Genomic DNA, 57,671 nt, shown 5'->3' on the forward strand with positions numbered 1-57,671 from the left:
CTGCAGGGCAAAGTCACCTGTACCCAGAATAATCGTCACTGCTGCAACCATCAGATTTTTGTTTTTAGAAAAATCGACTTTGTTTTCAATCCATATTTTTGCACCGGCAATGGTGATCAGACCAAAGACAACAATCGATGCACCCGTCAGAATGGCAGTCGGAATGGTATGGATAATTGCGCCGAATTTAGGTGAGAAACCTAAGAAAATGGCAAAAACACCGGCAATGACAAAAACAATGGTGGAGTAAACACGGGTCACAGCCATCACACCAATATTTTCACCATAAGTGGTCATACCAGGTGCGCCAACACTGCCTGACAGCGTTGTAGCAATACCATCTGCAACAAATGCTTTACCGATATGCGGATCCAGATTTTCTCCGGTCATGGCACTGACGGCTTTAATGTGTCCGAGGTTTTCAGCCACCAGAATCAGTGCAATCGGGGCAATGATCAGCATGGCATTGGCATTGAATTCAGGTGAATGGAAGGTTGGCATACCAAACCAGGCAGCCTGCTGAATCGGTGCAAAATCAATTGGTGTACCATTGCCCAGTACATTGGAGACAACGAAATAGATCAGATAAGCCAGCAGTAAACCGACCAGTAACAACAACCGTTGTAACAGACCTTTAGTAAAGACGGCAATTGAACCCATGCACAGCACGGTGATCAGAGACATCCACATATTAAAGTTATTGCCTGCCACACCCTTTACCGTTACAGGTGCCAGATTTAAGCCGATAATCATGACCACTGCGCCTGTGACGACGGGCGGCATGAGTTTTTCAATCCACTTCGTCCCTGTTGCCATCACAATAAAACCAAAAATGGCATACAGAATACCGCAGGCAATAATCCCGCCCGCAGCCACAGCCAGATTAGGGTTCAGCGCGCCCGTGCCTGATGCGGTATAACCGGTTGCGGCAATGACCACACCAATAAAAGCAAAACTTGAGCCCAGATAACTTGGAACACGACCACCTGTCATCAGGAAAAACAGGATGGTACAGATCCCTGACATTAAAATGGCCAGGTTCGGGTCAAAGCCCATTAAAAATGGGGCAAGAACCGTTGCACCAAACATGGCAAAGGCATGCTGGACACCCAGTACAGCACTTTGCATGGGTGGAAGATATTCATTGGTACCAACAGGTCGGGCATCAATACTGCCTGAATAAGGTCGCCATTTAGGGAACCAGCTGGACATAAAGTGAGCACTCAAAAAACAAATTGAGCACATCATACGCTCTTTACTCTGTTTTTTTTATCCCTGAGTCAGACTAAGGACTTGTGATTGTTCATCTTTATCTGATTTATATACCGCTTGGTAAAATTGTTACTATGTGTATCCAAGTAAAATCAACAGATTAAAAAAATGCAGGACTGAAGTGGAAAAATAGAATATTTTGCAATTGTTTAAATTTTTTTATGAGTCTGGGATTGAATCATACGGATCAGAGACATTCAGACTGTTTTGCAGCATCCACAATAAAAAAAGGATGTATATGCAGTGCATATACATCCTGAAAAGGAAAGACAGAAATCAGCCGGTATTACGCAGACCAGCGGCAATTCCTGCAATGCTGACCATCAGTGCATGATCGACTGGGGTCTGTTCGCTTGGGCTTTCCTGTAAATAGCCACGACGACGTTTCATCAGTTCAGCCTGGAGCAGATGTAAGGGCAACAGGTAGGGTTTGCGTACCTGCATGGACTGATCCAGAACATCGTTGGAACTGAGCAGTTTGGATTCACCTTTCAGTACAAGCAGCGTCTGTACCGCATCATGCAGACGCTGACGCAGTTCTGCGCCCAGCACTTTCAGGTCTTCATCCTGTGTCAGATGTGCTTCATAGTAAAGCGCAATATTGGCATCTGCTTTGGACAGAACCATTTCCAGCATATCAATCAGAGTCTGGAAATATGGCCATTCGGTCAGCATTTCATCCAGTGTCGCTTTCTGACCCTGATCAATCACCTGGTTAATGGCAGCACCTGTTCCGAGCCATGCCGGCAGCATCAGACGGATCTGTGTCCAGGCAAATACCCAGGGAATGGCACGTAAGGATTCAATACCACCACTGACTTTACGTTTTGCAGGACGTGAACCTAAAGGCAGCATCTGCAGTTCAAGCTCAGGTGTGACAGTACGCAGATATTTCACAAAATGCGGGTTTTCACGGACGGTCTGACGATAGACCTGAACAGATAGATCGGTCATGCTGTGCATTAAATCCCGCCATTGCTGTTTAGGTTCTGGCGGAGGCAGCAGGGTGGCTTCCAGAGTTGCTGCGGTATAAATTTCCAGATTCTGTAAGGCAATTTCTTCGAGTCCGAACTTGAAGCGGATCATTTCGCCCTGTTCTGTCACACGGATGGCACCTGAAATGGAGCCCGGTGGCTGAGAGAACAGTGCCTGCTGGGTTGGCGCACCACCACGACTGATGGAACCGCCACGACCATGGAACAGTGTCAGCTGTACCGCATGCTGTTTTGCGACAGCAGTCAGTTCTTCCTGAGCACGGTACTGCGCCCAGTTGGCAGACATGAAGCCTGCATCTTTGGCAGAGTCTGAATAACCGATCATGACTTCGTGTTTGCCCTGAATATGCTGTTTGTACCAGTGCATACTGAACAGCGTATTCATGGTGGATGCAGCACCATCCAGGTCTTTCAGCGTTTCAAAAAGTGGTACAACACGTAATGGATGTTCAATGCCTGCTTCTTTCTGCAGTAACAGTACCGCAAGCACATCACTTGCATATTCCGCCATGGAAATAATATAGGCACCCAGACATTCTTTTGGCTGTTCTGCCAGTGTCCGCATGGTGGCAAATACTTCCTGAACATCAGGGTGATCAATCAGGCTGCCTGCTGGAACATCCAGATGCTTCGGCAACAGTGGACGCTTGCTTTGCAGTTCCTGAATTAAAAAGTTCTGACGCGCCTGTTCAGTCCAGGTTTCAAAATTCCCCAGACCCAGGTATTCAGTAATGGCTGAGATGGCCTGACGGTGCCGTCCTGATTCCTGTCGGATATCGAGTTTCAGCAGTTCAATCCCAAAACAGTTCACACGGTAAATAAAGTCGAGCAGTTTGCCGTTGGCAATTTCAGGCAGGTTACATGCCATGAGTGAACGCCAGCAGAGCAGTAAGGGCTGTAACAGTTCATCTTTATGGCGGATGATCAGGTTACGGTCTACATCTGAATGCTGTCCCTGAAGTTTGCTTGCCAGCCATGAACGGGTGATCTTCAGACGTTCACGTGTGGTACGCAGATATTCACGGTAAGGTTCTGGATGGGTGTAGCCCAGTGCCTGAGTCAGTTCATCAGAGCAGGCTTCCAGTGACAGTTCCCAGCGCAGGTCTTCAATATCACGGACATACAGATCAGCTGCTTTCCAGCGGGACAGCCACAGGACTTCCTGGGTAATGTTGTGGGTGACATTCGGGTTACCGTCACGGTCTCCACCCATCCATGAGGCAAAACGGATCGGAGAAATATTCAGTGGTAAAGCCTGCTGACAGTTGTCCTGTACCAGTTCATCCAGTTCGCGGATAAATTTTGGCACCGCATTCCACAGCGTCTGCTCAATGGTGGTGAATCCCCATTTTGCTTCATCTACAGGGGTCGGGCGGTGCTGACGGATTTCATCAGTCTGCCATGCAGAACAGACCAGCTGTTTCAGGTCGGCAAGTACTTCATTGCGCTGTTTGGGTGTCAGTTTCTGCTGATCAAATCTGGACAGACAGTTGTTGATGCCATCATATTTCTGAATCAGGGTACGGCGACTGACTTCAGTCGGGTGTGCTGTCAGAACCAGTTCAATTTTCAGTTCACAGATCTGTTTATATAAAGTGGCTGTATCGATCTGACGGTTTTTAAATTTTTCAAAGAGGTGATCGAGTACGTTAGGCGATGGTGCGGTGACATCAAATTCACTCTGGCGCCGGCTGCGTACCACATGATATTGCTCAGCAATATTGGCGAAGTTCAGAAAGTGTGAAAATGCACGGGTCAGAGGCAGAATTTCTTCATCTTTTAAATTTAAAAAAAGCTGTTCCAGCTGTTTTTCTGCTTCCAGCTGACCGTCTCTTGCACCTTTGGCGAGCGCACGAATCTGTTCAATCTGATTAAACAAATCCTGCCCTGCATGTTCTTTCAGGGTTTCGCCCAGCAGATTTCCGAGTAAGCGGACATCTTCGCGCAGTGGAGCATCAATTTGTTGAATCATTTTACACTCTCCGGTTTTTCTTCATTTGAATATGCACTTGATCATGCCACATGCCAAGTCGCTACAGACAAAAGTATGTAAGCGTCTGAACAATTCATCAGCAATTTTTCTGCCATAACAGTATGACACTTTGATATGAAAGCATGATTTAAAAGGGAGCTTTACAGGGGCTGAAAACAGCCTGTATTTCTGTTGTTTAAATGATTGGTGGATTATTGTTTAAAAAAACAGTGATCTGTCTGTTCAGGAGGTGGCTGCGATGCATGACAGACATGCTGTTCATACAGAAAATCAATGAAAAACTGTAAATGATGAAGGGACTGAATGATGCGCCGTCTGAATTAAACTGACAACTTGTAATAAAACGCAATCGGTTGCATCTGTTATAATGCGAGGCAACTTTTTTCAGTGAAAAATCAGGACGAATTATGCGTATTGACCAGCGAGCTTTAGATCAGTTACGTGAGATTAAAATTACTCGTAACTACACACGTTATGCGGAAGGTTCAGTACTGGTTGAATTTGGTCATACTAAGGTTCTCTGTACTGCAAGTATTGACCATTCTGTACCCCGTTTTCTCAAAGGTCAGGGACAAGGCTGGGTGACTGCTGAATACGGCATGCTGCCACGTTCAACTCACACCCGCAGTGACCGTGAAGCTGCCCGTGGTAAACAGTCTGGTCGTACACAGGAAATCCAGCGTTTAATCGGACGCAGTTTACGTGCCATGGTTGATCTGAAAAAACTGGGTGAAAACACAATTACCATCGACTGTGATGTGATTCAGGCAGATGGCGGTACACGTACAGCATCCATCACTGGTGCTGCAGTGGCTTTAATTGATGCCATGAATGTGCTGCTGGAGAAAAAGAAAATCAAGCATGACCCATTGAAAGGTCTGGTTGCTGCGGTTTCAGTCGGTATTTATCAGGACGACGTACTGCTCGATCTTTGCTATGAAGAAGATTCAAACTGTCAGACTGACCTGAACGTGGTGATGACTCAGGCAGGTGAATTTATTGAAATTCAGGGCACAGCCGAAGAGAAACCTTTTACCCGTGCGCAAAGCAATGCCATGCTGGAAATGGCAGAGAAAGGGATTCAGGAACTGGTGAAAAAACAGCAGGAAGCACTGGGCTGGTAAGTCACAGATTTCTGTTAAACAGACGCACCTTCGGGTGCGTTTTTGTTTTTTAACAGGACTGCAATAAAACGATCACGCTGATGTCATGCTTTTTTTATATCAATAAGTCCGCACTATAAAAACAGGAAAGGACGATGCGAAGTTTACTGACAGTTTTTCTGCTCGGTTCAGCGCTACTGCTGAGTGGCTGTAATGATGACAATGATCAGGCACAGGTGAATCCGCCTGTGGTTAAACCTGAACCTGGCTGCAAAATTCACTGTGCTCCCTGACCGCTGAAGGAAAAATGTGATGAACCGTCGTGATTTTATAATCAATTCTTCAAAAACGGCATTTGGTGCCGCAGCACTGGCCAGTTTCCCTCTGAGTATTCAGAAAGCACTGGCGATTGATGCAAAAGTGGAAAGTGGCACGATTCAGGATGTGAAACATGTGGTGATTCTGACTCAGGAAAACCGTTCCTTTGATAATTACTTTGGAACATTTAAAGGAGTCAGGGGCTTTGGTGACCGCTTCAGCATACCGTTGAAAGATGGGCGTACCGTCTGGGAACAGTACGATGCAGATAAAAATAAAGTCCTGCCTTATCATTTAGACAGCCGGCTGGGCAATGCACAGCGGGTCAGTGGTACACCTCACTCATGGAAAGACGGTCAGGCAGCGTGGGACTGTGGGCGCATGGGAAACTGGGTACAGCACAAACAGCCACAGTCCATGGGTTACTACAAGCGCAGTGAAGTCGAATTTCAGTTTGCACTGGCGGAGGCATTTACCTTATGTGATGCTTACCACTGTGCCATGCATGCAGGAACCAACCCGAACAGATCATTTATCTGGACAGGAACGAATGGTGCAACATCAGGTGTTGCCAGCGTGGTCAATGAATTTGATGGTATCGGTTCATCGCTGTCAGGCTATGACTGGACGACTTATCCTGAACGCCTGCAACAGGCTGGAGTCAGCTGGAAAGTCTATCAGAACATGCCGGATAACTTTACTGACAATCCGCTGGCCGGTTTTAAACAGTACCGCCGTGCCAATGAACTTTCGGGCAAGCCAGTCAGTCATGCAAATCCATTCTGTCCGCCTTATGATGAAAAAATTGATGCTGCACAGCCCTTATATAAAGGGATTGCCAATACCATGCCTGATGATGGTGGATTACTGGGACAGTTCAAAAAGGATATTGCGGCAGGCAAACTGCCGCAGGTCAGCTGGATTGTGGCACCGGCTGCCTACAGTGAGCATCCTGGACCTTCCAGTCCGGTACAGGGAGCATGGTATATCCAGGAACTGCTGAATGCACTGACCGAAAATCCTGAGATCTGGAGTCAGACTGTTCTGCTGGTCAACTTTGATGAAAATGATGGTTTCTTTGACCATGTTCCGTCACCGTCTGCACCTTCAAGAGAGATCAATGATCAGGGACAGATTCTGAAAACCCATGGTAAGACCACACTGAGTGATCAGGATGTTTCCTATGAATATTTTAATCACCCACGGGTTGCTGCTTCGACGGCACAGCCTTTACTTAAGTTCGTAAACGGCAAAAATGACAACTTCTGGCATGGTGTTTATGGTCCAGGAGTACGGGTGCCCATGTATGTGATTTCGCCGTGGAGTCGTGGGGGCTGGATCAATTCTCAGGTATTTGACCACACTTCCATTATCCGTTTTCTTGAGCAGCGTTTTGGGGTCAAAGAAAGCAATATCAGCCCGTACCGCCGTGCAGTGTGTGGTGATTTGACCTCTGCCTTTAACTTTAAAAATCCAAATCTGGAGCAGGTGCCTGATCTGGATGGAGAAAAAACCAAAGCTCAGGCAGATTTCATCCGCTCCAGTCAGGAAGCCATGAAACAGGTTCAGGTTCCTGCTGCTCAGAAATTTCCTGTTCAGGAAAAAGGCATCCGTTTTTCCAGAGCCTTGCCCTATATTCTGCATACCAGTGCAAAAGTGGATGCGGTCAGTCAGCAGGTCAAACTGATTTTTTCCAATACAGGTGAGCAGGGTGCTGTTTTCCATGTCTATGACAGACTGAACCTGGATGCTGTGCCACGCCGTTATATGGTTGAAGCGGGCAAACAGCTGGACGATGTGTGGGATGTATCGAGTGGGGGCTATGATCTGTGGGTACTGGGACCGAATGGTTTTCACCGCAGTTTCAAAGGTGACCTGAAACAGAAAATTCAGGTGGATGCATTGCCAGAAATCAGAGTCTGTGTCGAAGAATGTTCAGCTAAAATCTATCTGAAAGTCCGTCATGATGGACAGCAGTCTGCTCAGCTGACGGTTAAAGCAAACGCTTATCTGAATCAGAAAAACTGGACGATTGATACTGTGGCGGGCAAAGAGGTTGAGTTACTGCTGGACATGAGCTCCGTATATGGCTGGTATGATTTTATTGTCAGCACAGCCGATGGTCTGTATGAGCGTCGTTTTGCAGGCAGAGTGGAAACGGGGCAGGACTCTTATACCGATCCGTTTATGTAAAATCTATAAAGAACCAATCGACCAGGGAAGCAGGTGCTTCCCTGGTTTCATGTGGAACATCAGACTGGCAGAATCAGCGGCTGACACGCTGGATAGCCTGCTCATAACTGGCTGTAGGTTTAAACAGATTTGCCTGCTGGAAGTGGTACAGTGCCTGAGACAGGTCACGATGATCTTCGTAAATACGTCCGATATTGTAATGTGAATAGGCTTTGGTGTTGTTATTGGTCGCCAGAGCAATCGCTTTCTGGTTGGCAAGCAGAGCTTCTGCTGAACGGTTCAGTTTCTGGTAGGTCACTGCCAGGTTACTGTACACCTGACCTGCATTTGGATTGTAATCAATGGCCTGCTGATAGAGCAGAGCTGCCTGTTCATAACGGCTGTTTTTATAGGCTTTGTCTGCCGCCAGATTCAGAGACTTAGCACGAGCCTGAGCCGCTGCGGAAACAGGAGTCTGGCGAACCTGTGTACTGCTGTTCTGATAGTCTGACACGGTTGACCCAATACGGTCTGCATTGCTTCGGGTACCTGAGATCTGATTGATGTCCTGGATTTCGCCCTGTGGTGAAATACGGAAAACCGTCCATAAGTTCCCTTTTTTATCTGTCGGGACATAATAGGAACGGATCAGGGATTCACCGGCATAGACCATGACTTTTGCCTGACTGCTGGCAAGATTTAAAGTGTCAGGTCGGGTTCTGTCCGTATAGTCATGTACAGAGTACACATAGTACTGATTGTCCAGACGTCTCTCGATAGTGACCGTTTCAGGACCGTATGAATCGGTATCGTCCACATCCAGGTTGGCATCCTGCCCCTGCTTGCTCTGCCAGAATACATGCTGATCTTTATAACTGAGGTGTGAGTCCAGATCGGCAGGTGTTTTGCCCCAGTTCAGAACAATACGCATACTGTTCAGATCTTTCAGCACAGGGCTGAGCGCATAGGTCATGCCGTCGCATGGACATTTGGCAACAAGGGTGGAATACCCAGGTTTCTTAATAATCAGCAGGTTGTCAGAGGTATCGCTCAGACTGCTGTTGATCTGTGTTCTGCCATCACTACCTGTACGGGCAGTTGCAGTATTTTCACCATTTTTCTGTAAAAAAATTTCCGCATCCGGAATATTCTGGTCTTTGATGGTTGCACTCAGTACATGAATGCTGACGGGTGCTGCAATGGCGGAGGCGGATATGCACAGGGCTATACTGCTGCTGAGTAGTGGGATTGTTTTTTTCATGATTTTTCACTTTTATTATTTGGGACAGGATGGTTTTTTCGTATTACCATTATGGATTGTGGCAGACAGAAATCCATGATTAATGATCAAATTCTGCCTATGGAATATAGATGCTGCTGTAATTTTTTGTGCAGCAGAACCTGGATTCTGCTGCGGTGTCTCATGATCTTAAAAAGCGCAGGGCATCACGCATTGAAGCGCATGGATAAGTCCACAGCCTTAACATCTTTGGTTAAAACACCCATCGAGATATAGTCAACACCCGTGGTTGCCACTTCGCGTAAATTTTCAATGGTAATGTTGCCTGATGCTTCCAGTTTACAGCGTCCAGCAACGTGTTTAACAGCCTCAATCATCTGTTGCTGACTGAAGTTGTCCAGCATGACAATGTCCGCCTGTGCTTCAAGTGCCTGATTCAGTTCATCCCAGGTTTCCACTTCAACTTCCACAGGTTTACCTGGTGCAATTTCATGCGCACGGGCAATCGCCTGAGCAATACCGCCTGCTGCCATAATATGATTTTCCTTGATCAGGAAGGCATCAAACAGTCCCAGACGGTGGTTTTTACCACCACCCACTGCAACAGCATATTTCTGTGCAATGCGAAGTCCAGGCAGAGTTTTACGGGTATCCAGCAGTCTGGTGTTCAGCCCGTCAAGTTCCCGCACATATTCTGCTGTTTTGGTCGCAACCGCAGACATCGTCTGAATGAAATTCAGCGCAGGACGTTCGACAGTCAGCAGACTGCGGGCAGAACCGGCAAGTTTATAAATGGTTTCATTGGCTTTGACCAGTTCGCCATCATTTTTTAACCAGGTGATCTGTACAGTCGGGTCAAAAGCCTGAATGAGGGCGTTGACCCACGGCTGTCCAGCCAGAATCATATCTTCACGGCTGATAATCGTTGCTGTTGCCTGTTCATCTTCAGGTGTCAGCAGTGCAGTAATGTCACCGTCCCCAATGTCTTCCTGTAAAGCCTGCTGAACGTTGATCTGGATGGATTGTTCCAGTAAAGCCTGAGATATGCTCATCTGATTTTCCGTATCTTTTTTAACCCATGGAAATTGCGCGCTATATTAACATTGTTCATCTGCAAGAGCGTATTTTTAAGCAAAATTATCCATTCAGTGCAAATAATCCAGGATGAAAGTTTCAGGACTGGTTTAATATGTTGAACAGTCAGTTATTTTATACAGGGAATATTTATGCAGCTTGCACCCTCATTTCAGGTCATAGATGGACAGTTGACCGGTGCGCGGCAGCTTCCTTCACCCAATTTTAATCAGCGTCCTGATGATACTGATATTCAGCTTGTGGTCATACACAATATCAGTCTGCCGCCATCACAGTTTGGTGGTGGTTATATTGAGCAGTTTTTTCAGAATCAGCTGGACTGGTCTGTGCATCCGTATTTTCAGACAATTGAAGGAATGCAGGTTTCTGCACACCTGCTGATTTTACGTTCAGGCGAAGTGCTGCAGTTTGTCAGTTTTAAGGATCGGGCATGGCATGCAGGCCGTTCCAGTTATCTGGCAAAAAAAGAATGTAATGATTATTCTGTGGGCATCGAACTGGAAGGCAGTGATGACCTGCCTTTTGAAGAAGAACAGTATCAGGCGCTGGCGGAGGTGGTGGCTGCTTTGCAGCAGGCTTATCCAAAAATTCAGCAGCATCTGGCAGGTCACTCAGATATTGCACCTGGACGTAAAACTGACCCAGGTCCTTTTTTTGACTGGCAGAAGTTCAGAACAGTTCTGAGCGGGCTGAAACAGCGTAAACAATAAAACCAATAAACTGTGGCTTTGTTGAACGATTAAACAATGAAATACTGGTTTAAGTTTCATTACAATAGCGACTGAATTTTTTAATGGATGGTTACGATGGCATTGTGGCGATCGACCTTTATTGTCAGTGCAATGACAATGCTGTCCCGTGTGCTTGGGCTTGTACGGGACGTTGTCTTACTGAATGTATTTGGTGCAGGGAAAGATTTTGATACCTTTGTGGTTGCATTCCGCATCCCGAACTTTTTCAGGCGACTGTTTGCCGAAGGGGCATTTTCACAGGCATTCATTCCTGTACTGACTGAATATAAGACCAGTAAGGCACATGCTGAAGTGCAGATCCTGATCAGTCGGGTGTTTGGCTGTCTGTTAACGGTCATGACTCTGCTGACATTCATTGCCATGGTGGCAGCACCTGCAGTGCTGTATATCTATGCACCGGGTTTCCATAATGATCCAGAGAAGTTTGCGCTGGCAGTGGATATGTTCCGTCTGACCATTCCCTATCTGCTGTTCATGTCGCTGACGGCTTTTGCCAGTAGTATTCTGAACAGTTATGGCTCATTTTCGACACCGGCTTTTGCTCCGGTGCTGCTGAATGTTGCCATGATTGCAGGGGCATGGTGGCTGACGCCATATATGGCTGAGCCGATTATGGCACTGGGCTGGGCGGTGATCGTGGCTGGGGTTTTACAGCTGGCAATTCAGATTCCTGAGCTGTGGCGTAAAAACCTGCTGATTCCACCAAAAGTCGATTTTAAACACGAAGGGGTGGACCGCATCATGAAACTGATGCTGCCTGCTCTTTTTGGTGTGTCTGTCACCCAGATTAACCTGCTGCTGAACACCATCTGGGCATCTTTCATGCAGGATGGTTCAGTGTCCTGGCTGTACAGTGCTGAGCGTATGACTGAACTGCCACTGGGGCTGATCGGTGTTGCGATTGGTACAGTTATTTTACCGTCGCTTTCTGCACGGCATGCAGAACAGGATCAGACAAAGTTCAGAGGGATGATGGACTGGGCTTCACGGGTGATCATGCTGGTGGGTGTGCCTGCCAGTATCGCATTGTTTATGCTCTCCACACCTATTATTCAGGCACTTTTCCAGCGTGGACAGTTCACTTTTGAAGATACACAGATGACGGCACTTGCCTTGCAGTGTATGAGTGGAGGGGTCATCTCCTTTATGTTGATCAAGGTGTTTGCACCTGGTTTTTATGCACAGCAGGATACCAGAACACCGGTACGCGTCGGTTTGATGGCTGTTGCTGCCAATGCCATTCTGAACGTTGTATTTATTGGGTTCTTTAAACTGATTGACTGGCATGCAGAGCATATGGCTCTTGCGCTGGCATCTACAGGCTCAGCCCTGGTCAATGCAGGAATGCTGTATTTCTATCTGCATAAAAAGAATATTTTCCGTTTTGGTGCGCACTGGAAAAAACTGTTTGTACAGTTCGCTGTTGCTAATACCGTCATGATTGCAGCCCTGTGGTATGCCATGAGTTGGTATAACGGTGATGTATCTCAGTGGATGCGTGTGGTGGAAGTGATTCTGCTGTGTGTGGTGGGTGTGGTTGCCTATGGCGCAGGTCTGCTGGCAGCAGGATTCAGACCACGTCAGTTAAAACCGAATGTATAAAGTATAAACGTATAATACAGGCTGAATAAAAAAGACCGCATGGCGGTCTTTTTTATGCGCTTTATAAAAGCTTATTTTGAAAGGATTTCCAGCAGTTCCACATCAAAAATCAGCGTGCTGTTCGGCTCGATGACATCGCCTGAACCGATCTGTCCATAAGCCAGTTTTGCAGGAACAAAAAAGCGGTATTTAGAACCTTCTTTCATCAGCTGGACACCTTCAGTCCAGCCCTGAATCACCTGGCTTAACTGAAATTCGGCAGGGTGGTTACGTGCAATGGAGCTGTCAAACACAGTACCATCCAGCAGGCGACCTTCATAGTTCACCTTAACTTTTGAGGTGGCTTTCGGAGATTTTCCTTTACCCGCCTGTAGTACGAGATACTGCAAACCAGAGGCAGTGACCTGAACACCAGGTTTCTTCGCATTTTCAGCCAGGAACGCAGTGCCCTGTTTTTCATTTGCTTCAGCTTTCTGTTTCAGTTCAATCAACAGTTTTGCTTCAGACTGTTTCTTGTACTGTGTCAGTACACGAGCCATTTCTTCATCTGTTAATGATGCAGTCTGACCTTTGGAGGCTTCTTTTAAGCCCTGAACAAAAGCATCCAGATCCAGATCTTTAATGGAATCAGCATTGTTGCGTCCCATTAAATATCCAAAGCTGTAACCCACCTGCTGGGCTGCGGAACTTTTACTCGTGACAGGTTGTGCAACAACAGCAGATGTACAGAGCATCAGGCTGAGCAGGGAAATTGTTTTTTTCATGATGTTTTCTCAAATAAATAAGGAGAGCAATCGCTCTCCTTAAACTGTTTGTGTTATTTAACTTTAATCAGTTCAACATCAAAAATCAGTGTGCTGTTCGGTGGAATAGTTCCAGGAACGCCCTGTGCGCCATAACCCAGATTGGATGGGATATACAGCGTTGCTTTTCCGCCTTCTTTCATTAGCTGAAGACCTTCAGTCCAGCCTGGAATTACCTGATTTAATGGGAACTCAATCGGTTCGCCACGGTCAATTGAACTGTCAAAGACCTTACCGTCAACGAGCTGACCTTTATAGTGTACGGTGACCATGGAGCTGGCAGCAGGTGCTTTGCCTGTACCTTCTTTGGTCACTTTATACTGTAAGCCGGATGCGGTAGTGACAACACCTGGTTTCTTTGCATTTTCAGCCAGGAAAGTATCATTGCTGCTTTGAGCCTGTTTTGCCTGATCGACCTGTTTCTGCTGCATTTCCTGCTGGAACTGTTCATATGCTTTTTGCAGTTCTTCTTCTGTATATGCCGGTTTACCACGAGCATGACCTTCACGGACGCCTGTTACAAAACTGTTGATATCCAGCTCAGGAGGAGTCTGATGTGCAACTTCATAGCCCAGTGCATAGCTGATTTTCTGTACAGCAGTGGCATTTTTAGAGGCTTTTGATGTTACTTCAGCAGGGTTCTGAGTTGCGTAGTAAACAGGTACAAGTGCAGCACCGCCTAAAATTACAGCGACAGCGATGGGTAAGGCTTTACTCATAGGTTTTCCCAAATTCGAATAATAAAATCTGCTCTGATCTTAGCAGACTTTTACAGTTAAACACGTGTTTTGAGTCGTGTGTAGACCAAGGACTCAATATATTCTTCTCTCTGGGGATATTCTATAACAGACGGAATATCAAAAACATTTTTTATACAATAAAAAATATCCCGTCTGTGTTTAAAGACCTGTTACAGGGTTCAGGATTTTGCCTGCTGCCATGACTGAAATCCACAGTTTCAGTCAGGAAAACTGCTGTAATCTGCGGCACTCAGCTGATTTTCAGCCTGTTCTGGGAGATGTACCGTCAGGACAGGAAAAGCCTGATTCAGTTTTGTGTCCAGGACTTCCAGCACATACTGCTGCCGTGCTTCTTTTCTGCACTGAAAGCGTATTTCAGGCTGTTGCAGAATACCGAGCATAACGCCGTGTACCGTGGGCTGACGATAAATATACTCCACATTCTGCTGGGTGTTCAGCTGCTGCTGTTCCCAGAATTTGAACTGCCCCAGATGCTGCGCATTTAAATAACCATCAATCAGGGATTTACAGATAAAGCCATGACGCTGTTGCTGAATTTGCGTTGCTGTGGGTTTTTCACAGCCTGCCAGTAATAAAAGTACGCTGCACAGCATTAAATTTTTCATTGTGTCCATTCCTCTGTATCTGTACACAGAGCATAAATTGAGCTTTAATCTGGGTACAGATACAGTAAATACTAAAAAAAGGACACAGGCATGGCTTTTCAGTATCAGCTGCTGGCACAGCAGATTGCGCAGAAAATATATTGTGGTGAACTGCATGCAGAACAGCGCCTGAGTTCATTACGCCAGTTTGCTGAACAGCAGAAGATCAGCCTGAATACTGCCAAAAGCTGTTATGAACTGCTGGAAGCTCAGGGCTTGATCTATGTGCGGAACAAAGCAGGTTATTTTGTGCAGACCCAGCAAGCTAAAGCTCAGACTGCTGTGCCACTGCATCCGGACTTTAAATCCAGACCCCGTGAAGTTTCCAATCTGGAACTGCAAATACAGATTCATGAAGCATCGGCTAATAACCGTTTGATTCACCTAGGTTCAATCCAGTTATCACCGAATTTTATTCCTGTTGAAGCGTTGAGACGTTCGATTCAGCGTGCATTAAAGCATTGCAGACCCGAAGATTTTTTATATAACAATCGGCAGGGACATCCTCAGTTACGCGAAGCTTTATCAGCACACTGGGCAGAAGATGGTTTTTTTATTGCTCAGGATGATATCTACATCAGTAATGGTTGCATGCCTGCATTATCAGTGATGCTCCAGAGTGTCAGCAATGAAGGTGACAGTATTATTGTGCCGACACCGAACTATAATGGTCAGTTGCAGTTACTGGCATTATTGAAGCGGAAAATCATTGAAATTCCTGCAAATACCGATGGATTTGACCTGGAGCGCCTGGAGCAGGTAATGCAGAACTCAGGGGCGAAAGTATGTCTGTTGACTGCAAACTTTCAGAATCCTTTAGGTTTCTGTCTGAGCAATGCCGATAAGGAAAGAATTGCTCAGCTGGCTGAAAAATATCAGTGTTATGTGATTGAAGATGATATTTATGCCGAATGCAGTTTCAGCCAGAAGCGTCCCTTACCGATTAAATACTGGGATCAGGCAGGCTATGTGATTTATTGCGGTTCAGTTTCCAAATCGTTATCGCCTTCTTATCGACTGGGATGGTTCTGTTTACCTCAGCGTTTAAAACATTTACATGCGAATCTGATTTTACAGAATGATTCTGTAAATACGCCTTTGCAGCTGGGGCTTGCAGATTTAATTTTCAGTCGTGCCTATCGTCAGCATCTGAGTGAGTTGCGTCCAAAATTGATGGCACAGGTTGAGGCATACAGACAGTTTATTTCTCTGGCTTTTCAGGGGGTGGAAATCCGTCTGAACCAGCCGCAGGGCAGTTATGCGCTGTGGTTACAGTTGCCTGAACAGATCGACAGTCTGGCGATGTATTATTTTGCTCAGCAGCACAGCATCAATATTGTACCAGGACAGGTCTTTGGTGAGGACAGTCGTTATAACAACTGTATACGGCTGAATGCCGGACATGAATTATCCACCGAGATTCAGGATGCCATCCGACTGCTGGGGGAATGGGTGCGGGGACAGTTGTCTGAACATAAAGTGGCTTAAGGTTTAAATTTTGCAGTGATTGAAACAAAAAAAGTCCCTTCTCCCTTTGGGAGAAGGTCAGGATGAGGGATAGATTAAAAATCTGCTTTCAGCACAATCCGGTAACGTGCTTTGCCCGAATGTAAACGCTCCAGCGCTGCATTGATTTCAGACATGGGATAAAGCTCAATCTGTGGGGCAATGTTTTTACGTGCTGCAAACTGTAACAGCTGACGCAGGGCAAACGGTGAACCAGTTGGAGAACCGGTCACTGATTTTGCACCGCTGATCAGCGTACCGGCAGGAATCGCCATGGGTTCCAGTACCATGCCCAACATATGAATATTGCCATTCGGAGCCAGGGTATTTAAATAGGCTTTCCAGTCCAGCGATACATTGACGGTACACAGCAACAGGTCAAATTTGCCACGCTGAGTCTTGAGCGCAGCCGTATCACGGCTGTTGACCACATGATCTGCTCCCATGGCTTTAAGCTCATCGGTTTTATCCAGGCTGGATGTAAATGCAGTAATTTCACAGCCCCAGGCTTTCAGCAGTTTAATCGCCATATGCCCCAGTCCGCCAATTCCGATCACACCGACATGATGCACAGCCTGGATCTGATGTTTCAGAATAGGATCAAATACGGTGATACCGCCACATAATAAAGGTCCGGCACTTTCAGGATCCAGTTCTTCAGGCAGGGGAATAATCCATTGCCAGCCTGCACGGACTTTATCTGCAAAGCCACCGGCATGACCGACAATGGTTGCAGTTTTACTGCCGGTACATAGTACCTGTTGTCCGCTTACACAAGGGTCACAGTGCTGACAGCTTTCTGCAGTCCATCCAATGCCCACACGCTGACCCACTTTCAGCCCTTTTGCTTCAGAACCCAGCTGGGTGATCGTTCCAATAATTTCATGTCCTGCCACGACAGGGTAGACAGAATTTCCCCATTCATTATTAATCACTGAAACATCGGAGTGACAAAGACCGCAGTATTCAACCTGGACTTCAACCTGATGGGGCTGTAATTCGCCTGCATCAAACTGATAGGATTCCAGAGGCTGTCCTGGCTGCATGGCAGCGTATGCGTGAACTGTATTACTGGTCATCTGATCTTCCCTGTATTTTGAGATTTATTGGTTTTTCTTAAAATCACAGTCATTTTCATGGTCATCCACCATACCGACAGCCTGCATAAAGGCATACATGGTGGTTGGACCCACAAATTTAAAACCCTGCTTTTTTAAGGCTTTTGAAAGTCGCTGGCTGACTTCGGTCTGAGCCGGAGCCTGCCGGTAGTCAGGAACGTGATTGATCTGAATCTGCTGCCCGACAAAGTCCCAGAGCCATGTCACCATATCATGTCCCTGAGCCTGCATGTTCTGCCATGCAACGGCATTGTCCCGAATGGCTGTGAGTTTGCCGATATGGCGGATCAGTCCTGCATCCTGCACTTTTAACTGAAGTTCGGCATCGCTGAACTGTGCAATCTGAGCAATCGGATACTGAAAAAAATGCTGTCTGTAACATTCCCGTTTTTTCAGTACGGTTATCCAGGACAGACCTGCCTGTTGTCCTTCCAGGCAAAGCATCTCAAACAGATGCTGTTCATGATGTACAGCTTTGCCCCATTCCTGGTCATGATAGGCAATATAAAGAGGGTCATCTGAGCACCAGCCACAGCGTTTGAAAGACATAAAGTGATGCTCCTTATTTTAAGTGACAGGGAATTCGATCCACTGATCCTGTTTGTTGTCCCAGTAATACAGCTGTGCCTGTTGCAGGTCAGTAAAGCTGATCCACATATCTTTACCGGTTTTTTCAGCAAAACCTGTACTGATCAGCAGGGCGTCTTCAGTTATTTCCATCACCCAGCCCTGATGGCTTTGTCCGGACAGCACCACTTTCTGCTGATTACCTGACTCTGCAAATTTCACCAGACGGTTGATTAGTGCTTCAGACATGAAAAATTCCTGATTGTTTAACGTAAATAGGGATAAGGATTGACTGCGCCACGACCTTTACCGTTCAGATAGATGCCATAGTGCAGATGTGGGGAGGTATGTCTGGCATTTCCAGTGTTTCCGACATAGCCGATCAGATCTCCCTTTTTAACATAGTCACCGACATTTAAGCCACGCTTATGCTCATTCAGATGAGCATAGTAATGCCATGTGCCACCAGGTCCAAGAATCCAGATCACTTTTCCACCCAGATTGTTGTTACGCAGATCAGCCACCAGTCCTTCCGTTGAGCTGTACACTCTGGTACCACGTTCGGACATGATGTCGATGCCTTCGTGCGTGCGTCCACTGCTGCGGGATGCTCCCCAGGTATCTTTCAGCTGTTTTGGCTTTATTCCCTGAACAGGGACAGGCAGTCTGGAGGGAAGCGTCATGCTTTTCAGTCTGGCAGTCTGATCCGCAGGTAGGGGTGCAGGCGGGCGGGTCGGTGTGGAGCTACAGGCAGAAATCAGTAATATACACAGACTCAGAGCAGCAGCAGACAGATTGCGAAGCACAGTATTTTTCCCTTTTACGATTTTATCTGGTCAATAAAACTTTCAATGACTGTGCCTGAATATGTCATAGATTTACAGCTGAGATCAATTTTTTCATGGCAGTGGGAATACCCATTTCTGTAGCAATTTGTGGTTTTAACCACTGTCCGCCAAGTTCAGCCATCAGATATTCCTGCTGGTCAGTTTCCAGTTCAATCACATGTGCATTCAGCAGCCAGGTAAAATGAGTGAAACTGTGTGAGATCTGCACTGAAGATGCCAGAGGTGGCAGATGCAGACGCTGGCAGAGCTGAATAAATTCACTTTCAGACTCAGCGATAGGCAGTGCCCATAATCCTCCCCATAACCCAGTTGCAGGTCTTTGCTGCCAGAACCATTCCTGCTGACTGTGAATGAGCAGGACATGTGCGGATTTTACAGGCACTGCTTTTTTAGGTTTTTTATAGGGCAGTTCGGTTTCAAGCCCCTGCTGATGTGCCTGGCAGTGCTGCTGCATCGGGCAGTACAGACATAAGGGCTTTTTCGGGGTGCAGACCGTTGCGCCCAGATCCATGATGGCCTGGGTGTAATCATGATTGCGCGTTTCAGGGCAGAGCTGTTCAGCCCGCTGCCACATCGCACGTTCATGAACAGGTTTACTCAGATCGTCCTCGACAGCGAAAAAACGTGAAAGTACACGTTTGACATTGCCGTCCATAATCACGCCATACTCGCGTAGACCGAGTGACATCAGCGCTCCAGCGGTTGAAGGTCCTATGCCTGGCAGTTCCATCCACTGTTCGCGTGTCTTAGGGAATTGACCCTGCTGAGTCACAACTGAAGCCGCTTTATGCAGATTGCGTGCCCGTGCATAGTAGCCGAGTCCTGCCCAGTAGGGGGCAACGTCATCCCAGCTGGCTGTCCCCAGATCTTTGACTGTCGGGAAGCGGTTGATGAAGCGCTCAAAGTACTGAAGAACTGTTTTGACCTGGGTCTGCTGTAACATGATCTCTGATACCCAGACTTTGTACGGATCATCTGCGACCTGCCAGGGGAGGTCATGGCGACCATGGACATCGAACCAGGCAAGCAGTGCATCAGAAAATGAAAAATCAGGCATATCAGCAGGGAAAAATGGAAAAGTTCAGTATAGCGGACTTGGAGAGTCAGACATAAAAAATGATGCCTGAGCATCATTTTTTGATTGAGAACGGTCTGAAATTATGGATTGACCATACCCCAGCGTTCATCCAGTTTCAGAGCCTGACCTTCATAACGGGGAATAATGTGAATATGCAGGTGCTCAGACACTTCACCAAAGACATTGCCATCATTGAATCCGACATGAAAACCGGCAGGCTGATGACGGATCTGAAGTTCGTTGCGTGCAAGTTCCAGTAAGGACTGCAGGCTCTTGCGTTCTTTATCGCTGATCTCGAAAAAAGAGCTGATATGACGCAGAGGGACAATTACACAGTGACCTTTGGACAGTGCATTGGGTTCGGGCAGAATGACACCAAACTCGTTTTTATCAATGATGTCATATTCATCAAAATTGCAGTAAGGGCAATTGTTATCAGTCATTATTGTGTCCTCTTTTCATCATGATTAGCGGTATTCAGGCATCCCGAGAGGATGGGAAAGTACAGTTATTTATACTGTACTTTGAACCTGATGTTATTGACCCAGGCGACGGTCAAGCAGTTCATACATGGCAACCAATCCCTGTTTTTCAGCTTCTGCACTGTAACCGAGGTCGACAGCATTGGCTTTTGCACGCTCATCTGCCTGTGGATTACTGAAACCATGCTTGGCATTTTCAAAAATAATCACTTCATGGCTGACTTCAGCAGCATGCATTTCTTCACGGAATGCATCGACATCATCCAGGCTGACCATGCTGTCATCTTCACCATGCAATACAAGGATTTCAGCCTGTACCCGTCCTTTCTGCGCCGGTGCTTTCGGTGACAGGTTTGCATGGAAAGTCACGACCGCTTCAAGCGGTGCGCCAGAACGGGCAAGATCCAGAATGACTTTACCGCCATAACAGAAACCGATTGCTGCAAGTTTATCTGCATTTACTTCTTCCTGTGCAGCTAATGTTGCCAGTCCTGCTGACGCACGGGTCACAATCGTATCGGGATCTTCAAATGTCTGCATCATCCATGCATAAGCCTGCTTTGCATCGGTTGTGACATTTTTGTCTCCGTACATATCAATGGCAAATGCGGCATATCCGTGTTCAGCCAGCTCTCTTGCACGCTGTTCAGTGTATTCATTCCGACCCCACCACTCAGGTGACACAATCACGCCTGCTACAGGTGCAGTGGACTCAGGCGCAGCAAAGTAGCCAGTAAACTGTTTACCGTCTGGGGTTGAATAGTTAATTTCACGGGTTTTAATGCCAGAAGCCATAGACTCAATTCCATATGAAGCTGAAAATAAAATGATTAAAGCATAAAAATATGACAATGGTTCTGAAAATTCATGTAATGCATACAATCAAACTGTGAGAAATTATTTTTATTCAGCATATAAAAAGAGAAGGAACAATCCTTCTCTTTCTGGGAAGCTGGTCTGTTTTTCAGACTTTTCCTCGGGAAAGGAAGCCTACGATCGCCAGTATGACCGCGACAATCAGCAGAATGATAGCAAACTGCTTGGATAATCCTGCTACTCCGCCAAATCCTAACAAGCTGGCGACCAGTGCAATCACTGCAAAAATTATTGCCCAGCGGAACATATGTTTCTCCTTGTTGTTATGAACCCTGTTTTTAAAATATAACTGTGCGATAGTCGCTGTATGTGGCGGTTTTGTTGACGAATTGTCGGCTTTATTGAATATTGATAAACAATTAAAAATAAAAATGAATTTTGCATAACTGGATGGAAGTGACTGATATAATATTCAGGTCATGTCCTTATTTACATATTATGTCTGGTGATCTGCGTCCATATTTCTGGAAAAGATACCCTTTAGCAGAGCTGACTCTTCCAGAATGGGAAGCGCTGTGTGATGGGTGTGGCCTGTGCTGCCTGGTGAAACTCGAAGATGATGAAACCCAGGAAGTTGCCTATACCCGCGTCTCATGTAAATTACTGGACTGTGAAACGGCTCAGTGTACCAATTATCCTGAACGTCAGACGCTGGTTCCTGACTGTATTCAGCTGACACCTGAAAAGCTGGAAACCATACACTGGTTACCGCCCAGCTGTGCTTACCGCCGTCTTAAAGAGGGCAAAAATCTGCCGACCTGGCATTATCTGAATACCGGTTCCAGAAGCAGTGTCATCAAAGCCAGAAAGTCCGCAGCAGGTCGGTGTATTTCAGAAACAGAAGTGGATGAAGAAGACATTGAAGATCATATCGTGCGCTGGGTGCGTTAATCTTCTGTTAAAGCGAGTAGTTCTAAAAACTGATTTTCGGAAATGACCTGGAAGCCATGTTGCAGCAGCAACGTTGCAGTAACCCCCATTCCCTTGATTTTCTGAGCATTGAAACTGCCGTCATAAATCCAGTGCCGACCACAGGATGGACTGTTTTCTTTGAGCACCACCGTCTGAATGTGGTGCAGCTGTGCAAGTTCCAGTGTTCGATATGCCCCTTGTATAAATGCCTGACTGACATCCTGTCCCACAGCATCAATGACCTGAGCGGTTCCATTGAGTACATCTGCACCATTACCATTCTGAATTTCAGCAGGCAGGCGAGGACAGGAAAGTCCACCCAGCAGTTCAGGGCAGGCTGTTATGACTTTTCCCTGCTGAATCAGCCGTTGAATCTGCTCATAATGATAACTTTTGCTGTCATAACGGACAGGTTGTCCTGCCAGACAGGCACTGATCAGGTACATAAGATCAAATACTGCATAAAAAATATGTGAAGACTTTATCGCAGACAAGGTGGAGATGAAACTGAATGAGAAGTGCCTGATTCAGTTTTTTTGCAGCAGTTGCAGAGCATCTGAAGATGACATCGGTTGATAAAAATAGAAGCCCTGTCCAATATGACAATCACAGTCGATCAGGGTGTTCAGCTGTTCTGTGACTTCAATACCTTCCGCCAGAATATCCAGTGACATGCCCGGACCAAGCTGGCTGATGGCACGGACGATGGCAAGAATCGAAGGGTCATTCTGCATACCGACCACAAAACTGCGGTCGATTTTCAGACAGTCCACAGGATAGTCTTTCAGACGGGTCAGAGACGAATGTCCTGTTCCAAAGTCATCCAGTGATATACGCAGTCCTGCTTTCTTCAATAGGTTTAAGGCACGGATGACATAGCTTGCACCACCTTCGGCAAGGCTCAGTTCAGTGATTTCAATTTCGATCAGTTCTGGGGGGATTTTATAGAACTGCATACGTTTCAGCAGGGTTTCTGCATAGTTGTCACGCAGAAATTCAACTGGAGCAGCATTGATCGAGACAGGCAGAACGCTGGTGCCCTGTTTCAGCCATTGTGCAATATCCTGAAAAACAGAGGTCTGCATTTTTTCACTGATACGGGTTGCCAGATCATAGTCCTGGAACGACTTATAAATTCTGGAGGGTAACTGAACATCACCATGTTCATCATGCCAGCGTAACAGTGCTTCAAAGCCAACCAGTTTTTTATCTTTTAAACGGACTTTAGGCTGATAAAAAGGAAAAATGCTGTTATCACGAATCAGCTGTCGGGCAAGAATCAGCTGTCGAGCTGATTCTTCCAGCACATCGAGCATGCTCTGGCTGAACATCTGAATACCGCCACGACCGCCCGATTTCAGGTTGTTGAGAGCAATATCAGCACATTTCAGCAAAGCAGAAGAGTCTTTTGCATCACGGGGATAAACAGCATAACCGATACTCATGCTGCCATTTAAAAACTGACCGTTATAACGGATAGGCAGATCAAGCTGTTTCTGTAATTTAGCTGCAATGTTCAGAATATCCTGATCATCTCCAGTCTCTGGCAGAATAATGGAAAACTCATCACTGCCCAGTCGGGAAACATAGGCATTGCTGTCCAGACAGTTTTTCAGGCGTTTTCCGAGTACTCTCAGGAGGTGATCGCCCGCAACATAGCCCATTGCATCATTGATATGTTTGAAATAATCTAGATCCAGTAAAAGCAATGCTGTGGATGTGGTATTTCGTTTGGACTGCTGTAAGGTTTTACTCAGCAGTTTTTTAAAGGCACGGCGGTTGTACAGACCGGTCAGGTCATCCCGCTCATTGAGCTGATGCAGTTTTTCAGCGGTAATCCGTTGTTCACTGACATCGCGTGAAACGCACAGAATATTCTGAGGCAGACCCTCATGATTCAGAATAGGGGTCAGAATATTGTCCCAGTACTGTGGGTTGCCGTTTTCAACCTGGGTGATTCCATCAAATCGGGCTTTTTTCCCCTGAGCAGCAGCCTGAAGTGCCCGTTGTCCATTTTTACGGACATGAGGGGCGAGCAGATTCAGCCAGGGCATCCCAAAAGATGTGACATCATGACTGATCCCAAGTGCCTCACGTCCAGGCTGATTAATGGAAATGACCTGCCCTTTTTGTGACAGCAGTTTGATGCAGTCCACACTGGCATCAAGCATCTGCGTCTGAGCTGAAATCTGTTGTGCCAGTTTCTGCTGATTTATAATCTGGGCATCAATATCTGTACAGCTGATCAGCCATTCAAGCTCATGATCCATTGCTGGAAAAACAGCAGAGATGCTGAACCAGTGATACTGTTGTGTACTGTCTTTAATACGGCAGGTGATTTCGATATGCTGCAGTTCAGACAGCCCTTTGAACCATTGAGCCAGAAAGTATTCATGGTCTTCTGGATGGATATACAGCTGCCAGAATTCTGGGTCATTCATTTCAATGGCGAGAGTGCCGGTATAACAGCGCATCGCCTGATTACAGAACAGGCGCTGTGAGCGTGTTTTAGTACAGATCAGCTGAGGCAGGACATCGAGTAAATTTTCAGCGACAGTATCTGACCAGCGACTGACAGGCAGTACTGGGAAATCCTGAATTTCAGGCGATGCCTGTTTATTCTTAAATAAGGATTTCATACAGATGAAAAACTCGCTATAGGGTGAAAAGTGTGATTAATATCACATAATCAGTATATCAGTAAAAAATAGCCTGCTGAATATACACCATACCATTTTCGGATAAACAGGCAGGAGTATAAACACTGTATTAACATTCAAAAAGTGGCAGCTTTGAAAAATAAGCAGTTTAAAAACTGTAAATTCATACGGTGTATATTTTTATTACAAAAATATAAAACAGCGTATTGGAAATACTCGGTGGATGATTTACATAGTAGACTATCAACAGCACTATTTTTTAGAATTATCCAAGATGTCAGACAGCAGTATTCCACTTCCAGAAAGGCTTCGCCCGAAAGATCTGTCGCAGATTATCGGACAGGATCATTTATTGGGTGAGCATGCACCATTACGTCAGATGATTGACCAGGGGCATTTACCTTCGATTATTTTCTGGGGACCCCCTGGTGTAGGTAAAACCACCATTGCACTGTTGCTGGCTCAGGCGGTGGATCGCCCATTTGTCAGTCTTTCTGCTCTGAATACGGGTGTGAAAGAGTTAAGGGAAGTGATTGCAGATGGTGGAGATCTACTGACACCTGTGGTTTTTATTGATGAGATACACCGCTTCAATAAATCACAGCAGGATGCACTGCTGAATGCGGTGGAAAAAGGCAAAATCACGCTGATCGGTGCAACGACAGAAAATCCGTCTTTTGAGGTGAACAGTGCGCTGCTGTCCCGCTGTCAGGTGTATACCCTGAATGCACTGAGCAATGAAGCGATTGAGCATTTACTGAAGCAGGCGGTTCAGCAGGATGGTTTCCTGAAAGAACGCTATATTCAGATCGAGGAGTTTGATGCGCTGATTCAGTTCGCTGCAGGTGATGCCCGAAAAGCACTGAACTTACTGGAGCTGATCGCAGGTACTTTTGAGCCTGAGGTGGAAAATATCATTACCAATGCCATGGTCGTGAAAGTGGCACAGCAGAATATTGCCCGCTATGACAAATCGGGTGAACAGCATTATGACCTGGTTTCTGCATTCATCAAATCCATTCGGGGCAGTGATCCTGATGCGGCACTGTACTGGATGGCACGTATGCTCAAAGGTGGAGAAGATCCCGTTTTTATTGCCCGTCGTATGCTGATTGCAGCATCTGAAGACATTGGAAATTCAAACCCGAATGCACTGTTGCTTGCGGGAGAATGCTTCCGTTCAGTTCAGGCTGTCGGTATGCCTGAATGCAGAATAATACTGGGGCAGTGTGCAGTTTATCTGGCGACGAGTGCCAAGAGTAACAGTACTTATATGGCGATCAATAAAGCGATGGAGCTGGCTGAAAAAACGGCAAATCTGCCTGTTCCACTGCATTTAAGAAATGCACCGACCCGCATGATGAAAGAGCAGGGTTATGGCGCAGACTATCTGTACCCGCATAGCTATCCTGAGCATTTTGTGATGCAGGATTATCTGCCACCGGAGCTGAAAGGCACAAAGCTGTATGAGTCTGCCCGAAATAAACGGGAAGTTGAAGGAGAGCGCCTGCAACAGCGCAGATGGCAGCAAAGTCAGCAACAGCAGTAAGCTGTGTGCAGAATGGATAGGATGAATCAGAACCTGTCATTTTTGATTCATCATAAAAAAACCGGGCAAAAGCCCGGTTTTTTAGATCTGATGTTTAAATCAGATATCAGAAAGGTCTACACCAATACGTGTAGCAACTTCTTCATAAGCCTCAACAACACCGCCTAAACCTTGACGGAAACGGTCTTTATCGAGTTTTTTCTTGGTGTCTTTATCCCATAAACGGCAACCGTCTGGAGAGAACTCATCACCCAGTACGATACGGTCATGGAAAACACCAAATTCAAGTTTGAAGTCCACCAGCATCATGTTGCCAGCATCAAATAATGATTTCAGTACTTCGTTGACTTTATAAGTCAGAACTTTCATCTGCTCAAGCTGCTCAGCATTTGCCCAGCCTAAAGCAATAGCCTGAGATTCGTTGACCATTGGATCGCCAAGCGCATCGTCTTTGAAGAAAAGTTCAAAAGTAGGTGGAGTCAGTTCTTTACCTTCTTCAACACCTAGACGGCGGCATAATGAACCTGCTGCAAAGTTACGGATAACGCATTCAACAGGAATCATGTGCAGTTTTTTCACTAAAACTTCAGTTGGAGAAAGCAGTTTCTCAAAATGAGTTTCAATGCCTGCAGCAGCCAGTTTTTCCATGATAAAGGCGTTAAAACGGTTGTTCACCTTGCCCTTACGATCCAGCTGTTCGATTTTTTCGCCATTGAAGGCAGAGGCATCATCACGGAAGACTAAGATCAGATGGTCTGCGCTGTCTGTTTCATAAACAGATTTTGCTTTACCGGTATAGAGCAAGGTTTGTTTTAACATGGGGGAACCTTTTGCAAAAAAAAATTGCCTAGAACGACTAGGCTGGCCAGTTTTGGGAAATCTGGGTTAACAGCTCGGCAGCTTTCTGAGGGTCTGCAAAACTGTTGTTGGCATTAAAAACAGCCAGGTTGTTGCTGGTCCCAACAGAGGTGAGTCGTAACACATAAGTCTGCTGATCGACTTTTAAAGTCACTTCGTGACGGTTTTTACTTTGACCAGCAATGGTGTGATTCAGACTGCCGAGAGTCGCAAGTGTGTACTGCCAGATTGTATCAGAATTTCCTTCTATTTTGAGCAGGGGATTCTGATTTCCATCAGTTACAAGCTGAGGACGACCAGTATTTGTACCGGTATCCACAGCATCATTCGCTGAGGTGTCGGTCTGGGTCATCTCTGGACGGGGTAAAGCAAAACGGTTGCCACGCTTGTTCTCAAGCTTAGGTGCATGATCAATTGCAAGCTGTTCAACCGTAGGAGCAGGATACAAAGGCGTCGCCGGGCGAACCATAGAACCTTCAGGGTATTGCAGTGGCTCCAGTGAGGATGCTTTTTTATAATCCAGGGAACCATTGCCGATACCCATGGTGCTGCAACCCGCCAGTGTAAATGCTGAAAGTACGAGGGTCAGACCGAAACGTAATTGCATAGTGTCGTGCTCTTATTTAATGACGCCCGCAGCGATCAGTGCTTCGCGAAGCGGTGCGCGGTATTGTTGTGCCAATGGCGTTAATGGCAGGCGAATACCTGTACCGATTAATTCCATTTCATGAAGTGCCCATTTCACAGGAATCGGGTTGGATTCACAAAACAGAATATTGTGTAAATTTGCAATCTGACTGTTCTGCTGTTCAGCCTGAGCTGCGTCACCGGCAATTGCAGAGGCACAGACCTGACTCATTTCTTTCGGTGCAACGTTTGCAGTTACAGAAATATTGCCTTTTGCACCGCGTAAAATCAGCTGATATGCAGTGGCATCATCACCTGAGTAGACGGTCATGTTTTTATTGTTCAGACCGTCCAGCAGTTCCTGACCACGAGGAATGTCACCGGTTGCATCTTTAATACCCACGATGTTTGCAATGTCAGCCAGGCGGATAACAGTCTCATTTTCCATATCCACGCCGGTACGACCTGGTACGTTATACAGAATAATCGGTAAATCAACAGCTTCAGCAATCGCTTTGTAGTGCTGGAACAGACCTTCCTGGGTCGGTTTATTATAATAAGGAGTAACCAGCAGTGCTGCATCAGCACCAAGCTCTTTGGCTTCTCTGGTCAGTTCAATCGCTTCGTGGGTTGAGTTTGCGCCAGTGCCGGCAATGACAGGAATACGTCTGTCAGCGACACGGATGATTTCCTTGATCACCTGTGTGTGCTCAGCCATGCTCAGTGTAGAGGCTTCACCTGTTGTGCCAACAGCAACAATACTGTTTGTACCTTCCGCAATGTGCCACTCAACGAGCTTCTCCAGGCTCTTCCAATCTACACTGCCATCTTCAAACATTGGGGTGACGATTGCGACGATTGAGCCTTGAATGATCTGTGCTTGCTGAGTCATTTTGAAAAAATATCCTGTTTTTCCATCCGGATGGGTAATAAAACGAAGGTCGGGATGGTTGCGTTTTTTGATTTTCAGCACTTCAGACCTGTGTTTCAGGGTTGAATAATGCTTATGCAAATTATGACTGATCAGAGGCATAAGAACAATACGCTTTAGTCAAAGCTGTGAAAAACTTTATAAAAAGTACAGCAGAATATGGATAAAAAGCATGAGCTTCCAGTCCGGAGCGGAACGGCTGCGAAAGTGATTTTTTCAGGCAGAGCCTGTAACAGCATTGAAATCCTATGAATTAACTCAGAATTTAAGATGAAATAAGAATCAACATAGATGTAAAAGTTATATTTACATTCGTGTGATTAATCGCAATGAATCATTAAAAACAAGGGGAGTAATCACTTTTAACTATTATTTGTAATTTTACGTAACTTCGGTGCTCAGGCTGCTGATATTGATATTTAAGTCGTATTTCTGATGGTTTTACTCAGAATTTATTTGAATTAATTGTTTTTACGACTATAGCCTGCCGGTTTCAGATAGCAGAAATTTCAACTGATGATCAGAAAAATAAGAAAAATCTTAAACTTATTGGTAGTTATGACAATACATCGACTCAGGGATGATGAGGCTTCTATTGGACACTGATTGAACAAGGAGCTGCTTATGGAAAAACCGGATAATAAACATGCCATTGTAACGGTGGCAATCTGTTTCCTGATCGCTGTGATTGAAGGACTGGATATTCAGGCTGCGGGAATTGCAGCTGCGGGTATCCGTGAGCATTTTGCTTTGGACAGTTCACAGCTGGGCGTGTTTTTCAGCGCAGGGATTCTGGGCTTGTTGCCTGGTGCGCTGATTGGTGGTCGGTTTGCTGACAGAATCGGACGTAAAAAAGTCCTGATCTGGTCAACAGGAGTATTTGCGGTATTTACTTTATGTACCGCGTGGGTCAACAGCTTTAACAGTCTGCTGGCGGTACGTTTTCTGGCGGGTGCAGGACTGGGTGCTGCGATGCCTATTCTGATCACACTGGCTTCGGAAGCTGTTTCACCGCAGAACCGTGGACGGGCTGTAGGGTTGATGTACTGTGGTATGCCGGTTGGGGCAGCCATTCTGTCTCTGGTTGCCAGTACTGATTTTGGTACTAACTGGAAAAATATTTTTTATCTGGGTGGTTTACTGCCGATTATTGTGATTCCTGTGATGATGTTTTTCCTGCCAGAGTCGAAGGAATATCTGAAAGCACAGAATCAGGCTGTCACTGAAAATGCAGCACCACAGGCTTCATTTAAAGAGCTGTTTAATTCTACGAATTTTATGCGCACCATTCTGATCTGGGTCAGCTATTTCTTTACTCTGATGGTGGTGTACATCATGCTGAGCTGGTTACCATCCCTGTTTATGGAACTGGGCTTCTCACGTAAGGAAGGCAGTACAGCACAGTTCTTCTTTATGGTCAGTGCGACTGTCGGTACTGTGATTCTGGGTATGCTGACTGACCGCTGGAAAAAAGCTTATGTGATTATTCTGATGTACGGCGGTATTTTGGCAGGTCTTTTTGCACTGAATTCAGCAGGTTCACTGACTCAGATGTATATGGCATCGGCACTGGTGGGGGCATTTGTGATTGGCTGTCAGGGCGTACTGTATGCGTTCGGCAGTATTGTTTACCCAACTGAAATGCGTGGTACAGGTGTCGGTATGGCTTCGGCTGTGGGTCGTGTGGGTGCGATGCTTGGACCGGTGATTGCAGGGCAGCTGCTTGCTGCAGGTTTTGGTGCAGCCGGAGTTATTTCAGCAGCGATTCCGTGTATTCTGATTTCAGCGATATTTATGCTGTTCCTGGTACGTCGTATTCAGGCTTAAATTGAAATATTGATACTTAGCGTTGGACAGCCCGTTTTTACGGGCTGTTTTTTTATCTGTGTAAACTGTCGGACAGGCAGTGGACTGCGCATTCAACCGCAGACAAGCATTCTGTTGTATGCTTGGAGCAGAATGAAAAAAATGGACAGAGGCATGATGCAGAAGAATACGGCTTTAATTGTTGTGGATGTACAGAATGGATTCACACCTGGGGGACATCTGGCGGTTGCCGGTGCAGATCAGATTATACCGGTGATCAATCAGCTGGCAGACAGTTTTGACAATATTGTCATTACTCAGGACTGGCATCCGGAAAACCATATTTCTTTTGCTGAAAATCATCCAGGGAAACAGCCTTATGATCAGATTGAGCTGAATTATGGGACTCAGGTGCTGTGGCCAGCGCACTGTGTTCAGGGCACACAGGATGCAGAGCTGCATCCGGCACTGAATTTACCCAGAGCACAGTTGATTATCCGTAAGGGGTTTCATCCTGAGATCGACAGTTATTCTGCCTTTATGGAAGCAGACCGGAAAACCGTGACCGGACTGGAGGGGTATTTAAAAGCCCGTGGGATTGATACAGTTTATATCACTGGTATCGCGACTGATTTCTGTGTGGCATGGACTGCGATTGACGCCAGCCGTATGGGATTTAAAACCTGGGTGATTGCAGATGCGACCCGTGGGATTGATCTTCAGGGGTCATTACAGCATGCATGGCAGGATATGCTGGCTGCCGGTGTGAAACGGATTTACAGCAAAGCGCTGATACAAACACCGTGACAGCGGGTAAAAAAAAATGATATACCGCCAGTATGACAGTTCAGAAAAACTGAAGTGTCAGTTTACCGGGAATTCAGTATGTCTGCTTTTTTGCGTCTGACGCAGTTTATTCAGAAAACTTTTGCACTCTGGGTGGTGCTTTTTGCAGGACTTGCCATGCTGGAGCCTGCTGCTTTTGTGTGGCTGAAACCCTATATTACTTGGATGCTGGGCATTATTATGTTCGGGATGGGCATGACCATGACCGTGCAGGACTTCCGTGGGGTACTGCAAAGTCCAAAAGCCGTTTTGACCGGTGTCGTGGCTCAGTTTCTGATTATGCCTGCGCTGGCTTATCTGCTGTGTAAACTGTTCAGCCTGCCTGCTGAAATTGCGGTTGGGGTGATTCTGGTGGGATGCTGTCCTGGTGGAACGGCGTCCAATGTCATTACCTATATGGCAAAAGGTAATACAGCACTCTCAGTTGCCTGTACTTCAGTTTCAACGTTGCTGGCGCCTGTACTGACTCCTGCTGTTTTTTATCTGCTGGCCAGTCAGTGGATTGAGATTAATGCACTGTCTATGCTCACCTCGATTTTACAGGTTGTACTGTTTCCCGTTTTACTTGGACTGGTCATGCGTACTTTGCTGAAACAGAAAGTTGAACGTTATATTGCTGTGATGCCACTGATTTCAGTCATAGCGATCGTGGCTATTGTTGCCGCGATTATTGGTGGCAGTAAAGCGCAGATTCTTGAGTCGGGTCTGCTGATTTTAGGTGTAGTAATACTGCATAACGGACTCGGTTATCTGCTCGGTTTCTGGTCAGGTCAGCTACTGAAGCTACCCTATGCTGACTCCAAAGCCATTGCGATTGAAGTCGGTATGCAGAACTCAGGGCTGGGGGTGGCTCTTGCCGCCGTACATTTTGCTGCGTCACCGCTGACCGCAGTGCCCAGTGCAATTTTCAGTTTATGGCACAATATTTCAGGTCCGGCACTGGCGACCTACTGGGCGTCAAAAACTGATCATCCTGAAACTTAAACGTACAGTATTTAACAATCAGAGGGCATCGCCCTCTTTTTTATGCTGCTGTTTTTAACAGCTGTTTCATGAGCACCGTCCATAATTCTTTTTTAGATGTAACTAAACTGTCATAAAGCCTGCCTAACATGCCGTTGAGGGTTTTACAGACAGACTGTGGCAGACAGCAAAGAGAAATATGGAAAACTTCCAGCATTCATCCGAAACGTATTTTAACCGTGAACTTGCCTTATTTGAATTTCACCGCAGAGTCCTGGCGCAGGCAAAAAATCCTGAATTTCCATTACTGGAACGGCTGAATTTTTTAATGATTTTTTCACGCAATCTGGATGAATTTTTTGAAATCCGGGTTGCTGGTTTAATGAAGCAGCTGGATCTGAACGCCATTACCCGGACTCCCGATGCGCTGCCGGCTGAAGTCGTACTGCAGGAGCTGTCTGAGGCTGTTCATCAGTCAGTAAAAGAGCAGTATCAGCTGCTGAATCATACGTTATTGCCTGCTTTGCAGAGTGTCGGTATTCACTTTATTCAGTTTCAGGATATTCTGGAAAAGCATAAACGCTGGGTTGCAGAATATTTCAGTAAACAGGTGCAGCCTGTGCTGACCCCGATCAGTCTTGATCCATCACATCCTTTCCCACGCCTGGTCAATAAAAGCCTGAATTTTATTGTCAGTCTGGAAGGCAAAGATGCTTTTGGGCGACAGATTGAGATGGCGATTGTTCCTGCACCCCGTTCGTTGCCCCGTTTTATTTCCATTCCAGAACATGTTTCGGGCAATGCTCAGGAATATATCTTTTTAAGCGCCATTCTTCAGCAGCATATTGATGATCTGTTTCCAGGCATGAAAGCGACTGGCTGTTATGCGTTCAGGGTCACCCGTAATGCGGATCTGATTCTTGCTGAAGATGTGGATGATCTGGCGGTTGCCTTAAAGGATGAGCTGTCATCCCGCCGTTTTGGACGGGCAGTCCGACTGGAAATAGAGGATGACTGTCCGCAGGAAATTACGGATTATCTGCTGAATGAGTTTGATCTGGATGAAAGTCATCTCTACCGCATAGATGGTCCTGTGAATTTATCCCGTCTGACCGCAGATTTTGACCGCCCTGAACTGAAATTTCCCGTGTATACACCGGTGATTCCAAAGATTCTGCGTAAAGGTTCCGTATTTGAAGTACTGAAAAAGCAGGATGTGTTGCTGCATCATCCTTTCGACTCATTTAAACCTGTGATTAATTTATTGCGTGAAGCTGCCAAAGATCCTGGCGTGCTTGCAATTAAACAGACGCTGTACCGCAGTGGTCCGGATTCTGAAATTGTGCAGGTGCTAGCAGAGGCAGCACGAAACGGTAAGGAAGTGACCGCCGTCATCGAGCTTCGTGCCCGTTTTGATGAAGAGTCCAATATCACTGTTGCCAATATTCTTCAGGAAGCTGGGGCAGTGGTGGTCTATGGCATTGTGGGATATAAAACCCATGCCAAAATGATCCTGATTGTACGTCGTGAAGATAATCAGCTGGTGCGCTATGTACATCTGGGAACAGGGAATTATCATGCAGGCAATGCACGGATGTATACCGATTATGGTCTGATGACAACAGATACCCAGATCTGTTCGGATGTACATCTGATGTTTCAGGAACTGACAGGCATGGGCAAAATGGTGCATCTCAAAGCATTGCTGCATGCCCCTTTTACTCTGCACGCAGGACTGTTACAGCTGATTGAGCAGGAAACTGCGTTTGCCCGCGCAGGAAAGCGGGCGCATATTATGATTAAGGTCAATGCGCTGACAGAGCCGAAACTGATTACTGCACTGTATGAGGCTTCACAGGCAGGTGTAAAAATTGATCTGCTGATCCGTTCAATCTGCTGTCTGATTCCAGGGCAGAAAGGGCTGTCTGAAAATATTCGGGTACGTTCCATTGTCGGACGTTTTCTGGAGCACACCCGTGTGTATTATTTTGAACATGGGGGCGCACAGAAGCTTTATTGTGCCAGTGCAGACTGGATGGGACGGAATCTGTTTTCACGGGTTGAAACCTGTTTCCCGATACTGAATACCAGACTGAAAAAACAGATTATTAAAGATGGCTTAGAGAACTATATGGCAGATAATCAGAACGCCTGGACACTGTATTCAGACGGTCACTGGGAAAAAGTGACAGCGGGTACAGATGAAAATCCGTTCAGTGCTCAGCTTTATCTGATGGAACAGAAACAGAACAATATCTGATCCATTGTAAAAAAATGCCTGGTATTGACCAGGCATTTTTTTATAGGGAAAGAAAAATCAATCAGTGTCTCAGGATGCCCGGGACTGCTTGCCTTTCAGAATATCGGTTCTTAAAGTCTGTGCCAGTTCAGCAGTCGTGCTGTCCATACCATTGATCATAAATGCCTGACGGGTCAGTACATTGGCAGGATTTGGCATGTTGACCAACTGATAATGGTCTGAAATTTCTTTCAGCAGTTCAGCCGGTAAATGTACCGCGCTTTCCTTGGCAGACAGGTGCTGTACAAGGCGTTCAGCCGCCTGAACAGAACTCAGCTGCATGGCATCCACCGCACTGGAAACCGCACTTCGGGTCTGTAAAACAAAGCGTTTTTCTTCACGGTAGCGTTTATAGAGTACGTCAGACAGCAGTTGAAATACCGTGCCGATCATGGTCAGACATTCAACCGAGTTGGGTGTCTCAGCAGAAATAGTCAATGTTGCACCCTGTTCACAGAACTGCTGAACCGTGGTGATATCTGAACGGTTAAGTTTGTAATGCTGTAAGCACAGTTCAATACTTTTGTTCAGGAAGATCTGACACAGATTGAAGTAGGGAATGGATACAGTATTATTGACCGAATCCAGCAGTTGCTTTGGATCATAAAACTGAATATTCAGAGCAACGGTGTTGTTGTCTGTTTCCACAGTGGCTTTGGCTTCTTTGGGTTTAATCCGAACCTGAACCTGCTGCTGTACCTGAGCAATCGCCACAGCGGAATTATGTTTTTCCTGCTCCAGTGCCTGGGTCAGTGTCTGAAGCTCATGTTTCAGACGGGATTCATTGTTAATACGGGCAAGGTATTCTGTACGGCTTGGACGGGCAATTGCACGATAGGCAAGCCACAGCAGACCATGCAGGAACAGTGAAGTCAGAATCGCCAGCCATTGTGTACGCAGAATTTCCCCGATACTCGGTTTGATCAGTGTAATTTCAACCGTTCCGGCTTTTTTCTCATTCTGAAGTGCATCACGGACAAAAACTTCACCATTTCTTGTTTTTGCCTGACCACCCGTCGCCAGAACCTGATTGCCAGCGTCGAGAATACGGATGGATGCAACACTTGGGTTGGTGGCGTAACGATCCACCAGCAGCGCCAGTGACACTGTATTGGCAGGAGATAACTCAGAAAGACTGTCTGTAACCAGCTGACTGGTCATGAGCTGTCCCTGACTGGCACGGTTTTCATTTAGCTGGTGAGTGGTTGCAACCACTAATAAAAAGGTGTGCAACGCGAAACTTACAATCAGCAGGCTGGCAAACAGCCCTTGTCTAGGCGCATTCAACGTAAACTTCCAAGGCAATTATATTCAATTTCGATTATGATTCTCACAATAGTTGCAGTTCTGATTCGAGTCAATTCATGCGAGAAATCATTCTTATTTCATTTTTAGGACCCGACCAGCCTAATCAGTTCACCCGATTAATGCAGGTTTTATCCACTCATTCCTTACAGATCCTGGATGTTGGTCAGGCCGTCATCCATAACCAGCTGACTTTAGGTATTGTTGTTTCGTCAGATGACCAGACAGCTACAGCATTAGCCATGAAGGAAATTCTGATTTTAGCACATGATATTGGCTTAACTGTTCGCTTTAAGCCTATCTCTGCAACAGAATATGACCAATGGGTGAGTGAAGGTGGACGGACACGCTATATTGTGACGGCACTGGCACCTGAACTGACCGCATCTCATTTACAGGCTGTTACCCGTATTGTGTCCAGTCAGGGCTTCAACATTGAAACTGTGACCCGACTTTCTGGGCGTCCTGATCTTGTCAATGTTGCAGATGCGCCCAAACGGGCATGTGTTCAGTTCGGTTTAAGTGGGCAGATGCTGGATTCTGCGGCAATGCGTGAGGCTTGCCTGCGTCTTTCCACGGAACTGAGTGTGGATGTTGCGGTACAGGAAGACAATGCATACCGCCGCAACCGTCGTCTGGTGTGCTTTGATATGGACTCCACGCTGATTGAACAGGAAGTGATTGATGAGCTTGCCATTGAGGCAGGTGTTGGCGATCAGGTTGCTGAGATCACTGAACGTGCCATGCAGGGTGAACTCGATTTTCAGCAGAGTTTCCGTGCGCGGGTTGCCTTGCTCAAAGGACTGGATGCATCAGTACTGCCTGCCATTGCAGAACGGCTGACCATTACAGAAGGGGCGGAGCGTCTGATTTCAACCTTAAAAGCCCTGGGCTATAAAACAGCCATTCTGTCCGGTGGTTTCCAGTATTTTGCAGAATATCTTCAGCAGAAACTGGGCATAGATGAAGTGCATGCCAATATTCTGGATGTACAGGACGGTGTGGTCACAGGAGAAGTGAAAGGGCATATCGTGGATGGTGCGCGAAAAGCATTATTGCTGCGTGAGCTGGCCGATAAGATGGGGATTTCCCTGGAGCAGGCGATTGCGGTAGGAGATGGTGCCAACGATTTACCTATGCTTTCAATTGCAGGTCTGGGTGTTGCATTCAGAGCAAAACCGTTGGTGCGTCAGAATGCCAATCAGGCAATTTCCAGTGTCGGTCTGGATGGTGTTCTTTATCTGCTGGGTGTGCATGACAAAGACCTGAACAGAGCCTGAGATATATTGCATTTTTATGAAATGGCGCGACTGAAGTCGCGCTTTTTTTTTGCATAAATCCGTGTATTTCCGATAGATGACTGCATTCCATCGACTTAAAGAAAAACGATTATCGGGATCGGTAAAATTTTTTTTATTGCATGAAAATGGCGTTGTTTTTTTGTAATGACACGCTGAGCATGATGCTGTCTCACTTCCACAAAAGACGAAATTACAAAAAATGTAATGACAAAATAATATGGCGACAAAATATGTCGTATGAGGAAAAAGCAGGACTTTTTTTATCGCTAAAACTCCTCATAATGCTTCCATAGAGACAAAGTACAAAAAACTGGAATTTTTTATTTAACTTAAAACGGTGATGGAACTGGTCAGAATGCAGGTGCAGGAAACAGTTCTGGATGACGGAGGTTCATATGGTAACAGCGAATTTGGCAACCATAGCTGGCACAGGTTTAGTGGCAGCTGCTGTGATTGCTGTTTTCTTCTCGCCTTATCGCCGCTGGTTGGGATTCATGGTCGCAGGCATGGTGTTCTGGGGCTTACTGGAAACAGTACGTTTTGGTATTCAGAACCTGTTTGAGCTGTCGGTTGCTTACAGCTATCTGTCTGCACTGACACTGGCAATGGGTATGGTGACCTTACTGCTGCTGCGTGAAGACCGTCGCGCAGAGCGCGCAATGGCAAAACGCCGTTATATAGAACATACTCCTGTCTATGAAGAAGAGCGTCAGCAGATTTCAAGCCGCTGATTGCTTTAAGACAGCACGGTGTCAGACCAAAACAGAAACACGAAAAATGTACAGCAGTGTACATTTTTTTTTACCTTAGACTAATGATTGTTATACAAAGCCTTGATGCAGAAACAGCAACTTATGCTAGGATGAGGCAGTTAATTTTCCAACAATTACAACAGGCTTAAATGTCATGAAACTTTCTTCGATTCCAGTCGTGAAATTACCTTTGGTCGATGTCAGCACAGATCCACTTGATCTGCTTGTGGCGGGTCTGGCACTGCGCATGAAGCAGCTTGCCCGTACAAGTCCAAAATTTATTGAGCTGGTTCACGAACGTCAGTTCCGCATCCAGATCGGTACAGATCTGGGCATGGCGCGCCAGATTATTGTAGATAATGGACAGATTGATACTGTTGCCGGTGATGCAGAAAAAGCAGATTTTATTCTCCAGTTTGCAGACAGCGAACAGGGTGTGAAAACACTGGTGAAAGGTGACCCTTCAGCGTTCATGACAGGTATGCAAAGTGGTACCATTAAAATGGAAGGTGATTTTGGTTTACTGGTATGGTTTAACCAGGCGGCGAAACTGATTCCACCTAAACTGCCAAAACCTGTCAAAGAAAAAATCAGACTTGCCCGTGCATTCATTAAAGAAAAAACAGGTAAATAAGATAAAAAACCATTGAATATAAATGTTTTAATGGTTAAAAATACCTCCTGTACAGGGGGTATTTTTATGAAAAAAATAATAACATCAGGTTTGATTGCTGTATCACTGGGCATGACAGGTTGTGCAAGTATTATTTCTGGGGCAAATCAGACACTGACGTTCAGGTCTGTTCCAGAAGAAGCGTCGATTTCCATCACCAATAAAGCCGGTGAAAAAATTCATACAGGAACAACACCGGTAACGGTCACCTTAAAAAGGGGGGCGGGTTATTTTAAAGCCGCAGCTTATGAGGTCAGATTTGAGAAAGAAGGGTATCAGGCGAAAACCGTTCATGTGCGTGGTACCGGAAATGGCTGGTATATTGCAAATGTTCTTCTGGGTGGTCTGGTCGGTCTGTTGATTGTAGATCCAGTCACAGGTGCTATGTACAGCCTGACTCCATCTGATGTGAATGCTGTGCTGGATGCCAGTCCGGATGTGGTCACAAAGACAGATGAACCGTCTTTAACGGTCATGCCTGTACAGGACATTCCAGCAGAGATGATGCAGCGTGCTGAGTTGATTGCATCCTTATAACTCTGCACCTTGTCTGGAATTTCAATATAAAAAAAGCCCGCAGTTGAGGGCTTTTTTTATATCAGCATCTGTTCTATTCAACTTCCAGGTTAAATGTGACCGGTCCATCATTGACCAGATGTACTTTCATGTCCGCTGCAAAAATACCCGTCTGCACCTGTCCGAACTGACTTCTGGCATAGTCCACCAGCTGCTCATAAAGCGCTTTTGCCGTGTCAGGTGGCATAGCAGTACCAAAGTCAGGACGTAAACCCTTTTGTGTCTGTGCCATCAGTGTGAACTGTGAAACAAGCAGTAAACCACCGCCTGCCTGGCTGACATTCCAGCCCATTTTGCCTTGCTCATCATCAAAAAAGCGGTATTTCAGAATCTTATCAATCAGTTTTTGCCCTTTCTCCAGCGTATCTTCTTTGCCTATGCCCAGAAAAACTAAAATTCCATGCTGAATTTCACCTGTGGTTTCGCCATCGACCACGACTTTCGCTTCCAGGACACGCTGTAATAAGGCACGCATATGGGGTTTCTTTTCCTGCTGAATTTGACAAGTGTGAATTGTAGCAAACTGACTGTAGGGCAATGCAGTTTTTACAGGTGATCAGTCGTTAATGTTCTGAAAAATTAAAATAAAAAACAATCTATCTGTTAGTGCGATTGAAATAATAAATATTATCTGTTTTGTCTATTTGTAAAGAATGGCTATCTTAGCGGGGCAGGAAAGGATCAATTATAGTGAGATGAAGACGATGTTTAAGCGTTCTTTACTTGTTGCCATGTTGGCAACAGCAACAGTGGCGGTTCAGGCAGCGCCATTAACCAAAGATAATGGTGCACCGGTTGGTGATAACCAGAACTCGATTACGGCAGGTCCGAATGGTTCTGTTTTACTTCAGGATGTTCAGCTGGTTCAAAAGTTACAGCGTTTTGGTCGTGAGCGTATTCCTGAGCGTGTTGTACATGCACGTGGTACGGGTGCTTATGGTGAGTTTATTGCGACTGAAGATCTGTCTGATCTGACCATTGCTTCAATGTTTAAAGCTGGGACTAAAACGCCAGTATTCTTACGCTTCTCAACTGTAATTCATGGTAAAGGTTCTCCAGAAACTTTACGTGACCCGCACGGCTTTGCAATCAAGTTCTATACACAGGAAGGCAACTGGGACTTAGTGGGTAACCAGACGCCAGTATTCTTTATCCGTGATGCGATCAAATTCCCTGACTTCATTCACGCGATGAAACCAAGCCCAGTCAGTAACGTACAGGATGCAAACCGCGTATTTGACTTCTTGTCCAGCCAGCCATGGGCAACCAACATGCTGACTTATGTGTATGGCAACCACGGTGTTCCAGCCAGCTACCGCGAACAGGACGGCTTTGGCGTACATGCATTCAAACTTTATAACGATAAAGGCGAATACAGATACGTTAAATTCAACTTCCGCTCTAAACAAGGCGTAAAAGGTCTGAATGTTAAAGAAGCGATGGAACAGCAGGGTAAAGATTTCAATCATTTGACCAATGATCTTTATGCCAGCATCAATGCTGGAAAATTCCCGAAATGGGATCTTTATATCCAGGTACTGGAGCCTGAAGACCTGAACAGCTTTGAGTTTGATCCCCTGGATCCAACGAAAATCTGGCCTACAGATTTAGTGAAAGAAACCAAAGTCGGTACTTTAACCCTGAACCGTATGCCGAAAAACTTCTTCCAGGAAACGGAACAGGTGGCATTGGCTCCAGGTAACCTGGTGCCTGGTATTGAGCCATCCGAAGACCGCCTGTTACAGGGTCGTATCTTCTCTTATTCTGATACTCAAATGTACCGTTTAGGTGCGAACCATCAGCAAATCCCTGTCAACCGTCCAGTTGTTGCTGTAAACAACAACAATCAGGATGGCTACATGAACGTTGGCGGTACTTCATCTGACGTGAACTACGAACCAAGCCGTATGGAACCAAAACCTGCAACTGAAAAAGCGCGTGCAGTTCAGACTCCGCTTACTGGCACAGTGCAGCAAATTGCTGTGAAAGAGCAGAATTTCAAGCAGGCAGGCGAGCTTTACCGTTCATATACGGCTAAAGAAAAAGATAACTTGATTATGAATTTAGCGGCTGACTTAGGCAACGTTAAAGATTCTGAAACCAGGCACATCATGCTGTCTTACTTCTACAAAGCAGATGCTGACTACGGTATGCGTATGACGAAAGCTGTAAACGGCAATCTGGTGACTGTTAAAGCGAAAGCTGCACAACTGAAAGACTGATTACGGTTGGTCTGAATCAGACTGGTGACCAGGACTAAGGCATCACCTACAGAAAGTCCTGTAAAACTCTATACCTTTCCTGCAATCCTGGGATGGGTTTTACAGGCACTGATTTTTATTCTTTGATCTGAATGGAATGAATGATTTTCAGTCCAGTTCACTGTTCGATTTTTGTTGGAGTTAATTATGAGCATGATGCAACGTATATTTTCAGTCAGTATTCTTGCGGTGAGTTCAGCATTTGCAAATGTGACCCTTGCACAGGATATCTCCCTCACGAAAACCGCTGTAAATGTTCAGATGACCTCACAACAGGAATTGATTGACATCTTCTTTGCTGCAGCCAAAACAGGCAATGAAGACGTCATCAATGAATTTTTAAAGCATGGTTTTCCCGTTGATGTACGCAATGCTTCAGGTTTCACACCACTCATGATGGCGACATATTATGGTCATCAGGGCATTGTCAGCTCGTTACTGGCGCATGGCGCTGACCGCTGTGCACGTGACAGCAAGGGCAATACCGCTTTAATGGGCGCACTGTTTAAAATGGAATTTTCTATTGCCAGGCAGCTGCGTAAAGTCGATTGTGACGCCGCTGCAGGTCAGCGCGGGCAGAAGACAGCAGCTGAATTTGCACAGGTGATTGGGCAGGAAAAACAGTTACAGCAGATTGTGGCATCTCTGGAAAAAGATTCAGCCAGAGACAGGAAATAATCATGCACACGAACTGGACTTTGGTCTGGAATTCAGTTAGCTGTATGTAAAACTTGCAATACCACTGGGAAAAGTATGCTTTAATGCAAAAAGCACAGCGAAATTTTTCAGAGATATGGCTCCAATCATTCAATCCTTGCTGGACACTGATTTGTACAAATTCACCATGTTACAGGTGGTGTTGCACAAATTCCCTCAGACGCACAGTGTGTACCATTTTCGCTGCCGAAATCTGGAAGACACAGTCTATCCACTGACAGACATTCTGGATGATCTGAATGAACAGCTGGATCATCTGTGTCAGCTGAAGTTTGCTGATGATGAACTGACTTATTTACGCAGTCTGAGATTTATAAAGAGCGATTTTGTTGATTACCTTGAACTGTTTCAGCTGAAACGACGCTTTATTCATGCAGGACTGGATGATCAGGGACGGCTGGACATCTGGGTTGAAGGCCCTATGGTTCAGGCCATGATGTTTGAAATTTTCGTGCTGGCTATTGTCAATGAGCTGTATTTCCGCAGAATCCGCAGTGAACAGGTACTGGAAGAAGGCGAACGTCGTTTAAAAGCTAAAATTGCACTGATTCAGCAATACGAAAAACAGCAGAATCCTGCTGATCCTCCTTTTCTGGTCTCAGATTTTGGAACCCGACGCCGTTACAGTTATGACTGGCAACTGCACGTGATCAAGACTTTTCATGCCGCTGTGCCTCAGATCTTCCGGGGCACCAGCAATGTGCTGATTGCAAAAAACCTGGGTATTTCACCGATTGGAACCATGGCACATGAATTTTTGCAGGCGTTCCAGGCACTGGATGTCCGTCTGCGTGATTTTCAAAAAGCAGCACTGGAAACCTGGGTTCAGGAATATCGTGGTGATCTGGGGATTGCACTGACCGATGTGGTGGGAATGGATGCATTCCTGCGTGATTTTGATCTTTATTTTGCCAAACTGTTCGACGGCTTACGTCATGACAGTGGTGATCCGTATGAATGGGGCGATAAAGCCTACGCGCATTACCGTAAACTGAAAGTGGACAGTCGAAGCAAAATGCTGACCTTCAGTGATGGTCTGAACCTGGAAAAAGCCTGGTCTTTACATCAGTACTTCAAAGACCGTTTTCAGGTCAGCTTCGGGATTGGAACCAACCTGACCAATGATATGGGACAGACGCCACTGAATATTGTATTGAAACTGGTGGAATGTAACGGTCAGTCTGTGGCAAAAATTTCTGACAGCCCAGGTAAAACCATGACCGATAATGATACGTTCCTCGCATATCTGCGACAGGTGTTTGATATTCAGACTGAAGAATAATTCATCTGAAGGCAGGACCGTCAAATGCTGAAGGCTTATCTGATATTCTGCTAAAGCAATACATAAAATCTGAAATATTGTGCAAATGAGCTGTGTTAAGATCTGAGCATCTGATTTCAATAAAAACCGAAAATTATGACTCAATCTGCCCTCAGTTTCGGCTTGCTGGTTGAAGCCGAAGAACTTGTGCCTCATCTGGGAAATGAGAAACTTCGGATTGTCGATCTGAGCCGAAGTTCAGTTTATGAACAGCTGCATCTGCCTCATGCGCTTCATGTCCAACCGAAGCTGCTGGTTCGTCAGGAAGAGTATGCGTCAGGTCTTTTACCTGATCAGGATGGGCTTGAAGCCCTGGTCCGTTATTTAAATATTTCGCCAGAGCACCATGTTGTGGTTTATGACGATGAAGGTGGCGCATGGGCAGGGCGTTTAATCTGGAATCTGCACTGCATCGGTTTTGAGCAGGTCAGTCTGCTGAATGGTGGTATTCATGCCTGGCTTGCTGAGGGTTATCCGACATCGGCTGAGACAGAAAAATCTGAACCGGTGAATGAGCTGATTTCCTGGACACCTGTAGAGCAGACATACCGTATTCAATATGAGAGCCTGCTCAATCAGGTCAATAATCAGGACATTCAGCTGTGGGACTGCCGCACTGAAGACGAGTATACTGGTCAGCGTCTGGCAGCCCGACGCGGTGGTCATATACCAGGTGCACTTCATTTTGAATGGAGTACTGCCCTTAACCGACAAAATCATTTAAAATTGCAGCCACTTGAACGCACTCAACAGAGACTTGAGCAGGCTGGATTCAATCTGGAAAAGCCCGTAGTTGTATATTGTCAGTCGCATCACCGCTCAGGTTTTGCCTACATACTCGGACGCTTGCTGGGCTGGAATATACAGGCTTATGATGGTGCGTGGAGTGAATGGGGCAACCGCCTCGATAGTCCTGTCATTACTGGAGAGTTGCCGTCTTGAGCCTCACATCACGATTAAAAAAACAGATTTTCATCCAGGCACAGCGTGTTGTTCCACAGCATCAGTTATCCCGCGTTGTGGGAAAACTTGCAGCAAGTGAAAACCCACTGATTAAAAATACAGTTATTCAGGCATTTAAAGCGCAATACGGTATTGATATGTCTATTGCTGAACAGACCAATGCACTGAAATATAAATCATTTAATGAATTTTTTACCCGCTCTCTGAAAGAGGGTGTGCGTGATGTGGACACCGATCCTGCCAGTGTTGTTTCACCTGCTGATGGTGCGATTTCACAGCTCGGAAAAATTGAAAATGGCGATGTTTTCCAGGCCAAAGGTCAGCGTTTTTCTGTAGAAAAACTGATTGCAGATCCGCGTCTTGCAGAACCGTTTAAGAATGGTGAATTTGCAACGGTTTATCTTTCTCCAAAAGATTATCACCGTGTACATATGCCTTTTGCAGGCACGTTGACTGAAACACTGTATGTGCCTGGTGAACTGTTTTCAGTGAATCAGACCACAGCGGAAAATATTCCAGGGCTATTTGCACGTAATGAACGCATGGTCTGTCTGTTTGACACAGAAGTCGGGCGTATGGCAGTTGTACTGGTCGGAGCCATGATTGTTGCAGGTATTGAAACGGTTGCAACCGGCAAGGTTAAACCATCAGGTCGTCTTGAACTGAACCAGCACAGCCTGCAACTGGAAAAAGGTGCAGAGCTTGGACGTTTCTATCTGGGTTCAACAGCTATTGTATTGTTTGAACAGAATAAAATGCAGTGGGATGCAGCGTTTACAGCAAACTCAACTGTTGTGATGGGTGAAGCACTGGGGAAAATTCTGTAAGGGATGAATCAGGCTGAATGCTGTAATGAATATTAAAAAATGGGAGTAAACTCCCATTTTTTATGTCTGATACTGTCGCTCATTTCACGTCTGTGCCCACGCATTTACCTACACATGATAATGCTTCAGCGTCTGTGTCTTTTTCAGCAGAAACTCAGGTTTCATCTGCTTTGAACAGACGGTCTTTAGGGAATACCACTTTAAAGACAGAGCCCCGATTTTCATGTGACTCAATTTCAAGATAAGCGTTATGCTGCATCAGCACATGTTTCACAATGGCTAAACCCAGGCCGGTGCCACCTGTCTGTCGGCTTCGGGCGCTGTCCACACGATAGAAGCGTTCTGTCAGACGGGGTAAGTGCCGTGGGTCAATTCCGATCCCTGTGTCTTCGACAGTAAAATAGCCATGATCATGATCGTCATGCCAGCCAATGGTGATGGTTCCACCCTTCGGGGTGTATTTGATGGCATTAGTGATCAGATTGCTGAAAGCACTCGCCAGTTCAATGTCTGAACCGATCAGATCACAGTGACTGTCAATGTCCAGGTTCAGGGTGTGACCATAATCAACGTTATATGCCTGAGCATCATCAAATAACTGATTCATCAGTCCTGGCATTTCCACGATCTGGTTTTTTGCAACTTTTTTGTCATTTTCCAGGCGCGACAGCAGCAGTAAATCATTGACCAGTGCATTCATGCGTTTGGTCTGTGCCTGCATCTGGTCAAATGCACGTTTCCAGCGGGGATTCAGGTCTTCCTGATCAGTAAACGTTTCAATATAACCACTAAGCACGGTCAGGGGCGTACGCAGCTCATGAGAGATGTTGTCGACAAAGTCTTTGCGCATCTGTTCAAGATTGTGCATACGGGTGACATCATAGGCGACCAGCAGACGGCTTTCACCACCAAAACGGGTCATTTTGATCTGAACATAATGGTCTTCAAACGCTGAAGATTTCATTTTCAGACCATCGGGTGCCTGATCAATATGATTGAAGTATTCAATAAAACCAGGCTGACGAAGAATGGTCAGAATGTTGCGTCCACGGTCCAGTGACTGAATGCCCAGCAGTTTTTCAGCAGCCGGGTTCCACCATTCAATCTGATGCATTTCATCAATCAGTACCACAGCTTCAGCCAGTGCAACCAGTGATGACTGCGCACGGTCGATCAGTCCGACCATTTCTGCCTGAACAATCCGTTCCTGACGCTGAGCACGGTAAACATTGAACAGCAGTGCGCCCCATATTCCATCCAGATTGGGTGGAACATCATAGGGACGGTTGGAAATCCATTCATTGACCAGGAAAAGCGAGCGCAGCTGTAATGCAAAAAATACCGCAAATGCAAGCAGCAGACAGCTCCATAAATACCCAGTCCCAAAGCCAACACAGGCCGCAATCAGCAGGAAAAAAGCGAGTAAGCGTAAGTCCTGTTTGGCAAAAGCCCATAAACTGCTGTATCGGAATTTTTTATGTTCACGGGCAAGTTCAGGGACGGGGTAGGGTTCATACATACAGTCAGATTAACCTAAAGCAACATCGGCACGGGTGGAGAAACGGTAGCCCGTACCACGGACAGTCTGTACAAAGCGATCAGCACCATAAGGTTCGAGCACTTTGCGCAGACGACGGATATGGACATCAATTGTACGGTCTTCAATATATACATTACCACCCCAGACCTGATCCAGTAACTGAGCACGGGTATAGGCACGTTCAGGATGGGTCATGAAAAAGGCAAGTAAACGATATTCAGTGGGTCCCATTTCAAGAATGTTGTTGCCAAAGCTGACACGCTGACTGACAGGGTCAAGAATCAGTCCATTGGCATCAATGGTTTTTTCACCGCTGAGCGCATTGGCACGACGCAGAACAGCCTTGATACGGGACACCAGTTCACGTGTGGAAAATGGTTTTGTCATGTAATCATCTGCGCCTGCATCCAGACCCTGTACTTTATGGTCTTCTTCGCCACGAGCTGTCAGCATGATCACTGGGATTTCATTCAGGTTTTCATCACGTTTCAGTCGGCGGCATAAGTCCACACCACTGACACCGCCTGGCAGCATCCAGTCCAGCAGAATCAGCGATGGACGTTGATCCACGATCATCTGGTGAGCCTGTTTGGCATCTTCAGCCTGCAAACACTGAAAGCCTGCCATGTCCAGAGAGGTATGAATCATTTCTCTGATTGGAAGTTCGTCATCGACGATTAATATGTAGTCATCTTTCACAACGTAATATCCTAATTAGTGTAAACGGTGGACCGCTTTTTATTTATGACAGGCTTATTACAAAGATTAATTATGACAGTATCATTGCAGAAAGGGGGCTATCGCTGATTATTGCAACCTTTTGTGACAATTTTCAGACGAATTCATGAACAGTTCAAGACAATGCCATTTTTGAAAAAAATTAAATAAAACAGTTTTTTGAATTGAACAGCATCTGAAAATACCGCTTTAACTGAGAATCAGCCGGGCAGTTCAGCGTGTTCTGCAAATGTTTCCAGCAGTGACAGAAACACGGTTTCACAGGCAGAAACAATTTCATCAAGTGACTGTCTGAAGCCACCCATCACCCAGCGGACAGCAATCTGAGTGACATAACCGTTCAGTCCGGTTGCGACCAGGGAAATTTCCTGCTCGCTGCGGGGAATGCGGGGCATCATCAGCATGACAAAAGCCTGAATCATCCGGTCAAAACGACCCATGGTTTCCTGTATGGTGGCGTGATTATGCAGTTCCTGAACCAGCATGGCATCGACATAAATGATCCGGGCGGTGCGCGGGTCATCTTTCAGCATGGAAAACAGAGCACGAAGTCCGCTGTGAATCATCTGACGCGGTTCAGGCGATGCCTGCATGACACCCTGCATGACGGTCTGCTGCAGCTGTTCAATCAGCTGTAAAAAAATGGTCTGAAACAGATCTTCACTCTTTTTGAAGGATTCGTAGAAGTAACGTTCAGTGAGTTTCGCTTCTACACAGATATCCTTCACAGTCACTGAAAAGAAACCCTGAGAGCCATAGGCTTCAATTCCAGCTTCAATCAGTTTGTCACGACGAGCCTGTTTTCGCTCACTCAGGGACATGCCTTTGAACTGACGCTCTTTGACCGTTTTTTTAACAGGCGCTGTAGAGGCGGTGGGTTTTACATCATGATCTGTATCTGAGTAAGTCATATGAAATTGTGCCAAATGAACCGTGCAAACTAGAATATTTTATCAATAAAATCAGCAGAAGCCTATGTCAGGTTGTTTGTGTAATATTTCATCAGTAAAACATGGATGGATGATATTGACAATATCTATTGTCAAATTTATATTGAGGGTGTGAGCTGCACATGGGTAAACTTTGTGCGGAATTTTGACAAAGGAAAGACAATGAAAAATTTTAAAAACAAAGTCGCTGCAATTACTGGTGCGGGCTCAGGTATGGGACAGCAGCTGGCAGTTCTTCTTGCGAAAGCTGGCTGTCATTTATCCATCAGCGATGTCAACGAAAAAGGACTGGCTGAGACTGTAGAACTGACCAAACCTTATAACGTGCGTGTTACAAGTAAAAAAGTAAACGTGGCAGACCGTGAGCAGATGAAAGCATGGGCTGAAGAAACGGTTCAGAATCACGGTTCAGTCAATCTGATTTTCAATAATGCCGGTGTGGCACTGGGTTCGACAGTTGAAGGGGCGAGCTACGAAGATCTTGAGTGGATCATGGGGATTAACTACTGGGGCGTTGTGTACGGCACCAAAGAATTTTTACCGTATCTGAAAAAATCAGGTGATGGTCATATCATCAATACGTCCAGTCTGTTTGGTCTGACAGCTCAGCCAACTCAGTCTGCCTATAACTCATCCAAGTTTGCGGTACGTGGCTTTACTGAAGCGTTACGCCAGGAACTGGACCTGGAAAAATGTGGTGTAAGTGCGACCTGTGTACACCCAGGGGGTATCCGTACCAATATTGCCAACGATGCCCGTATGAATGACAGCCTGAAATCACTGGGTATGAATCCTGAAAAGTCAGCGAAAGCATTCAACAAACTGTTGCGTATGCCTGCAGAAGAAGCAGCTCAGGAAATTCTGGATGCTGTGCTGAAAAACAAACGTCGTCTGTTGATTGGTAATGATGCGAAAACACTGGATATTGTTCAGCGTATTCTGCCGACGGGTTATCAGAAAATTACGGGTCTGGCGACCAAAATGAGTAAGCGTCTGGAACCGAAATAAGTTCTGAATACTGACCAGGAAAACCCGCATTTTGCGGGTTTTTTTATGGAAGCTGTTTGACTGCACTGAGCAGGCAATACTGAATGATCAATAAAAAGAGTTATGTCTGACAGCATATTTTCTGAATAGATTTTCTTATCTGAAATTGAGCATAAAATTGTCATTTATTTGACAGAAAAGAATAAAAGAAGTGGGCATGATGATTTCACAGGCTACACAAATGAACAGATAACACTATTGCAAAACATTCAGAGGGAAATCACATGAGTCAAAATTATCAACATATTCAGGTAAAACCGGTCAATGGGCGGATTGGCGCAGAAATTCAGGGCGTTGTCCTGTCTGCCGATCTGGACGAGGCAGTTGTTGCTGAAATCAATCAGGCACTGCTGCAGTATAAAGCTATCTTTTTCAGAGATCAGCATCAGCTGGATGATGCTGGACAGGAAGCATTTGCTGCACGACTGGGTACGCCACTGAATCATCCGACGGTTCCAGTCAAACAGGGATCAAACCATATTCTGGAACTGGATTCGCGTGGCGCGCGTGCAGACAGCTGGCATACCGATATCACGTTTATTGATGCATATCCTAAGGCTTCGATTTTACGCAGCATTGTGGCACCAGAAGCAGGCGGCGATACAGCCTGGGCAAACACCACATCTGCCTACGCTTCTTTGCCTGAGCCACTCAAAGCACTGGCAAACGGGCTTCGGGCAGTACACAGCAATGATTATGACTATGCGGGCTATGCAGGTCAGATCAGTGTCAGTCCCGAATATCTGGCACAGTATAAAGGTGTGTTTAATTCCACTGAGTATGAAACTGAGCATCCACTGGTACGGGTTCATCCAGAGACAGGTGAAAAGACCCTGTTACTTGGACATTTCTTTAAACGTTTTGTCGGATTCAGTACTTCAGATTCCCGAAAGTTGTTTGATCTGTTCCAGTCCTATGTCATTAAGCAGGAAAATATGGTGCGCTGGCGTTGGAAACAGGGTGATGTTGCGATCTGGGATAACCGTGCAACGCAGCACCGCGCAATCAATGATTATGGAGATCAGCACCGTGTTGTGCGCCGTGTTACCCTCGAAGGGGATATCCCAGTCGGCGTAGATGGCAAGCCAAGCCAGATTCTTCGTAAGGAACAGAAGTTTGATGTTTCTGATCTTCGACTGACCAATGATGGTCTTTATGAAAAAGTTTCATAATCAGGTGTGTTGATCGGATTCAGCATTCAGTCAAATCCTTAAGGAAATACTGAATGCTGGATATTTCAAAAAAAGATAATCTATTAAGAATAAATGATTCGATAATTTTTACTCTCTTATTTAATATTTGAATGAATGGATAAATAAGGGGGTGATATTATGGTGGATCATATTAATCAGGTTTTATTTAAAGATACGGTTATAAATATTTTTAAAAGTATGTCTGCTGAAGATGTGGATGATATTTTAAAATACAGTCAGATTAAAAAATATTATAAAAGTGAAGTCATACTGAGTCATCAAAACAGTACGGATGCTTTTTATGTATTGCTGGATGGTATTGTTCAGGTGGGTTATTTAAGTCCATCTGGGCGTTATCATGCATTTCATTATTATTCAGATAAAAACCTGATGAATCTTGTTCCATGCCTGAATAAACAGGCACTGGACTATGATTATCATGCCCTGAATCAGGTCACAGTACTGATTATTCCTGAACATATACTTTTAAGTAAAATGAATAATAACAACAACCTGTTTTCAAGTATCTTTGAGCTGACTGCAAAACGGATGCAGGCATTGCTGCAGGAACTCAAATTTTTACATGTTGCCAGTCTGCACCAGAAACTGTGTCGGATTCTATGGGGCTTTATGCAGCAGTATGGGGTATATCACAGCATGGGTACAGAAATTGAGCTTAAACTTTCACAGCATGATCTTGCTGAATTTTTATCTGCATCCAGGCAGACGATTAACCGTGAAATAAAAAATATGGTCCATAATAATATACTCGTATGGGAATATGAAAAGATTATTATTAAAAACTCCGATTATTTAAGGCATCAGGTTAATCTGGTTTAAAATTGTATTATTGTTATTATTTAAAACTCATAATTAAATCACTTTATATTATTTTTTAATCTTTGGAATATATCGGATATTTACCCTCTTAATATAAAGAGGGTGGAAAAATGACAATTCAGTCGATTAATGTCCGTAATCAGTTAAAAGGGACAATTCAGGAAATCGTCAGAGGGGATGTGGTTTCTGAAGTGGATGTGGTGACAGCTTCGGGTGTGTTTACATCCGTGATCACGACCCGTTCAGTGGATGAGCTAGATTTACAGGTCGGTTCTCAGGTGATTGTCCTGATTAAATCCACCGATGTTTCACTTGCAAAGCTGTAGGTGAAACAGATTTATGAAACAGTTATTTTTATCTGGGGTTTCTGTACTGAGCATATTGAGTGCCAGTATTTCGGCAGCACATGCAACTGATGTGACTCAGTTGCAACAGCAGGTCAGCCAGCTTGAACAGTCTCTGTCACAGCTGAAACAGGAAATTGGTCGTCTCAAGGCACAGAAGTCAGATCCTGCTGTCAGTCAGCCGACAGCACCATTGTCTGAAACAGATGCATTACTTGCAGAAAGTTCTGACGAGGAAGGTGCGGAAAATGAGGCAGATGGTCAGTACGTAACCCAGGCAGAACTGCAAGGGGTACAGAGTGATATTGAAAACTTTAAATATCAGGTACAGCGTGACCGCGATACAAAAACAGCATTATCCACCCGACAGTTGCTGGTCAATGGGGTGGTACAGGTCAAGGCATCCTATCTGGATGAAGCACAGCGCACCGTACCTGTAGGCACAAATATCGGATCAGCCGTTCAGGACCGACACTCGTCATTTGATCTGGGAGCGGTACAGGTTGGATTTGCAGGAAATCTGTACAAGGACTATGAACAGGGTAAAAACCTTGATTTCAATCTGCGCTTTGGTACCTCTCCGCAGACTGGAACCAACAACAGCTATCTTAATCTGCTCGATGCCCAGCTCATTTACAACGTATTGCCCACACTGAGCCTGGATACCGGCAGGCTGTCGGTCACGGTCGGGCAGCAACTGTTGCCATTTGGTCAGGAAGTTCAGGCGACTGAAGATTTAAAACCAACCATTAACAATGCGCTGTTCAGTCTGCCAGGTTATGGCTATGGGCTTGCTTTGCGTGAAGTTGGGGTGGTTGTTCGAGGGGATGCTTTCCCAATCGTGGACTATGGCTATAACTACCGCTCGCCACTGATCAGTTATGCCTTTGGTGTCGTCAATGGAAATGGTGCCAATAAATCGGATGACAATGACGATAAAAACTTTATCGGGCGTCTGCGTTATACCGTCCCTGCAGAATATAACTCATGGTTACGTGAACTGAGTCTGGGACTGTCCTGGTATCAGGGTAAAAGTAATCTGTTTGATCTAAGTGGCAACAGTGCGGCTTTTGCAGGAAAGGGCGATGTTCTGCGTCAGGGGATAGATGTCTATTACAACCATCATCCCTTTGGTGTCACCTATGAATATGTTCAGGGTGAAGACGAAATCTATATCGGTCAGAACCAGACCCGCAACCGTAAAAGTGAATCACATACAGGCACGCTGTTCTGGAATTTTGGTGAACAGTTCGTAAAAGGGTTCCGTAACCAGGGGCGTTATGACGACTGGTGGCCGAAGTCCTATCAGGCATTTTACCGTTTTGACAGCATCGATCGGGACAAAAGTCTGAATCAGCAGAGTATTGATATTCACAGCCTGGGACTGAATGCATTTTTTGCCGAAACCACCAAACTTCAGATCAACCTGAATCATGTCAATAACGAATTAACCCATCAGAAATATAACGAGCTGGTCGCACAGTTCCAGTACGGATTTTAATTTTATTATTCAGAGGAATTTTTTATGTTGTTATGGTCAAAAATTTTGTTGAATGCCGCTGTTGCCTCCTCGGTTCTGCTGGCTGCCGCACCGCTTCAGGCCGCTGAGGAAAAACCGGGTGTGATCCGTCTGGCGTCTCCGATGGTCGGTACCGGTAACCGCCCGGTGGGGTATGGCAATTATTATGCAACGACCCAGACGCTGGGACTGCTGGAAAAAGAATTCCAGAAAGACGGCATTAAGATTCAGTGGAATAACTTTAAAGGTGCTGGACCTGCAATTAATGAATCTTATGCAAATGGGCTGGTGGATATTACCTGGCTGGGAGATCTGCCTGCGCTGATTGGAAAATCCAGCCGGCTGGATACCCGTCTGGTCGCTGTAGGAGGAACCAATGACAATACTTATCTTGCAGTACCTACCAGCTCTACAGCAAAGTCGATTGCAGATTTAAAAGGGAAAAGAATCGGCTTTTTTAAAGGAACGAATCTGCATCTGTCCATTATCAGTGTCATTAAAAAATATGGGTTGAGTGAAAAAGACTTCCGTTTTGTCAACATGGATGGACCTGTCGGGTATTCGGCACTTGCCAGTGGTGACATTGATGCGATCTGGAGCAACGTCTCCATTCAGTCTGTGGTGGATCGGGGAATTGCGAAAATTATTTACAACACGAAGCAGGAGCCTGACTTATACAAACTGTCGGGCTATGTGCTGGTGAATTCAAAGTTTGAGCAGAAATATCCTGAAACGGTTCAGCGAGTGGTGAATGTTCTGGTCAGACAGGCCGCATGGGAAAGTCAGCCACAGAACAAAGCAGCGTTGTTTAAACTCTGGTCCAAATCCGGCTTGCCTTACAACACGTTTGTTAAAGCCAATAGTGGCATTGATCTGAAACGTCATGAAGCCCCTATTCTGGATGCTTATAACGTGACTTTGATCAAGCAGAAACTGAAAGTAGGGCAGGATCTTAAACTGATACGCGGCAATATTGATGTAGACAGCTGGATTGAACCGAAATATGTCAACAGTGCATTGAAAAGTTTAAATCTTCAGGGGTTCTGGACTCCACTGAATGCAAATGGAAAGTAAGCATTCAGAAGCAGGAGAAATATGATGCTTGAGCAAAATCTGGATTTAAAAAGCGCGGTACTTGAACCTGAAAGCCGCCCATCTGCTGTTTCAGCACTGATCGGGATATTCAGAAAAAGATGGATTCTGCAGCTGGGCACAGGGCTGATTTTCCCATTGCTGTTGCTGATCAGCTGGCATGAAGCAGTACAGCACAACTGGGTGAATCCATTGTTGCTGCCTGCGCCATCGCTGGTGTGGCAGGCTTTACAGGATCTTTATCTGTCGGGTGAGCTGTGGAGTAATCTGAGCATCAGTCTGAGCCGGATTGTTTATGGATTCAGCGCAGGTATTCTGATTGCCTTATTGCTGGGGCTGGCTATGGGCTTATCCCGCTCTGTGGAGGCGTATCTCTGGCCTTTGTTTAAAGTCATTAATCTGGTGCCTGTGGTCGGCTGGATTCCTCTGTTGATTTTACTGGTGGGTATCGATGAAGCACTGAAAATTATCCTGATTGCCAAAGCAGCACTGGTTCCGATGACCGTGAATGTTTTTAAAGGTGTACGGAGTATTCCCGTCCAGCTGGTGGAGGTTGCAGAGGTTTATCAGCTGAGTCGATGGAAGCGTTTCCAGCGGTTAATTTTACCCGGTGCTTTTATCAGTTTTATCGGTGGACTCAGGCTGTCACTGGCAAGCGCATGGGGTGCACTGGTTGCTGTTGAACTGCTGGCATCGAGTGAGGGCATTGGTTATGTCATGGTTTATGGACGGCAGATTTTTCAGCTTGATGTGGTGATGGCAACCGTGGTTGTGATCGGGCTGGTCGGATTTGCTTTTGATCTGTTGATCAGTCTGATTCAGAAGCAGTTTGCAGGCTGGAATCTACACAGGAACAGATAATGAAAAAAATTGATTTAAGAGGATGGGTGATTCCATTGCTGCTGGGTGTGATCTGGTATGTGGTCAGTACGAAGCAATGGGTTGATCCTGCTTTGCTTGCACCGCCCATGGATGTCTGGCATGCATTTGTTTCAGGATGGGTTTCAGGAGAGCTGACGGAAAATGTACTGTACAGCCTGCTCAGAAATACAACAGGATTTATTGTGGGCAGTCTGGTCGCCATAGCTACAGGCGTTGCTCTGGGGTTAAGCCGGAAACTTGATCTTATTTTTTCTCCCACTTTAAATGCGATCAAGCATGTCGCTGTTTTTGCCTGGATTCCGCTCATGATTATGTGGTTTGGACATGGTGAATTATCCAAGATTATTTTTATTGCGCTGGTGGTTTTTTATCCTGTTTTTTTCAATGCCTATGATGGGGTAAAGCATGTGTCGGCACAGGTGCTGGAGGTTGCACAGATTTATCAGCTGAGTCCTGTACAGGTTTTTCTGAAAGTAATTTTGCCTTCGGCTGCACCAAGTATTTTTGCAGGTCTGAATATCGCACTGGTGTATTCCTGGGTGGCAACAGTTGGAGCTGAGTATTTCTTTGTTTCTTCGGTGGGTGTTGTCAATCCGGTTATGGATGGTCAGAACCTGTTCCGAATGGATATTGTTCTGTACGGCATGGCAGTCATAGCGGTGGTGGGGCTGATTTTTTCAAAAACAGCACAGTTCTTTGAAAACTATAATTTGCGCTGGCGTCAGTCAGCAAATACATAAACAGAATAAGAGCATTATATGAATCAACAGATTAAACAAAGAGGCAGTGTTCAGATTCAGCAGCTGGATAAATACTTCCCTCATGAAAAAGAACCGCTGCATGTCCTTGATCAGATTGATCTGAATATTCAGCCAGGAGAGTTTGTCAGTATTGTCGGCAACAGCGGCTGTGGAAAATCGACCTTACTGCGATTATTGGTTGGACTGGATGCTGAATTTAACGGAAGTATTCTGATTGATGGTCAGGCCGTAACAGGCACAGGTGCAGACCGTGGGATTGTATTTCAGGATCATCGGCTGTTTCCCTGGCTCACAGTGGAGCAGAATGTAGGGCTTGCCCTTGAGCAGAGTCAGCTTTCCAGAGCTGAGAAAGCAGAGCTGATTGATTACAATTTAAAGCTGGTTCAGCTGGAAAATTTTAAAAAGGCATATCCTGCACAATTGTCAGGAGGGATGAGCCAGCGGGTCGCGATAGCCCGAAGTCTGGTGAACCGACCTCAGATTTTATTACTCGATGAGCCTTTTGGTGCGCTTGATGCACTCACCCGTGCGAACCTGCAACAGGAATTACAGCGGATCTGGCAAAGTGAAAAAATCACGGCCGTACTGGTGACGCATGATGTGGAAGAAGCGGTATTGCTTGGTGACAGAGTTGTCGTGATGCAGCCTCATCCGGGTCGGATTAAACGTATTGTCAATGTCGGTCTGGAACGTCCACGAAAGCGGGATGATTATCGGCTGGCTGCAATCAAGAACGATATTCTGCAGGATTTCCAGGACAGTACAGTGGTGGAACCACAGATTCTGGAAAGGTTTCAGTTGACCTGGTAAAACAAAAAAGCCTGTTTCAGACAGGCTTTTTTAATGCTGAGATTTAAATCAGTGCCTTAATCGCTTTTTTCTTCCACACAAACTGATAATACAGCCCCTGCATCATACACAGACTGACAAAGGCGAGCGCATAAGCGTACCAGATGCCTTTCAGCCCCCCCCCACTCGCTGAACAGCCACGCAGCAGGAATTTCAATACACACAATCGCTGCGATATTTAAGATCATGGGAACGGTCACTGTTCCGCTTGCCCGCATAATCGAGGCAAAAATAGAAGCAGCACCAAAAAACAGTATTGACCACAGCACAATAAACAGCAGATTCTGGCCCAGTTCAATCACGGTATCATCGGTAATGAAAAGTGCCATCAGATAGCGGGAAAACAGATAGGCAATTGCAATCAGTCCACCTGTAATTGCAATATTCATCATCAGAGAAGTTCGGGTCACTTTGCGTAACAGCTCAGATTTTCCAGCCCCGATCGCCTGTGCAGCAAAAATGGATGCTGCAATAGAAATGGACAGCGCAGGGAACTGAATATAATTCAGCACCTGATTGACGGCACCATAGGCAGCGGTGGCAT

At 45.8% G+C, this 57,671-nt stretch carries 55 protein-coding genes and 1 pseudogene (2 of these 56 cut by a window edge); 30 read left to right on the forward strand and 26 right to left on the reverse strand.

Features of this window, described 5'->3' with window-relative positions; translation table 11 throughout:
- Both CDG61_RS00665 and ppc read right to left on the reverse strand, forming a co-directional pair.
- Window positions 1-1,212, reverse strand: partial view of a solute carrier family 23 protein gene (locus tag CDG61_RS00665; RefSeq protein ID WP_087549681.1) — the 5' portion only. The gene continues 90 nt to the left of window position 1, outside the view; 1,212 of the gene's 1,302 nt are visible here — the first part of the coding sequence; its start codon is at window positions 1,210-1,212; the stop codon falls past the left edge of the window.
- A gap of 336 nt (window positions 1,213-1,548) precedes the next feature.
- Window positions 1,549-4,239, reverse strand: a complete 2,691-nt coding sequence (ppc, locus tag CDG61_RS00670) for a phosphoenolpyruvate carboxylase (protein ID WP_087549682.1) — start codon at window positions 4,237-4,239, stop codon at window positions 1,549-1,551.
- A 428-nt stretch (window positions 4,240-4,667) separates the two neighbouring features.
- Between ppc and rph the strand changes: the two genes are divergently transcribed.
- From rph to CDG61_RS00680, 3 genes are all read left to right on the forward strand, one after another.
- Complete coding sequence (rph, locus tag CDG61_RS00675; RefSeq protein WP_087513634.1) at window positions 4,668-5,384, forward strand: ribonuclease PH; 717 nt, start codon at window positions 4,668-4,670, stop codon at window positions 5,382-5,384.
- A 134-nt stretch (window positions 5,385-5,518) separates the two neighbouring features.
- Window positions 5,519-5,656: a hypothetical protein gene (locus CDG61_RS17430; protein WP_160117081.1), complete on the forward strand. Its 138-nt coding sequence runs from the start codon at window positions 5,519-5,521 to the stop codon at window positions 5,654-5,656.
- Between the two features lie 19 nt (window positions 5,657-5,675).
- The gene (locus CDG61_RS00680) at window positions 5,676-7,874 is read left to right on the forward strand and encodes a phosphocholine-specific phospholipase C (protein ID WP_087549683.1); all 2,199 of its coding nucleotides are present in this window, start codon (window positions 5,676-5,678) and stop codon (window positions 7,872-7,874) included.
- Between the two features lie 73 nt (window positions 7,875-7,947).
- Here the strand turns inward: CDG61_RS00680 and CDG61_RS00685 are convergent, their stop codons facing one another.
- Together CDG61_RS00685 and nadC are read right to left on the reverse strand one after the other, a co-directional pair.
- The gene (locus tag CDG61_RS00685) at window positions 7,948-9,114 is read right to left on the reverse strand and encodes a YfaP family protein (RefSeq protein ID WP_087549684.1); all 1,167 of its coding nucleotides are present in this window, start codon (window positions 9,112-9,114) and stop codon (window positions 7,948-7,950) included.
- A gap of 185 nt (window positions 9,115-9,299) precedes the next feature.
- Window positions 9,300-10,145, reverse strand: a complete 846-nt coding sequence (gene nadC, locus CDG61_RS00690) for a carboxylating nicotinate-nucleotide diphosphorylase (protein WP_087549685.1) — start codon at window positions 10,143-10,145, stop codon at window positions 9,300-9,302.
- 174 nt (window positions 10,146-10,319) lie between these two features.
- Here nadC and ampD point away from each other — a divergent pair, with 174 nt between their 5' ends.
- Both ampD and murJ read left to right on the forward strand, forming a co-directional pair.
- The gene (gene ampD / locus CDG61_RS00695; RefSeq protein WP_087513638.1) at window positions 10,320-10,898 is read left to right on the forward strand and encodes a 1,6-anhydro-N-acetylmuramyl-L-alanine amidase AmpD; all 579 of its coding nucleotides are present in this window, start codon (window positions 10,320-10,322) and stop codon (window positions 10,896-10,898) included.
- A gap of 87 nt (window positions 10,899-10,985) precedes the next feature.
- Window positions 10,986-12,542 (forward strand): murein biosynthesis integral membrane protein MurJ, encoded by a 1,557-nt coding sequence (gene murJ, locus CDG61_RS00700; RefSeq protein WP_171405559.1) that lies wholly within the window; start codon window positions 10,986-10,988, stop codon window positions 12,540-12,542.
- Between the two features lie 71 nt (window positions 12,543-12,613).
- On the opposite strand, the gene CDG61_RS00705 is transcribed toward murJ, so the two are convergent.
- From CDG61_RS00705 to CDG61_RS00715, 3 genes are all read right to left on the reverse strand, one after another.
- On the reverse strand, window positions 12,614-13,306 hold the full coding sequence (locus tag CDG61_RS00705) for an FKBP-type peptidyl-prolyl cis-trans isomerase (RefSeq protein ID WP_087549687.1): 693 nt from the start codon (window positions 13,304-13,306) through the stop codon (window positions 12,614-12,616).
- Between the two features lie 53 nt (window positions 13,307-13,359).
- Window positions 13,360-14,064 carry an FKBP-type peptidyl-prolyl cis-trans isomerase gene (locus tag CDG61_RS00710; RefSeq protein ID WP_087513641.1) on the reverse strand — a complete coding sequence of 235 codons (705 nt, stop codon included), beginning with the start codon at window positions 14,062-14,064 and terminating at the stop codon, window positions 13,360-13,362.
- Window positions 14,065-14,303: 239 nt separating this feature from the next.
- Entirely contained in the window at window positions 14,304-14,711 is a 408-nt protein-coding gene (locus CDG61_RS00715; RefSeq protein WP_087549688.1) for a hypothetical protein, read from the reverse strand.
- Between the two features lie 90 nt (window positions 14,712-14,801).
- Between CDG61_RS00715 and CDG61_RS00720 the strand changes: the two genes are divergently transcribed.
- On the forward strand, window positions 14,802-16,238 hold the full coding sequence (locus tag CDG61_RS00720) for a PLP-dependent aminotransferase family protein (protein ID WP_087549689.1): 1,437 nt from the start codon (window positions 14,802-14,804) through the stop codon (window positions 16,236-16,238).
- A gap of 74 nt (window positions 16,239-16,312) precedes the next feature.
- Here CDG61_RS00720 and ahr read toward each other — a convergent pair whose 3' ends face one another.
- The 8 genes from ahr to CDG61_RS00760 all read right to left on the reverse strand — a co-directional run bounded on the left by ahr (window position 16,313) and on the right by CDG61_RS00760 (window position 21,472).
- Window positions 16,313-17,335 (reverse strand): NADPH-dependent aldehyde reductase Ahr, encoded by a 1,023-nt coding sequence (gene ahr, locus CDG61_RS00725; RefSeq protein ID WP_087549690.1) that lies wholly within the window; start codon window positions 17,333-17,335, stop codon window positions 16,313-16,315.
- A gap of 24 nt (window positions 17,336-17,359) precedes the next feature.
- The gene (locus tag CDG61_RS00730; protein ID WP_087513645.1) at window positions 17,360-17,923 is read right to left on the reverse strand and encodes a DNA-3-methyladenine glycosylase I; all 564 of its coding nucleotides are present in this window, start codon (window positions 17,921-17,923) and stop codon (window positions 17,360-17,362) included.
- Between the two features lie 18 nt (window positions 17,924-17,941).
- Complete coding sequence (locus CDG61_RS00735; protein ID WP_087513646.1) at window positions 17,942-18,190, reverse strand: hypothetical protein; 249 nt, start codon at window positions 18,188-18,190, stop codon at window positions 17,942-17,944.
- Window positions 18,191-18,207: 17 nt separating this feature from the next.
- A complete protein-coding gene (locus tag CDG61_RS00740; protein ID WP_227542901.1) occupies window positions 18,208-18,747 on the reverse strand; it encodes a M23 family metallopeptidase in 540 nt (179 codons plus the stop codon).
- A 64-nt stretch (window positions 18,748-18,811) separates the two neighbouring features.
- On the reverse strand, window positions 18,812-19,846 hold the full coding sequence (mutY, locus tag CDG61_RS00745; protein ID WP_087549691.1) for an A/G-specific adenine glycosylase: 1,035 nt from the start codon (window positions 19,844-19,846) through the stop codon (window positions 18,812-18,814).
- Window positions 19,847-19,947: 101 nt separating this feature from the next.
- A complete protein-coding gene (locus CDG61_RS00750) occupies window positions 19,948-20,310 on the reverse strand; it encodes an HIT family protein (protein ID WP_087513648.1) in 363 nt (120 codons plus the stop codon).
- A 93-nt stretch (window positions 20,311-20,403) separates the two neighbouring features.
- Entirely contained in the window at window positions 20,404-21,144 is a 741-nt protein-coding gene (locus CDG61_RS00755) for a dienelactone hydrolase family protein (protein WP_087549692.1), read from the reverse strand.
- Window positions 21,145-21,313: 169 nt separating this feature from the next.
- Window positions 21,314-21,472 carry a DUF1328 domain-containing protein gene (locus CDG61_RS00760; protein ID WP_087513676.1) on the reverse strand — a complete coding sequence of 53 codons (159 nt, stop codon included), beginning with the start codon at window positions 21,470-21,472 and terminating at the stop codon, window positions 21,314-21,316.
- 191 nt (window positions 21,473-21,663) lie between these two features.
- Here CDG61_RS00760 and CDG61_RS00765 point away from each other — a divergent pair, with 191 nt between their 5' ends.
- Window positions 21,664-22,116: a YcgN family cysteine cluster protein gene (locus CDG61_RS00765; protein WP_087549693.1), complete on the forward strand. Its 453-nt coding sequence runs from the start codon at window positions 21,664-21,666 to the stop codon at window positions 22,114-22,116.
- Here CDG61_RS00765 and CDG61_RS00770 read toward each other — a convergent pair.
- Together CDG61_RS00770 and CDG61_RS00775 are read right to left on the reverse strand one after the other, a co-directional pair.
- Window positions 22,113-22,583, reverse strand: coding sequence for a DUF523 domain-containing protein (locus CDG61_RS00770; RefSeq protein ID WP_087513651.1), 471 nt, complete (start codon window positions 22,581-22,583; stop codon window positions 22,113-22,115). The genes CDG61_RS00765 and CDG61_RS00770 overlap by 4 nt on opposite strands.
- 81 nt (window positions 22,584-22,664) lie before the next feature.
- Window positions 22,665-24,776: an EAL and GGDEF domain-containing protein gene (locus CDG61_RS00775; RefSeq protein ID WP_087549694.1), complete on the reverse strand. Its 2,112-nt coding sequence runs from the start codon at window positions 24,774-24,776 to the stop codon at window positions 22,665-22,667.
- A 295-nt stretch (window positions 24,777-25,071) separates the two neighbouring features.
- Here CDG61_RS00775 and CDG61_RS00780 point away from each other — a divergent pair, with 295 nt between their 5' ends.
- Entirely contained in the window at window positions 25,072-26,346 is a 1,275-nt protein-coding gene (locus CDG61_RS00780; protein ID WP_087513653.1) for a replication-associated recombination protein A, read from the forward strand.
- Window positions 26,347-26,445: 99 nt separating this feature from the next.
- Here the strand turns inward: CDG61_RS00780 and purC are convergent, their stop codons facing one another.
- From purC to dapA, 3 genes are read right to left on the reverse strand one after another with little or no spacing between them, the layout of a single operon-like run.
- Complete coding sequence (gene purC, locus CDG61_RS00785) at window positions 26,446-27,165, reverse strand: phosphoribosylaminoimidazolesuccinocarboxamide synthase (protein WP_087513654.1); 720 nt, start codon at window positions 27,163-27,165, stop codon at window positions 26,446-26,448.
- Between the two features lie 37 nt (window positions 27,166-27,202).
- A complete protein-coding gene (locus tag CDG61_RS00790; protein WP_087549695.1) occupies window positions 27,203-27,811 on the reverse strand; it encodes a lipoprotein-34 precursor (NlpB) in 609 nt (202 codons plus the stop codon).
- A gap of 12 nt (window positions 27,812-27,823) precedes the next feature.
- On the reverse strand, window positions 27,824-28,723 hold the full coding sequence (gene dapA, locus CDG61_RS00795; RefSeq protein WP_087550003.1) for a 4-hydroxy-tetrahydrodipicolinate synthase: 900 nt from the start codon (window positions 28,721-28,723) through the stop codon (window positions 27,824-27,826).
- A gap of 663 nt (window positions 28,724-29,386) precedes the next feature.
- Between dapA and mhpT the strand changes: the two genes are divergently transcribed.
- From mhpT to ppk1, 4 genes are all read left to right on the forward strand, one after another.
- Window positions 29,387-30,589, forward strand: a complete 1,203-nt coding sequence (gene mhpT / locus CDG61_RS00800) for a 3-(3-hydroxy-phenyl)propionate transporter MhpT (protein WP_087549696.1) — start codon at window positions 29,387-29,389, stop codon at window positions 30,587-30,589.
- 156 nt (window positions 30,590-30,745) lie between these two features.
- On the forward strand, window positions 30,746-31,375 hold the full coding sequence (pncA, locus tag CDG61_RS00805) for a bifunctional nicotinamidase/pyrazinamidase (protein ID WP_087513678.1): 630 nt from the start codon (window positions 30,746-30,748) through the stop codon (window positions 31,373-31,375).
- A gap of 78 nt (window positions 31,376-31,453) precedes the next feature.
- Window positions 31,454-32,398: a bile acid:sodium symporter family protein gene (locus tag CDG61_RS00810; RefSeq protein ID WP_087549697.1), complete on the forward strand. Its 945-nt coding sequence runs from the start codon at window positions 31,454-31,456 to the stop codon at window positions 32,396-32,398.
- Window positions 32,399-32,576: 178 nt separating this feature from the next.
- A complete protein-coding gene (gene ppk1 / locus CDG61_RS00815) occupies window positions 32,577-34,637 on the forward strand; it encodes a polyphosphate kinase 1 (RefSeq protein WP_087549698.1) in 2,061 nt (686 codons plus the stop codon).
- Window positions 34,638-34,706: 69 nt separating this feature from the next.
- On the opposite strand, the gene CDG61_RS00820 is transcribed toward ppk1, so the two are convergent.
- Entirely contained in the window at window positions 34,707-35,963 is a 1,257-nt protein-coding gene (locus CDG61_RS00820) for a hypothetical protein (RefSeq protein WP_087549699.1), read from the reverse strand.
- 77 nt (window positions 35,964-36,040) lie between these two features.
- Between CDG61_RS00820 and serB the strand changes: the two genes are divergently transcribed.
- The 4 genes from serB to CDG61_RS00840 all read left to right on the forward strand — a co-directional run bounded on the left by serB (window position 36,041) and on the right by CDG61_RS00840 (window position 39,244).
- On the forward strand, window positions 36,041-37,261 hold the full coding sequence (serB, locus tag CDG61_RS00825; protein WP_087549700.1) for a phosphoserine phosphatase SerB: 1,221 nt from the start codon (window positions 36,041-36,043) through the stop codon (window positions 37,259-37,261).
- Between the two features lie 416 nt (window positions 37,262-37,677).
- A complete protein-coding gene (gene aciT / locus CDG61_RS00830) occupies window positions 37,678-38,013 on the forward strand; it encodes a ciprofloxacin tolerance protein AciT (protein WP_087513679.1) in 336 nt (111 codons plus the stop codon).
- Between the two features lie 175 nt (window positions 38,014-38,188).
- Window positions 38,189-38,668, forward strand: coding sequence for an SCP2 sterol-binding domain-containing protein (locus CDG61_RS00835; RefSeq protein WP_087513661.1), 480 nt, complete (start codon window positions 38,189-38,191; stop codon window positions 38,666-38,668).
- 66 nt (window positions 38,669-38,734) lie between these two features.
- Window positions 38,735-39,244 carry a PEGA domain-containing protein gene (locus CDG61_RS00840; protein WP_087549701.1) on the forward strand — a complete coding sequence of 170 codons (510 nt, stop codon included), beginning with the start codon at window positions 38,735-38,737 and terminating at the stop codon, window positions 39,242-39,244.
- A 73-nt stretch (window positions 39,245-39,317) separates the two neighbouring features.
- On the opposite strand, the gene dtd is transcribed toward CDG61_RS00840, so the two are convergent.
- Window positions 39,318-39,758 carry a D-aminoacyl-tRNA deacylase gene (gene dtd / locus CDG61_RS00845; protein ID WP_087549702.1) on the reverse strand — a complete coding sequence of 147 codons (441 nt, stop codon included), beginning with the start codon at window positions 39,756-39,758 and terminating at the stop codon, window positions 39,318-39,320.
- 229 nt (window positions 39,759-39,987) lie between these two features.
- Between dtd and CDG61_RS00850 the strand changes: the two genes are divergently transcribed.
- The 5 genes from CDG61_RS00850 (at window position 39,988) to asd (ending at window position 45,372) form a co-directional block, all read left to right on the forward strand.
- Window positions 39,988-41,505 carry a catalase gene (locus CDG61_RS00850; RefSeq protein WP_087549703.1) on the forward strand — a complete coding sequence of 506 codons (1,518 nt, stop codon included), beginning with the start codon at window positions 39,988-39,990 and terminating at the stop codon, window positions 41,503-41,505.
- 186 nt (window positions 41,506-41,691) lie between these two features.
- Entirely contained in the window at window positions 41,692-42,222 is a 531-nt protein-coding gene (locus CDG61_RS00855; protein WP_087549704.1) for an ankyrin repeat domain-containing protein, read from the forward strand.
- 115 nt (window positions 42,223-42,337) lie between these two features.
- Window positions 42,338-43,543, forward strand: a complete 1,206-nt coding sequence (pncB, locus tag CDG61_RS00860; RefSeq protein ID WP_087549705.1) for a nicotinate phosphoribosyltransferase — start codon at window positions 42,338-42,340, stop codon at window positions 43,541-43,543.
- A gap of 135 nt (window positions 43,544-43,678) precedes the next feature.
- Entirely contained in the window at window positions 43,679-44,524 is an 846-nt protein-coding gene (locus CDG61_RS00865) for a sulfurtransferase (protein WP_087549706.1), read from the forward strand.
- Entirely contained in the window at window positions 44,521-45,372 is an 852-nt protein-coding gene (gene asd / locus CDG61_RS00870) for an archaetidylserine decarboxylase (RefSeq protein ID WP_087513667.1), read from the forward strand. Before CDG61_RS00865 ends, asd begins: the two co-directional genes overlap by 4 nt.
- 154 nt (window positions 45,373-45,526) lie before the next feature.
- On the opposite strand, the gene phoR is transcribed toward asd, so the two are convergent.
- From phoR to CDG61_RS00885, 3 genes are all read right to left on the reverse strand, one after another.
- Window positions 45,527-46,891: a phosphate regulon sensor histidine kinase PhoR gene (gene phoR / locus CDG61_RS00875; RefSeq protein ID WP_087549707.1), complete on the reverse strand. Its 1,365-nt coding sequence runs from the start codon at window positions 46,889-46,891 to the stop codon at window positions 45,527-45,529.
- 9 nt (window positions 46,892-46,900) lie between these two features.
- On the reverse strand, window positions 46,901-47,611 hold the full coding sequence (phoB, locus tag CDG61_RS00880; protein ID WP_087513669.1) for a phosphate regulon transcriptional regulator PhoB: 711 nt from the start codon (window positions 47,609-47,611) through the stop codon (window positions 46,901-46,903).
- A gap of 239 nt (window positions 47,612-47,850) precedes the next feature.
- Window positions 47,851-48,561 (reverse strand): TetR/AcrR family transcriptional regulator, encoded by a 711-nt coding sequence (locus CDG61_RS00885; protein WP_087513670.1) that lies wholly within the window; start codon window positions 48,559-48,561, stop codon window positions 47,851-47,853.
- A gap of 201 nt (window positions 48,562-48,762) precedes the next feature.
- Between CDG61_RS00885 and CDG61_RS00890 the strand changes: the two genes are divergently transcribed.
- From CDG61_RS00890 to CDG61_RS00930, 9 genes are all read left to right on the forward strand, one after another.
- Window positions 48,763-49,608 carry an SDR family NAD(P)-dependent oxidoreductase gene (locus CDG61_RS00890; protein WP_087550004.1) on the forward strand — a complete coding sequence of 282 codons (846 nt, stop codon included), beginning with the start codon at window positions 48,763-48,765 and terminating at the stop codon, window positions 49,606-49,608.
- A 263-nt stretch (window positions 49,609-49,871) separates the two neighbouring features.
- The gene (locus CDG61_RS00895; protein ID WP_087549708.1) at window positions 49,872-50,819 is read left to right on the forward strand and encodes a TauD/TfdA dioxygenase family protein; all 948 of its coding nucleotides are present in this window, start codon (window positions 49,872-49,874) and stop codon (window positions 50,817-50,819) included.
- Window positions 50,820-50,978: 159 nt separating this feature from the next.
- Window positions 50,979-51,680, forward strand: coding sequence for a Crp/Fnr family transcriptional regulator (locus tag CDG61_RS00900; protein WP_087549709.1), 702 nt, complete (start codon window positions 50,979-50,981; stop codon window positions 51,678-51,680).
- 110 nt (window positions 51,681-51,790) lie between these two features.
- Window positions 51,791-52,006, forward strand: coding sequence for a TOBE domain-containing protein (locus CDG61_RS00905; RefSeq protein WP_087549710.1), 216 nt, complete (start codon window positions 51,791-51,793; stop codon window positions 52,004-52,006).
- A 13-nt stretch (window positions 52,007-52,019) separates the two neighbouring features.
- Complete coding sequence (locus CDG61_RS00910; RefSeq protein ID WP_087549711.1) at window positions 52,020-53,525, forward strand: hypothetical protein; 1,506 nt, start codon at window positions 52,020-52,022, stop codon at window positions 53,523-53,525.
- A 24-nt stretch (window positions 53,526-53,549) separates the two neighbouring features.
- Window positions 53,550-54,617 carry an ABC transporter substrate-binding protein gene (locus CDG61_RS00915; RefSeq protein ID WP_087549712.1) on the forward strand — a complete coding sequence of 356 codons (1,068 nt, stop codon included), beginning with the start codon at window positions 53,550-53,552 and terminating at the stop codon, window positions 54,615-54,617.
- Between the two features lie 21 nt (window positions 54,618-54,638).
- On the forward strand, window positions 54,639-55,496 hold the full coding sequence (locus CDG61_RS00920; RefSeq protein WP_228199599.1) for an ABC transporter permease: 858 nt from the start codon (window positions 54,639-54,641) through the stop codon (window positions 55,494-55,496).
- Window positions 55,496-56,257 carry an ABC transporter permease gene (locus CDG61_RS00925; protein WP_087549714.1) on the forward strand — a complete coding sequence of 254 codons (762 nt, stop codon included), beginning with the start codon at window positions 55,496-55,498 and terminating at the stop codon, window positions 56,255-56,257. The genes CDG61_RS00920 and CDG61_RS00925 overlap by 1 nt, the downstream gene beginning before the upstream one ends.
- An 18-nt stretch (window positions 56,258-56,275) precedes the next feature.
- Window positions 56,276-57,088, forward strand: a complete 813-nt coding sequence (locus CDG61_RS00930) for an ABC transporter ATP-binding protein (RefSeq protein ID WP_087549715.1) — start codon at window positions 56,276-56,278, stop codon at window positions 57,086-57,088.
- 43 nt (window positions 57,089-57,131) lie between these two features.
- On the opposite strand, the pseudogene CDG61_RS00935 reads toward CDG61_RS00930, so the two are convergent.
- Window positions 57,132-57,671: pseudogene (locus CDG61_RS00935) on the reverse strand (MATE family efflux transporter) (it continues 826 nt past the right edge of the window).

This window comes from Acinetobacter sp. WCHAc010052 (genome assembly GCF_002165295.2).
Lineage (GTDB): Bacteria > Pseudomonadota > Gammaproteobacteria > Pseudomonadales > Moraxellaceae > Acinetobacter > Acinetobacter chinensis.

Excerpts from the sequence above, each read along its gene's own strand:
- ppc (WP_087549682.1), bottom strand. The coding sequence starts at position 4,239 with ATGATTCAACAAATTGATGCTCCACTGCGCGAAGATGTCCGCTTACTC.
- rph (WP_087513634.1), top strand. The coding sequence starts at position 4,668 with ATGCGTATTGACCAGCGAGCTTTAGATCAGTTACGTGAGATTAAAATT.
- CDG61_RS17430 (WP_160117081.1), top strand. The coding sequence starts at position 5,519 with ATGCGAAGTTTACTGACAGTTTTTCTGCTCGGTTCAGCGCTACTGCTG.
- CDG61_RS00680 (WP_087549683.1), top strand. The coding sequence starts at position 5,676 with ATGAACCGTCGTGATTTTATAATCAATTCTTCAAAAACGGCATTTGGT.
- CDG61_RS00685 (WP_087549684.1), bottom strand. The coding sequence starts at position 9,114 with ATGAAAAAAACAATCCCACTACTCAGCAGCAGTATAGCCCTGTGCATA.
- nadC (WP_087549685.1), bottom strand. The coding sequence starts at position 10,145 with ATGAGCATATCTCAGGCTTTACTGGAACAATCCATCCAGATCAACGTT.
- ampD (WP_087513638.1), top strand. The coding sequence starts at position 10,320 with ATGCAGCTTGCACCCTCATTTCAGGTCATAGATGGACAGTTGACCGGT.
- murJ (WP_171405559.1), top strand. The coding sequence starts at position 10,986 with ATGGTTACGATGGCATTGTGGCGATCGACCTTTATTGTCAGTGCAATG.
- CDG61_RS00705 (WP_087549687.1), bottom strand. The coding sequence starts at position 13,306 with ATGAAAAAAACAATTTCCCTGCTCAGCCTGATGCTCTGTACATCTGCT.
- CDG61_RS00710 (WP_087513641.1), bottom strand. The coding sequence starts at position 14,064 with ATGAGTAAAGCCTTACCCATCGCTGTCGCTGTAATTTTAGGCGGTGCT.
- CDG61_RS00715 (WP_087549688.1), bottom strand. The coding sequence starts at position 14,711 with ATGAAAAATTTAATGCTGTGCAGCGTACTTTTATTACTGGCAGGCTGT.
- CDG61_RS00720 (WP_087549689.1), top strand. The coding sequence starts at position 14,802 with ATGGCTTTTCAGTATCAGCTGCTGGCACAGCAGATTGCGCAGAAAATA.
- ahr (WP_087549690.1), bottom strand. The coding sequence starts at position 17,335 with ATGACCAGTAATACAGTTCACGCATACGCTGCCATGCAGCCAGGACAG.
- CDG61_RS00730 (WP_087513645.1), bottom strand. The coding sequence starts at position 17,923 with ATGTCTTTCAAACGCTGTGGCTGGTGCTCAGATGACCCTCTTTATATT.
- CDG61_RS00735 (WP_087513646.1), bottom strand. The coding sequence starts at position 18,190 with ATGTCTGAAGCACTAATCAACCGTCTGGTGAAATTTGCAGAGTCAGGT.
- mutY (WP_087549691.1), bottom strand. The coding sequence starts at position 19,846 with ATGCCTGATTTTTCATTTTCTGATGCACTGCTTGCCTGGTTCGATGTC.
- CDG61_RS00750 (WP_087513648.1), bottom strand. The coding sequence starts at position 20,310 with ATGACTGATAACAATTGCCCTTACTGCAATTTTGATGAATATGACATC.
- CDG61_RS00755 (WP_087549692.1), bottom strand. The coding sequence starts at position 21,144 with ATGGCTTCTGGCATTAAAACCCGTGAAATTAACTATTCAACCCCAGAC.
- CDG61_RS00760 (WP_087513676.1), bottom strand. The coding sequence starts at position 21,472 with ATGTTCCGCTGGGCAATAATTTTTGCAGTGATTGCACTGGTCGCCAGC.
- CDG61_RS00765 (WP_087549693.1), top strand. The coding sequence starts at position 21,664 with ATGTCTGGTGATCTGCGTCCATATTTCTGGAAAAGATACCCTTTAGCA.
- CDG61_RS00770 (WP_087513651.1), bottom strand. The coding sequence starts at position 22,583 with ATGTACCTGATCAGTGCCTGTCTGGCAGGACAACCTGTCCGTTATGAC.
- CDG61_RS00775 (WP_087549694.1), bottom strand. The coding sequence starts at position 24,776 with ATGAAATCCTTATTTAAGAATAAACAGGCATCGCCTGAAATTCAGGAT.
- CDG61_RS00780 (WP_087513653.1), top strand. The coding sequence starts at position 25,072 with ATGTCAGACAGCAGTATTCCACTTCCAGAAAGGCTTCGCCCGAAAGAT.
- purC (WP_087513654.1), bottom strand. The coding sequence starts at position 27,165 with ATGTTAAAACAAACCTTGCTCTATACCGGTAAAGCAAAATCTGTTTAT.
- CDG61_RS00790 (WP_087549695.1), bottom strand. The coding sequence starts at position 27,811 with ATGCAATTACGTTTCGGTCTGACCCTCGTACTTTCAGCATTTACACTG.
- dapA (WP_087550003.1), bottom strand. The coding sequence starts at position 28,723 with ATGACTCAGCAAGCACAGATCATTCAAGGCTCAATCGTCGCAATCGTC.
- mhpT (WP_087549696.1), top strand. The coding sequence starts at position 29,387 with ATGGAAAAACCGGATAATAAACATGCCATTGTAACGGTGGCAATCTGT.
- pncA (WP_087513678.1), top strand. The coding sequence starts at position 30,746 with ATGCAGAAGAATACGGCTTTAATTGTTGTGGATGTACAGAATGGATTC.
- CDG61_RS00810 (WP_087549697.1), top strand. The coding sequence starts at position 31,454 with ATGTCTGCTTTTTTGCGTCTGACGCAGTTTATTCAGAAAACTTTTGCA.
- ppk1 (WP_087549698.1), top strand. The coding sequence starts at position 32,577 with ATGGAAAACTTCCAGCATTCATCCGAAACGTATTTTAACCGTGAACTT.
- serB (WP_087549700.1), top strand. The coding sequence starts at position 36,041 with ATGCGAGAAATCATTCTTATTTCATTTTTAGGACCCGACCAGCCTAAT.
- aciT (WP_087513679.1), top strand. The coding sequence starts at position 37,678 with ATGGTAACAGCGAATTTGGCAACCATAGCTGGCACAGGTTTAGTGGCA.
- CDG61_RS00835 (WP_087513661.1), top strand. The coding sequence starts at position 38,189 with ATGAAACTTTCTTCGATTCCAGTCGTGAAATTACCTTTGGTCGATGTC.
- CDG61_RS00840 (WP_087549701.1), top strand. The coding sequence starts at position 38,735 with ATGAAAAAAATAATAACATCAGGTTTGATTGCTGTATCACTGGGCATG.
- dtd (WP_087549702.1), bottom strand. The coding sequence starts at position 39,758 with ATGCGTGCCTTATTACAGCGTGTCCTGGAAGCGAAAGTCGTGGTCGAT.
- CDG61_RS00850 (WP_087549703.1), top strand. The coding sequence starts at position 39,988 with ATGTTTAAGCGTTCTTTACTTGTTGCCATGTTGGCAACAGCAACAGTG.
- CDG61_RS00855 (WP_087549704.1), top strand. The coding sequence starts at position 41,692 with ATGAGCATGATGCAACGTATATTTTCAGTCAGTATTCTTGCGGTGAGT.
- pncB (WP_087549705.1), top strand. The coding sequence starts at position 42,338 with ATGGCTCCAATCATTCAATCCTTGCTGGACACTGATTTGTACAAATTC.
- CDG61_RS00865 (WP_087549706.1), top strand. The coding sequence starts at position 43,679 with ATGACTCAATCTGCCCTCAGTTTCGGCTTGCTGGTTGAAGCCGAAGAA.
- phoR (WP_087549707.1), bottom strand. The coding sequence starts at position 46,891 with ATGTATGAACCCTACCCCGTCCCTGAACTTGCCCGTGAACATAAAAAA.
- CDG61_RS00885 (WP_087513670.1), bottom strand. The coding sequence starts at position 48,561 with ATGACTTACTCAGATACAGATCATGATGTAAAACCCACCGCCTCTACA.
- CDG61_RS00890 (WP_087550004.1), top strand. The coding sequence starts at position 48,763 with ATGAAAAATTTTAAAAACAAAGTCGCTGCAATTACTGGTGCGGGCTCA.
- CDG61_RS00895 (WP_087549708.1), top strand. The coding sequence starts at position 49,872 with ATGAGTCAAAATTATCAACATATTCAGGTAAAACCGGTCAATGGGCGG.
- CDG61_RS00900 (WP_087549709.1), top strand. The coding sequence starts at position 50,979 with ATGGTGGATCATATTAATCAGGTTTTATTTAAAGATACGGTTATAAAT.
- CDG61_RS00905 (WP_087549710.1), top strand. The coding sequence starts at position 51,791 with ATGACAATTCAGTCGATTAATGTCCGTAATCAGTTAAAAGGGACAATT.
- CDG61_RS00910 (WP_087549711.1), top strand. The coding sequence starts at position 52,020 with ATGAAACAGTTATTTTTATCTGGGGTTTCTGTACTGAGCATATTGAGT.
- CDG61_RS00915 (WP_087549712.1), top strand. The coding sequence starts at position 53,550 with ATGTTGTTATGGTCAAAAATTTTGTTGAATGCCGCTGTTGCCTCCTCG.
- CDG61_RS00920 (WP_228199599.1), top strand. The coding sequence starts at position 54,639 with ATGATGCTTGAGCAAAATCTGGATTTAAAAAGCGCGGTACTTGAACCT.
- CDG61_RS00925 (WP_087549714.1), top strand. The coding sequence starts at position 55,496 with ATGAAAAAAATTGATTTAAGAGGATGGGTGATTCCATTGCTGCTGGGT.
- CDG61_RS00930 (WP_087549715.1), top strand. The coding sequence starts at position 56,276 with ATGAATCAACAGATTAAACAAAGAGGCAGTGTTCAGATTCAGCAGCTG.